The 57,671-nt window shown below is 32.4% G+C and carries 50 protein-coding genes and 1 tRNA gene (2 of these 51 cut by a window edge); 27 read left to right on the top strand and 24 right to left on the bottom strand.

The genetic code is table 11. The annotated features are described in order from the left end of the window. The 3 genes from IPK88_04925 to IPK88_04915 all read right to left on the bottom strand — a co-directional run. A protein-coding gene (locus IPK88_04925) for an efflux RND transporter periplasmic adaptor subunit (GenBank protein MBK8242748.1) crosses the window boundary here: on the bottom strand, nt 1–293 show its 5' portion. It extends 757 nt beyond the left edge of the window; 293 of the gene's 1,050 nt are visible here — the first part of the coding sequence; it begins with the start codon at nt 291–293; the stop codon falls past the left edge of the window. Nucleotides 294–455: 162 nt separating this feature from the next. After that, nucleotides 456–647: a cold shock domain-containing protein gene (locus tag IPK88_04920; GenBank protein ID MBK8242747.1), complete on the bottom strand. Its 192-nt coding sequence runs from the start codon at nt 645–647 to the stop codon at nt 456–458. Between the two features lie 146 nt (nt 648–793). Beyond that, nucleotides 794–4,150 (bottom strand): isoleucine--tRNA ligase, encoded by a 3,357-nt coding sequence (locus tag IPK88_04915; GenBank protein MBK8242746.1) that lies wholly within the window; start codon nt 4,148–4,150, stop codon nt 794–796. Between the two features lie 182 nt (nt 4,151–4,332). On the opposite strand from IPK88_04915, the gene IPK88_04910 reads away from it, so the two are divergent. The 3 genes from IPK88_04910 (at nt 4,333) to IPK88_04900 (ending at nt 8,562) form a co-directional block, all read left to right on the top strand. After that, a complete protein-coding gene (locus IPK88_04910) occupies nt 4,333–5,214 on the top strand; it encodes a hypothetical protein (protein ID MBK8242745.1) in 882 nt (293 codons plus the stop codon). A 27-nt stretch (nt 5,215–5,241) separates the two neighbouring features. After that, nucleotides 5,242–6,144, top strand: coding sequence for an ROK family protein (locus IPK88_04905; GenBank protein MBK8242744.1), 903 nt, complete (start codon nt 5,242–5,244; stop codon nt 6,142–6,144). A gap of 153 nt (nt 6,145–6,297) precedes the next feature. Next, the gene (locus IPK88_04900) at nt 6,298–8,562 is read left to right on the top strand and encodes a helix-turn-helix domain-containing protein (protein MBK8242743.1); all 2,265 of its coding nucleotides are present in this window, start codon (nt 6,298–6,300) and stop codon (nt 8,560–8,562) included. 78 nt (nt 8,563–8,640) lie between these two features. On the opposite strand, the gene IPK88_04895 is transcribed toward IPK88_04900, so the two are convergent. The 3 genes from IPK88_04895 to IPK88_04885 all read right to left on the bottom strand — a co-directional run bounded on the left by IPK88_04895 (nt 8,641) and on the right by IPK88_04885 (nt 11,925). Beyond that, a complete protein-coding gene (locus IPK88_04895; protein MBK8242742.1) occupies nt 8,641–10,905 on the bottom strand; it encodes a sodium-translocating pyrophosphatase in 2,265 nt (754 codons plus the stop codon). Nucleotides 10,906–11,031: 126 nt separating this feature from the next. Then, nucleotides 11,032–11,262, bottom strand: coding sequence for a hypothetical protein (locus tag IPK88_04890; GenBank protein MBK8242741.1), 231 nt, complete (start codon nt 11,260–11,262; stop codon nt 11,032–11,034). Nucleotides 11,263–11,319: 57 nt separating this feature from the next. Beyond that, nucleotides 11,320–11,925, bottom strand: coding sequence for a sigma-70 family RNA polymerase sigma factor (locus IPK88_04885; protein ID MBK8242740.1), 606 nt, complete (start codon nt 11,923–11,925; stop codon nt 11,320–11,322). 98 nt (nt 11,926–12,023) lie between these two features. Between IPK88_04885 and IPK88_04880 the strand changes: the two genes are divergently transcribed. Continuing rightward, nucleotides 12,024–13,040 (top strand): hypothetical protein, encoded by a 1,017-nt coding sequence (locus IPK88_04880; protein MBK8242739.1) that lies wholly within the window; start codon nt 12,024–12,026, stop codon nt 13,038–13,040. Between the two features lie 72 nt (nt 13,041–13,112). Then, nucleotides 13,113–13,844: an FkbM family methyltransferase gene (locus IPK88_04875; GenBank protein ID MBK8242738.1), complete on the top strand. Its 732-nt coding sequence runs from the start codon at nt 13,113–13,115 to the stop codon at nt 13,842–13,844. A 2-nt stretch (nt 13,845–13,846) separates the two neighbouring features. Here the strand turns inward: IPK88_04875 and IPK88_04870 are convergent, their stop codons facing one another. Beyond that, nucleotides 13,847–15,283 (bottom strand): T9SS type A sorting domain-containing protein, encoded by a 1,437-nt coding sequence (locus tag IPK88_04870; protein MBK8242737.1) that lies wholly within the window; start codon nt 15,281–15,283, stop codon nt 13,847–13,849. A 139-nt stretch (nt 15,284–15,422) separates the two neighbouring features. Here IPK88_04870 and IPK88_04865 point away from each other — a divergent pair, with 139 nt between their 5' ends. The 7 genes from IPK88_04865 to IPK88_04835 all read left to right on the top strand — a co-directional run bounded on the left by IPK88_04865 (nt 15,423) and on the right by IPK88_04835 (nt 23,734). Further along, on the top strand, nt 15,423–16,367 hold the full coding sequence (locus IPK88_04865; GenBank protein ID MBK8242736.1) for a M48 family metalloprotease: 945 nt from the start codon (nt 15,423–15,425) through the stop codon (nt 16,365–16,367). Nucleotides 16,368–16,472: 105 nt separating this feature from the next. Further along, nucleotides 16,473–17,135, top strand: coding sequence for a hypothetical protein (locus IPK88_04860; GenBank protein ID MBK8242735.1), 663 nt, complete (start codon nt 16,473–16,475; stop codon nt 17,133–17,135). Between the two features lie 9 nt (nt 17,136–17,144). Continuing rightward, a complete protein-coding gene (locus tag IPK88_04855; protein ID MBK8242734.1) occupies nt 17,145–17,963 on the top strand; it encodes a 2,3,4,5-tetrahydropyridine-2,6-dicarboxylate N-succinyltransferase in 819 nt (272 codons plus the stop codon). Between the two features lie 52 nt (nt 17,964–18,015). Beyond that, nucleotides 18,016–18,375 carry a carboxymuconolactone decarboxylase family protein gene (locus IPK88_04850; GenBank protein ID MBK8242733.1) on the top strand — a complete coding sequence of 120 codons (360 nt, stop codon included), beginning with the start codon at nt 18,016–18,018 and terminating at the stop codon, nt 18,373–18,375. A 638-nt stretch (nt 18,376–19,013) separates the two neighbouring features. After that, nucleotides 19,014–19,095, top strand: a tRNA-Leu gene (locus IPK88_04845). A gap of 235 nt (nt 19,096–19,330) precedes the next feature. Beyond that, entirely contained in the window at nt 19,331–20,509 is a 1,179-nt protein-coding gene (locus tag IPK88_04840; GenBank protein ID MBK8242732.1) for a hypothetical protein, read from the top strand. 69 nt (nt 20,510–20,578) lie between these two features. Continuing rightward, nucleotides 20,579–23,734: an ATP-dependent helicase gene (locus IPK88_04835; protein MBK8242731.1), complete on the top strand. Its 3,156-nt coding sequence runs from the start codon at nt 20,579–20,581 to the stop codon at nt 23,732–23,734. Nucleotides 23,735–23,763: 29 nt separating this feature from the next. Here the strand turns inward: IPK88_04835 and IPK88_04830 are convergent, their stop codons facing one another. Together IPK88_04830 and IPK88_04825 are read right to left on the bottom strand one after the other, a co-directional pair. Continuing rightward, complete coding sequence (locus IPK88_04830) at nt 23,764–25,134, bottom strand: cation:dicarboxylase symporter family transporter (GenBank protein MBK8242730.1); 1,371 nt, start codon at nt 25,132–25,134, stop codon at nt 23,764–23,766. A 58-nt stretch (nt 25,135–25,192) separates the two neighbouring features. Beyond that, the gene (locus IPK88_04825; protein ID MBK8242729.1) at nt 25,193–25,843 is read right to left on the bottom strand and encodes a DedA family protein; all 651 of its coding nucleotides are present in this window, start codon (nt 25,841–25,843) and stop codon (nt 25,193–25,195) included. A gap of 238 nt (nt 25,844–26,081) precedes the next feature. On the opposite strand from IPK88_04825, the gene IPK88_04820 reads away from it, so the two are divergent. Further along, complete coding sequence (locus tag IPK88_04820) at nt 26,082–26,591, top strand: hypothetical protein (protein MBK8242728.1); 510 nt, start codon at nt 26,082–26,084, stop codon at nt 26,589–26,591. A 109-nt stretch (nt 26,592–26,700) separates the two neighbouring features. Here the strand turns inward: IPK88_04820 and IPK88_04815 are convergent, their stop codons facing one another. Further along, complete coding sequence (locus tag IPK88_04815) at nt 26,701–27,363, bottom strand: DUF4159 domain-containing protein (protein MBK8242727.1); 663 nt, start codon at nt 27,361–27,363, stop codon at nt 26,701–26,703. Next, on the bottom strand, nt 27,360–28,067 hold the full coding sequence (locus IPK88_04810; protein MBK8242726.1) for a 16S rRNA (uracil(1498)-N(3))-methyltransferase: 708 nt from the start codon (nt 28,065–28,067) through the stop codon (nt 27,360–27,362). Before IPK88_04810 ends, IPK88_04815 begins: the two co-directional genes overlap by 4 nt. Before the next feature lie 160 nt (nt 28,068–28,227). On the opposite strand from IPK88_04810, the gene rseP reads away from it, so the two are divergent. Both rseP and IPK88_04800 read left to right on the top strand, forming a co-directional pair. Continuing rightward, entirely contained in the window at nt 28,228–29,562 is a 1,335-nt protein-coding gene (rseP, locus tag IPK88_04805; GenBank protein ID MBK8242725.1) for an RIP metalloprotease RseP, read from the top strand. After that, nucleotides 29,562–30,089 carry a hypothetical protein gene (locus tag IPK88_04800; protein ID MBK8242724.1) on the top strand — a complete coding sequence of 176 codons (528 nt, stop codon included), beginning with the start codon at nt 29,562–29,564 and terminating at the stop codon, nt 30,087–30,089. Before rseP ends, IPK88_04800 begins: the two co-directional genes overlap by 1 nt. Nucleotides 30,090–30,096: 7 nt before the next feature. On the opposite strand, the gene IPK88_04795 is transcribed toward IPK88_04800, so the two are convergent. The 3 genes from IPK88_04795 to IPK88_04785 all read right to left on the bottom strand — a co-directional run bounded on the left by IPK88_04795 (nt 30,097) and on the right by IPK88_04785 (nt 31,348). Further along, entirely contained in the window at nt 30,097–30,504 is a 408-nt protein-coding gene (locus tag IPK88_04795) for a 6-carboxytetrahydropterin synthase (protein MBK8242723.1), read from the bottom strand. 85 nt (nt 30,505–30,589) lie between these two features. Next, nucleotides 30,590–30,844, bottom strand: a complete 255-nt coding sequence (locus IPK88_04790; protein ID MBK8242722.1) for a 30S ribosomal protein S20 — start codon at nt 30,842–30,844, stop codon at nt 30,590–30,592. Between the two features lie 69 nt (nt 30,845–30,913). Then, nucleotides 30,914–31,348, bottom strand: a complete 435-nt coding sequence (locus IPK88_04785) for a DUF4293 family protein (GenBank protein ID MBK8242721.1) — start codon at nt 31,346–31,348, stop codon at nt 30,914–30,916. A 152-nt stretch (nt 31,349–31,500) separates the two neighbouring features. Between IPK88_04785 and IPK88_04780 the strand changes: the two genes are divergently transcribed. Next, complete coding sequence (locus IPK88_04780) at nt 31,501–31,809, top strand: heavy-metal-associated domain-containing protein (protein MBK8242720.1); 309 nt, start codon at nt 31,501–31,503, stop codon at nt 31,807–31,809. Between the two features lie 109 nt (nt 31,810–31,918). Here IPK88_04780 and IPK88_04775 read toward each other — a convergent pair whose 3' ends face one another. The 3 genes from IPK88_04775 to IPK88_04765 all read right to left on the bottom strand — a co-directional run bounded on the left by IPK88_04775 (nt 31,919) and on the right by IPK88_04765 (nt 34,037). Next, nucleotides 31,919–32,653, bottom strand: coding sequence for a PorT family protein (locus IPK88_04775; GenBank protein ID MBK8242719.1), 735 nt, complete (start codon nt 32,651–32,653; stop codon nt 31,919–31,921). Nucleotides 32,654–32,691: 38 nt separating this feature from the next. Continuing rightward, nucleotides 32,692–33,477, bottom strand: coding sequence for a TIGR00266 family protein (locus tag IPK88_04770; GenBank protein MBK8242718.1), 786 nt, complete (start codon nt 33,475–33,477; stop codon nt 32,692–32,694). A gap of 287 nt (nt 33,478–33,764) precedes the next feature. Continuing rightward, complete coding sequence (locus IPK88_04765) at nt 33,765–34,037, bottom strand: heavy-metal-associated domain-containing protein (protein MBK8242717.1); 273 nt, start codon at nt 34,035–34,037, stop codon at nt 33,765–33,767. Nucleotides 34,038–34,276: 239 nt separating this feature from the next. Between IPK88_04765 and IPK88_04760 the strand changes: the two genes are divergently transcribed. Further along, complete coding sequence (locus IPK88_04760) at nt 34,277–34,924, top strand: hypothetical protein (protein ID MBK8242716.1); 648 nt, start codon at nt 34,277–34,279, stop codon at nt 34,922–34,924. Between the two features lie 6 nt (nt 34,925–34,930). On the opposite strand, the gene IPK88_04755 is transcribed toward IPK88_04760, so the two are convergent. Then, on the bottom strand, nt 34,931–36,532 hold the full coding sequence (locus tag IPK88_04755; GenBank protein MBK8242715.1) for a hypothetical protein: 1,602 nt from the start codon (nt 36,530–36,532) through the stop codon (nt 34,931–34,933). 223 nt (nt 36,533–36,755) lie between these two features. Here IPK88_04755 and IPK88_04750 point away from each other — a divergent pair, with 223 nt between their 5' ends. Further along, on the top strand, nt 36,756–37,220 hold the full coding sequence (locus IPK88_04750) for a hypothetical protein (protein ID MBK8242714.1): 465 nt from the start codon (nt 36,756–36,758) through the stop codon (nt 37,218–37,220). Between the two features lie 34 nt (nt 37,221–37,254). Here IPK88_04750 and IPK88_04745 read toward each other — a convergent pair whose 3' ends face one another. The 6 genes from IPK88_04745 to IPK88_04720 form a co-directional block, all read right to left on the bottom strand. Next, the gene (locus IPK88_04745; GenBank protein ID MBK8242713.1) at nt 37,255–38,088 is read right to left on the bottom strand and encodes a universal stress protein; all 834 of its coding nucleotides are present in this window, start codon (nt 38,086–38,088) and stop codon (nt 37,255–37,257) included. Between the two features lie 333 nt (nt 38,089–38,421). Then, on the bottom strand, nt 38,422–40,920 hold the full coding sequence (locus tag IPK88_04740) for a cation-translocating P-type ATPase (GenBank protein MBK8242712.1): 2,499 nt from the start codon (nt 40,918–40,920) through the stop codon (nt 38,422–38,424). A gap of 105 nt (nt 40,921–41,025) precedes the next feature. Further along, a complete protein-coding gene (locus tag IPK88_04735) occupies nt 41,026–41,556 on the bottom strand; it encodes a DinB family protein (protein ID MBK8242711.1) in 531 nt (176 codons plus the stop codon). 160 nt (nt 41,557–41,716) lie between these two features. Next, nucleotides 41,717–42,682 carry an MBL fold metallo-hydrolase gene (locus IPK88_04730; GenBank protein ID MBK8242710.1) on the bottom strand — a complete coding sequence of 322 codons (966 nt, stop codon included), beginning with the start codon at nt 42,680–42,682 and terminating at the stop codon, nt 41,717–41,719. 120 nt (nt 42,683–42,802) lie between these two features. Beyond that, nucleotides 42,803–43,870, bottom strand: coding sequence for an alkane 1-monooxygenase (locus tag IPK88_04725; protein MBK8242709.1), 1,068 nt, complete (start codon nt 43,868–43,870; stop codon nt 42,803–42,805). Nucleotides 43,871–43,964: 94 nt separating this feature from the next. After that, nucleotides 43,965–44,798: a formate/nitrite transporter family protein gene (locus IPK88_04720; protein ID MBK8242708.1), complete on the bottom strand. Its 834-nt coding sequence runs from the start codon at nt 44,796–44,798 to the stop codon at nt 43,965–43,967. 150 nt (nt 44,799–44,948) lie between these two features. On the opposite strand from IPK88_04720, the gene IPK88_04715 reads away from it, so the two are divergent. From IPK88_04715 to IPK88_04675, 9 genes are all read left to right on the top strand, one after another. Then, the gene (locus IPK88_04715; protein MBK8242707.1) at nt 44,949–46,088 is read left to right on the top strand and encodes a glycosyltransferase family 4 protein; all 1,140 of its coding nucleotides are present in this window, start codon (nt 44,949–44,951) and stop codon (nt 46,086–46,088) included. A gap of 131 nt (nt 46,089–46,219) precedes the next feature. Then, the gene (locus IPK88_04710; protein MBK8242706.1) at nt 46,220–46,564 is read left to right on the top strand and encodes a hypothetical protein; all 345 of its coding nucleotides are present in this window, start codon (nt 46,220–46,222) and stop codon (nt 46,562–46,564) included. Between the two features lie 117 nt (nt 46,565–46,681). Next, nucleotides 46,682–47,704, top strand: coding sequence for a PorP/SprF family type IX secretion system membrane protein (locus tag IPK88_04705; GenBank protein MBK8242705.1), 1,023 nt, complete (start codon nt 46,682–46,684; stop codon nt 47,702–47,704). A 28-nt stretch (nt 47,705–47,732) separates the two neighbouring features. Further along, nucleotides 47,733–49,757 (top strand): OmpA family protein, encoded by a 2,025-nt coding sequence (locus IPK88_04700; GenBank protein MBK8242704.1) that lies wholly within the window; start codon nt 47,733–47,735, stop codon nt 49,755–49,757. A gap of 71 nt (nt 49,758–49,828) precedes the next feature. Next, a complete protein-coding gene (locus IPK88_04695; GenBank protein MBK8242703.1) occupies nt 49,829–50,293 on the top strand; it encodes a DUF1573 domain-containing protein in 465 nt (154 codons plus the stop codon). Nucleotides 50,294–50,679: 386 nt separating this feature from the next. Then, on the top strand, nt 50,680–52,035 hold the full coding sequence (locus IPK88_04690) for a hypothetical protein (protein ID MBK8242702.1): 1,356 nt from the start codon (nt 50,680–50,682) through the stop codon (nt 52,033–52,035). Nucleotides 52,036–52,195: 160 nt separating this feature from the next. Continuing rightward, nucleotides 52,196–54,433 carry a T9SS type A sorting domain-containing protein gene (locus IPK88_04685; GenBank protein MBK8242701.1) on the top strand — a complete coding sequence of 746 codons (2,238 nt, stop codon included), beginning with the start codon at nt 52,196–52,198 and terminating at the stop codon, nt 54,431–54,433. Between the two features lie 95 nt (nt 54,434–54,528). Next, entirely contained in the window at nt 54,529–56,769 is a 2,241-nt protein-coding gene (locus IPK88_04680) for a T9SS type A sorting domain-containing protein (protein MBK8242700.1), read from the top strand. A gap of 95 nt (nt 56,770–56,864) precedes the next feature. Then, nucleotides 56,865–57,671: the 5' portion of a hypothetical protein gene (locus tag IPK88_04675; protein ID MBK8242699.1), read on the top strand. 492 nt of this gene lie beyond the right edge of the window; only the first 807 of its 1,299 coding nucleotides appear in the window; its start codon is at nt 56,865–56,867; its stop codon lies off the right edge, out of view.

Raw genomic sequence — 57,671 nt, 5'->3', positions numbered from 1 at the left:
TCATTTACACTTGCTAATAAAAATCCAGAAGGTACCGTGGCTCCTTCTTTAATATTAAGAAAGGTAATCCGACCGGATACTTCAGATTGGATATCTGTTGATTCAAATGGAATTATGTTTCCAGGTGTAGAAACAGATTCGGACAATGTACTTTCTTTAACAATATATCCATCTGCTGTCATTGCCCGTACAGCTGTTGTCGAACTATTTGGACCTTCTGCAGTTTTTGATTCTTTACAGGACACCCAACACAATAGGTTCAAGAATAATATATATGATAAATAACGATTCATATGTTTTTCCTCTTTAAAGACACTTAGTCCCAGATTTTATTTTGTTTCTTAATCTAACAAGAATAAACTGGTTTAGTTTTTCAATATAAGTTGAGAGTAATACAAAAAAAATAGCCCCACAATTTTGTAGGGCTATAAATTTTAAATAGGCAAATAATTAAACTATGCTTGTCTAACGTTTACTGCATTTAATCCTTTTCTTCCTTCCTCAAGGTCAAAAGTTACTTCGTCGTTTTCTCTAATCTTATCGACTATTCCATTAACGTGTACAAAATACTCTTTACTTGATTCTGAATCCTTAATGAAACCAAAACCTTTGGCATCATTGAAAAACTTAACAATTCCTTTACTCATTATATAAAAATTTAAATTTAATAATCAAAGGTAACATATAATTCATGGGAAAAGTCCAATATGCCCTAAAATTAACAGCAAATTATCAAAATAACTGGCAATTTGCCTATTTTTAAATACTTATATCAAATTATTATAATATCTTTTTATGCTAAATCGATACTATATCCAAGTACACAATCTTCAAATAAATCCATTTTTTCTTCAAATGTTGAATTGACCAATTCAATTGATTTTGACAAAGTCTCTGTACAAATTAATTGTTTATGAGCCTCTAATGCAGAAAGTATTGATGCATGAGATTCCAATTGTACCTTAATGCGATCTGTAATTTGATAATCTTTCAGTTTTCGAATATTTTGAATTCTATTGATCAATTCGCGAGCCGTTCCTTCAGCTAACAACGCATCCGTTATACTGATATCTAATGCTACAGTAATATGATCACTCGTACCAACTAACCAACCTGGGATATCTTCTGAAATAATTTCCACATCATCTTTCCCAATTTCGTAAGAAAGTCCATCAACAACAATTTGAATGGAATGGCCCGTCTGCAAAACGTCCAATTGACTTGCTTCAAGATCTTGAATGATAGTTATAGCGGCTTGCATATTCTTACCCAATTTTTTCCCAAGATTTCTAAAATTAGGTTTGGCTTTACGAACAATAATATTATCTTGATTGGTGATAAAATTAATCTCCTTAATGTTAACTTCTGCTTTAATTAATTCTTCAATTTTAATAATATCCAATTTCATCTGATCAGCAATGATTGGAATTAATATTTGTTTTAAAGGTTGTCTTACACGGATTTTTTGACCTTTTCGCAATGAAAGTACTAATGAAGAGATGTTCTGAGCAAGCTCCATTCTTCGCTCCATGGCTAAATCTATCCATCCTTCATTACAAACTGGTAAGTCTGTTAGATGAACTGAAATTGCATTCGAATTCGATTGACCAGATGGTTCATGTTGAAGGGTAAGTCCTCTGTAAAGCCATTCTCCAAAAAATGGTGCAAAGGGTGCTATCAATTGACTCACTGTATATAAACATTCATATAAAGTTTCAAATGCAGCCTTCTTTTCTATAGTCGAATCGGTTCTCCAAAAACGTTTTCGCGACAATCTAACATGCCAATTTGATAAATCATTTCCAACAAAAATTTCTACAAGCCGAGTAGCCTGTGTTGGTTCGTAATCATCCATAAACTTACGATACCCTTTGATCAAAGATTGTAATTTAGAAATGATCCATTGATCCAATTCTGGCCTTTCCTGTATTGGAACTTTGCTTTGGTGGTCCATTTTGAATTGGTCTACATTAGCATATATTGCAAAGAAATTATAAGTATTGAATAATGTTCCAAAAAACTTATTGCGAACCTCCATAATTCCATCGAGATCAAATTTTAAATTCTCCCACGGATCAGCATTACTCACCATATACCATCTTGGAGCATCTGCACCGAAGGTGTTTATAGTTTCAAAAGGATCGACAACATTTCCTTTGCGTTTTGACATTTTTTCACCATTCTTGTCAAGAACTAGGCCATTTGAAACCACGGTTTTATAAGCTACACTATCAAATACCAACCCAGCTATAGCATGCAAAGTATAAAACCATCCACGAGTTTGGTCAACCCCCTCTGCAATAAAATCAGCTGGAAATAATTTACCCTCGAGTTTTTCTCCCGAGAATGGATAATGTATCTGTGCATAAGGCATAGCTCCACTATCAAACCAAACATCAATGAGATCAGTTTCGCGTACCAATTTTTCATTTCCGTCATCACTCACTAAAACGATTTCATCAATAAAAGGACGATGTAAATCTTTTGGCAATGTTTGTTTTAAATTGAATTTGACATTTGCTTTATTAATTTCTTCCGCTAACATGGCCATTGAACCAATGCATTTAGTAACGGTACCACTTTCATTTCTCCATATAGGTAATGGAATTCCCCAAAATCGGGATCTAGACAAATTCCAATCTTGAAGATTCTCTAACCAATTTCCAAAACGACCAGTACCGGTAGATTCTGGTTTCCAATTAATGGTTTTGTTGAGTTCTACCAAACGATCCTTTTTGGAAGTCACATTGATAAACCAACTGTCTAATGGATAATACAAAATAGGTTTATCTGTCCGCCAGCAATGCGGATAATTGTGGGAATATTTCTGAGCATTAAGTAATTTACCTTCTTTCTTTAATTTAATAATCAATCTTTCGTCAACCGATAAGTATCGGTCTAATCCAAGTCGAATTTTTTCACTTTCTTTTTCTTCAATAGACAAATAATCTTCCTTTACATATTCATGCGCAAAATCATATACTTCATCTGTGAATCGACCTTGTTTATCCACTAAAGTTAGCGCTCCAATGCCATTCTTTTTAGCCACTCTCATATCATCTGCTCCAAAGGATGGGGCAATATGTACAATACCGGTACCATCTTCGGTAGAAACAAAATCTCCACTTATTACTTCATAAGATTTACCCTCTGAAGGTCTAGCATAATTAAATAACGGTTCATATTTTAAGCCTACCAAATCAATCCCAGTAATCTCATCTAGAAGTATTTTATAATGAATTAATTTATCAATAGGTTCGGGAAGTTCTTCATTAGAAGCATATTCATGTTCTGGCTTAAACCATTTTGAAACTAAAGCCTGTGCCATGACAATATAATTTTTATCCTTAGTGTATGGATTCCAGGTTTCAACCAAACAATATTTAATTTTTTCTCCAACAGCCAAGGCAGTATTACTTGGCAAGGTCCAAGGTGTAGTAGTCCAGGCAGCAATGGATATAGGGAAATGTTTAAAGATTAATTGTTGTTTTTCATTATATGATGATACATCAACTTGAAATAATGCCACTGCTGATAAATCTTTAACTTCGCGATAACATCCTGGTTGATTTACTTCATGGGAACTTAATCCAGTTCCGGCAGCCGGTGAGTAAGGTTGAATGGTATAACCTTTATACAATAAATTTTTATCGAATATTTCTTTCAATAAATACCAAACAGATTCAATATACTCATTTTCAAAAGTCATATAAGGATGATCTAAATCAACCCAATAACCCATTTTTCTGGTCAGATCATCCCATTCATTTTTATAACGCATGACCGTTGCTTTGCATTTAGCATTATAATCTTCAATAGAAATAGTTATTCCTATGTCTTCTTTGGTTATTCCCAATTCTTTTTCGACACTTAATTCAATGGGTAATCCATGGGTGTCCCATCCACCTTTTCGATGTACTTGTTTGCCAATCAATGTTTGATATCTACAAAAAATATCTTTCACTGCCCGACCCATAACATGATGGATGCCTGGTTTTCCATTAGCTGATGGAGGTCCCTCATAAAATACAAATGTTGGAGCGCCTTGACGATTTGATACACTCTTATCAAAGATTTTATGATCTTCCCAAAAGCTTAATATTTCTTTGTCAATATCTGGTAAACTTAAACTTTTAATGACTTGATACATACCCAATAAAATTAAAATAAGTCGCAAAGATAATTGAAACAGACCAAAAGACTAATATTTTATAGATCTATCATTATACGAAAGACTAAATGAATAAGCTTTTACTTATCTTTGTTCAAACATTGAAATGGAGCCAGTAATCACTATCAGAAATAAATAATTTCATTCCTTATATAAAATATATGGCACCAACTTTTGTTTTTATTATTAATCCAAAATCTGGATCCGCAAAAAATAAAATTTTACCTGCCAAAATTAAATCATTTTTTAAGTCGGATCAATTCATTATTGAGTTTACAGAATTTCCAAAGCATGCCACAGTAATAGCTTCTAAATATGCAGAAATTCCAAATTACATTATCATAGCCATTGGAGGTGACGGAACAATCAATGAAATTGCACAGGCCTTAGTGAACACTTCAACAAAAATGGGAATCATTCCAACCGGTTCTGGAAATGGTTTTGCTAGTCATTTAAAAATACCAAAAAATATTGATCATTGTTTTAAATTAATAAAAAATCAGCACAGCATTTTGTCTGATGTTATTCAAGTTAATGATTCTATATCTTGTAATACTGCAGGGCTTGGGTTTGACGCATATGTCGCAAAGCTTTTTGGTAATGACGGTCATCGTGGGTTTTTGTCATATATGCGTCTAGGATTGGGCAAATTTAAGAAAAGCACGGCGATGAATGTAACCATAGGAGATGCCACTTTTAAAAATATTTTGAGTCTGGAAATTGCCAATTCGAATCAATTGGGCAACAATGCAAGAATATCACCACATTCAAATGTAATCGATGGTATAGCCGAGGTGGTTTTATTGACTAAGCCCAAATGGTTCCAAATACCATCCATATTATGGGCAGTATTTTCTGGAACTTTTGACCATCACAGATTAGGAAAAATAATTTCTTATCAGAATGAAGTAATTCGGGTAGATAAGCCAACAGATTTTCATATTGATGGTGAGTATAAAGGCGAAGTTTCACAAGTTAAATTTGAAGTTCTCACAAAAAAATTACACGTTATTTGTCCTGAATATAATATCCATAAAATTTAATTTTTTATAATTTAAAAATGTGTTTTTATGTCTGAATTGTTTTGGGGAATTGATATGGGAGGGACAAAAATTGAAGGTGTTGTTATAGAGACATCACCTCAGCTTAATATCCTGAGTCGATTGAGAATTCCAACTGAACAGGAATTTGGATATGAACATGTATTAAATCAATTTAAAAAATTAGTAGGATTATTAATTGAAGAAACTGGACAAAAGCCACATCGTATCGGCATTGGAACACCTGGAATCATTGATTTTACAACTCATCTCATTAAGAATAGTAATACTAAATGTATTATTGGAAAACCGATGAAAGAAGATCTTCAACAGCTACTTAGTATTGAAGTTAGAATGGCCAATGATGCTAATTGTTTTGCTATGGCAGAATCACATCTTGGTGTGGTGCCTGACTTTGTTAAAAATCCAGAAGTCGTTTTTGGTGTAATAATGGGTACTGGTGTCGGAAGTGGTATAGTAGTTAATGGAAAAGTAATTAATGGAAAACATGGTATCGGTGGAGAATGGGGACATAATAGTCTTGATGAGCATGGAGAACTATGTTATTGTGGTCAAAGAGGTTGCGTTGAAACTTTTATTTCAGGACCGGCTACCGAAAATCATTATTACAATTTGAGTGGTAATAAATTGAAATTAAAAGAAATTTATAAATTGTATCAAGGTCATGATCCTAATGCCGTGGCAACGATTGATCGAATGATGCATTATTTTGGAAGAGCAATAGCATGTGTAATAAATATTGTAGATCCTGAAGTAATAGTTTTTGGAGGGGGAGTTGGTAATTTAGATGTTATCTACGAACGTGGTAAAGAAGAAGTTCTAAAACATCTTTTCAATGGTGAATTGAATACCTTGTTCTTGCGACCTAAGTTGGGAGATAGTGCGGGCGTTATTGGTGCAGCACTATTATAAATAATGAGGCATAAATTATTCTTCATGTTTAGAATATGTTTATTTTTACTGTATAATTGGGAATACACTAATTTCTAATTGAACACCTAATTCATTAATTAACACTTGGTTAGTCATTTACAATTGACTATCAAAACCTAAAATTTTTACTTTATGGAAGTTAAATCCACTGAAGCTCAATTTGTATTGAAATTTATCAATCAAACCAATCGATCCGTATTTTTAACTGGAAAAGCAGGAACCGGTAAAACCACCTTATTAAAGGAAATTATCCAATCCATGCATAAAAATACTATAGTTGTTGCACCTACGGGAATTGCCGCTTTGAATGCAGGAGGTGTGACGATCCATTCCATGTTTCAACTGCCTTTTGGCGGATTTATACCTGAAAGGAACGTTACAGACATCTTTCCAGAACATTTAAGATTTGAAAATAAAGATACCATTTTAAGACATTTTAAAATGAGTGGTATTAAAAAATCGGTTATTCAAAATATTGACTTGTTGATTATCGATGAAGTAAGCATGTTGCGTTCAGATCTATTGGAAGCCATGAATTTTGTTATGCAAAAAATTAGAAAAAATAATTCAGTCTTTGGTGGTGTGCAAATACTGTTTATTGGAGATCTATTGCAATTGCCGCCTGTAATTCGTCAAGATGAATGGCAAGTTTTAAAAAAATATTATACTGGAAAATTTTTCTTTCACGCTCCTATTATTCAACAAAATCCACCACTTTATATAGAACTTTCGAAGGTTTTTAGACAATCTGATGACACGTTTATTAGAATATTAAATAACTTAAGAAATAATCATATTTCTCAATTGGATGTGGACGTATTAAATCAATATGTTCAAACAAATTTTGATTTAAAAAAGAGCACAGGATATATCATTCTAACTACACACAATGTTAAGGCGGATGCTATTAATAGTCAAGCCCTACTAAATTTGAATGGAGAAGCTAAAACCTATAAAGCTCAAATAATCGATGATTTTCCTGAAAAAATGTTTCCAATGGATTCTAATCTTGAACTAAAAGTTGGGGCACAAATCATGTTTCTTAAAAATGATTCATCTATTGAAAAGAATTACTTCAATGGAAAAATGGGTGTCATTAAATCATTATCTGATCAAGAAATTTTAGTTCATTTTCCAGAAGAAAAGAAAACCATCGAAGTTGAACCCTATATCTGGGAAAATATACGATATCGTGTTGATGATATGACAAAAGAGATTACAGAGGAAGTAATCGGTACATTTACACAATATCCTTTAAAATTAGCCTGGGCTATTACAGTTCATAAAAGTCAAGGATTAACTTTTGACAAAGCAGCGCTTGATGTTTCTGAGGTATTTGCACCGGGACAGGCTTATGTTGCTTTATCCCGGCTTCGATCGTTGGGAGGTTTAATTTTATTGTCTAAAATGCATATGAATGGCATAACAAACGACCATGATGTGATGGATTATGCTTCTAACAAAACGCCGACAGAAATACTTCAAAATACGCTTCAAGTGGAAACTAAAATATTTATCCATCAATATTTAAATAATAGTTTTCAATGGAAACCAATAGTTCAAGAATGGAAGAATCATATTAATAATTATGTTGAAGAAACGATAAAATCGGAAAAATCTAAACACAAAAAATGGGCAGTACAAATGCTTAATCAATGGAGTGAATTATTAGAACCAGCTTCCAAATTTATATTTCAACTAGATCATATATTTCAATCGGAACCAATAGACCTTAATTTTTTGAATACAAGATTAAATGCAGCCTATACCTATTTTTTTAATAAATTGGATCCCATTTTAGATGAAATATTAAGCAAACTTGAATATTTAAAAGGGGTAAAAAAAGTTAAAGAATATTATGCTGAATTACAAATTTTAGAAGAATTACAAATGAATGCAGTATTGAGATTGATGAAGGCAAAACTGCTTATCGAATCAATGGTGGATGGAAAAACTATTTGTAAGGAAAATTTAAATTCTGATGAAATAAAAAATTATAAATTCAACAAATTAGTACAAATCAAAGAGAGAAAAAAGCAAGACAACCCAGATTATTTTGAAGATACAAACTATTATGAAAAGAATAAAAAATCAAAAGAACTTAAGAAACCAAGTCATATTGTAACCTATGAATTATGGCAACAAAAAATATCTTTTGATGACATTGCATTAATCAGAAAACTAACTCCACAAACCATATCCAACCATCTAGCTAAACTAATAGAATCAGATATTATGCTTCTTTCAGATGTTTTGCCATCAGATAAAATTAGGGATTTATCCATGTCTTTTAAGGACTTCAACGGTATTACCTTATCCGAAATTAAAGAAAAATATGACGATCAATTTACTTGGGATGAATTGAGATTGTATAAAGCAAGCTTAAAGAAGGACTGAGTTTAAGTTGTCTTTAGTTTCAAAAAAAAACCGCAACATGGTGACATATTGCGGTTCTATTACTTATTTTATTTATTTTTATTGGATTAATCGCTTTCCTTCTTTTAATCCTTGTTCCATTTGCTGTTGCATATTTTGAATGGGAGTTTCATGTTTCACGGATCCATATAATTCACCAAGAATAGGTGCTATAGTAAGTCCAACCAAACAAGTTAACTTGATTAATATATTCATAGAAGGACCTGAAGTATCTTTGAATGGATCACCAACAGTATCTCCAATCACTGCTGCTTTGTGCGGCTCAGAACCTTTAAAAAATTTCTCACCATTAATTTCTACACCAGCTTCAAAAGATTTTTTAGCATTATCCCATGCGCCACCTGCATTATTTTGAAAAATGGCCCAAACTACACCACTAACACAAACTCCAGCCATATAAGCACCTAAAGCTTCCGGACCCATTACAAACCCAATAATAATAGGAACTGATATGGTAATTAATCCCGGTAACATCATTTCTTTAAGTGCGGCTTTAGTTGATATAGCCACACATTTAGCGTATTCTGGTTTTCCAGTGCCTTCCATAATTCCAGGAATCTCTCTGAATTGTCGGCGTACTTCATTTACCATTTCCATAGCAGCTTTTCCAACAGATCGCATGGCTAATGCCGAAAAAACTACAGGGATCATACCTCCAATGAAAAGGGCGGATAATACATCAGCTTTAAAAATATTAATTCCATCAATTCCTGTAAAAGTTACATATGCAGCAAATAGACCAAGTGCAGTTAAAGCTGCAGAGGCAATCGCAAATCCTTTACCAATAGCTGCAGTAGTATTACCAACAGAGTCCAATATGTCTGTCTTTGTTCTTACTTCTTTGGGTAATTCACTCATCTCAGCTATACCTCCTGCATTATCCGCAATTGGACCGAACGCGTCTATCGCCAATTGCATAGCGGTAGTTGCCATCATCGCTGAAGCTGCTATTGCCACACCATAAAAACCGGCTAAGCTGTAGGTAGCCCATATAGCTCCTGCAAACAATAAAACAGGTCCTGCAGTACTCAACATACCAGAACTTAAGCCTCCAATAATGTTTGTAGCCGCTCCAGTTCCTGATTTTTGTACGATATCGTTTACTGCAAATTTTCCTAAGCCTGTAAAGACTTCTGTCATCCAAGAAATAGCTCCTCCTACGAATAGACCTATTAAGACCGCATAAAAAACATCATTGGGAGTTACAGTAACCAATCCTCTACCAAAAAAATTCATTTGCATAACTTCTGGTAACAACCAATGTATCATAAAAAATGAAGCTACAGCAGTCATAATTATAGAGCTCCAATTACCCATATTAAGTGCAGATTGAACTTGAGCTTCTTTGGCTAAATCATTTTTTACGCTAACAAAAAAAGTACCCAATATCGAAAAAACGATACCTACTCCAGCCATTAACATAGGCAAGATAATGGGTCCTAAACCTCCAAAATGGTCTGTACTTGTTATATTTCCACCCATGTCACGAATGACATAATTTCCAAGAACCATTGCAGCCAATACGGTAGCTACATAAGATCCAAATAAATCAGCACCCATACCTGCAACATCCCCAACATTATCTCCAACATTATCTGCAATGGTTGCTGGATTTCTTGGATCATCTTCGGGAATTCCAGCCTCGATTTTACCCACTAAATCAGCACCTACATCCGCAGCTTTGGTATAAATACCACCACCCACGCGTGCAAATAATGCAATAGATTCAGCACCTAATGAGAATCCTGCAAGGACCTCTAGAATGGTACCCATAGCTTGCACAGGAGGTCTTGAAATTCCTTTAATAGCTGAATCTGCCCAGACACCACCCATATAATATTGAAAGAAAATGGCAAATAGCGAACACAAACCGATAACTGCAAGTCCAGCTACCCCAAGACCCATAACTGTTCCGCCCCTAAAAGACACTTGCAAGGCTTTACTTAGGCTGGTTCGGGCTGCTTGAGTGGTTCTGACATTAGCTTTTGTGGCGATTTTCATTCCTATAAAACCAGCTAATACAGAAAATACAGCTCCTATTACAAAAGCAATAACAATGAACCAATGTGTAGTTTCTACTTGAGTACTTAATAATCCGAGTAAAATACCAGCAATAATCACGAAAATGGATAACACGCGGTATTCGGCTTTAAGAAAGGACATAGCTCCTTCTGCAATAGCATCAGAGATAGATTTCATTTTGGCGTCTCCGGCATCTTGTTTTGATACCCAATTATACAAATAGGCCATATAAAGAAGACCAAGAACCCCAAATAAGGGTATTAGATTGACTAAATTTTCCATGGATTTATCGTTTTAAGTGCGCAAAGATAAAGGATTCTTATATCTATCCTAATTTTTAGATGCCACTACATCTGAGAAAATGCGATAAATCAGACGAATAGTTTGATGAAAAAAGGCAAAAGTAAATTACCTTTTAATTCCATTTTTTATACGATCTACCAAACCTGGTGATACTATAGGACGATGTAAGCTTGATTTTAATTTTTCCCTGATGATTCGTTCTCTCATAAAGGCATTTTGACTACTGGGGTCATTACTTATTTGTTTTAGAAACTCATTCTGGTCATCCTGACTCATGTCTTTGTCAAAAAATGAACCGATTTTTTTCCCCAATTCTGAAAAGTCAAAATTTGTCATACTAAAGTATTTAGTTTTTTATAACTCTTAAATTTTAAACAAATAAAACCACGATCCCTATTCTGAATCTATGGTTAAGTCATCTTTGTCACCCCTTAAGTCTTTATAACCAAGGTTTTTGGCGTAATTTTTTAATTTTTCTTTAAGCAAATTTCTAGCTCTAAATAACCTACTCCTTACTGTACCAATAGGAACATCAAGAATTTTGGCTATTTCTTCATAAGTGAATTCTTCGATATCACACAATAAGAGCACCGTTTTAAAATCTTCCGGCAAAGCGTTCATAGCTTGAGTAACTTCGTCCCCCATCATATTATCGAACATCTCCTCCCTCAAATCGTGATAGCTGCTTAAATGACTATCCTCACCATCGTGAAAACTTACAATATCCTCATAATCAACCTGTGTAGGACGCTTGTTTTTCTTCCTATAGTCGTTGATATAAGCATTTTTCAGTATTTTAAACAACCAAGCCTTTGCATTAGTTCCATCTTCGTACTTATCTATGAATCTAAATGCTTTTAAATAAGTCTCTTGAACAAGATCTGCAGCATCTTCTTCGTTGTAAGTTAAATGAAAAGCAAACGTATTTAATGCTTCCAGATGAGGCAAAAACTCTTGTTCGAAGCGATCCTGGGCATTTGAGGGTACTGGTTTCAACAATCTTTAATTTAAACACAAAGAACGTAAAATTATACATATTCATATCTTTAGCACTCATTGTTTAATTAATAGATCTCAATTATCATAAATTAATGCTCATGAGAATAGGTCTTTTTCTGATTGGAATCATTGTGGTCTCGCTGTTTGATCCTGTGTTGGGACAAAGTCAGCCTGAAGAATTGGGACTCATAAAATGGAATAGGGACCTTGACCTGGCCCAATCCTTGTCCCTTAAAACTAAAAAACCCATCTTAATCCTATTTCAAGAAATTCCAGGATGTGGAACCTGCAAATCCTATGGAAATAAAGTACTTAGTCATCCATTTATATTGGAATCAATAGAAACCTATTTTGTCCCATTAGCTATTTATAATAACAAACAAGGTAAAGATAAAAACGTATTGGATTTATTTGGAGAGCCCGCCTGGAATAACCCTGTGGTCCGAATTGTTGATGCGAAACTAAATCCTATTGTTGACAGGTTGAATGGGAATTATACTACTTATGGACTTTTATCTAAAATTACTACAACACTACTTAAAACGAATCAAAAAATACCCAAATATTTAGAACTTTTTGAAGAAGAGTTACAAGCTAAAAGCACTGGAACGGAAAAAATGACTTTAGGAATGTATTGTTTTTGGAGTGGGGAAAAAAATTATGGCAAAATAAATGGTGTCGTTTCAACTACAGCCGGTTTTATGAGTGGTCGGGAAGTTGTAGAAGTAGAATATAATCCTAAATTAATATCGGGTGCAGATTTGATTAAACAGGGTCAAAAAGTAAACTGTGCTGATGAAGTTTATATGGATAAAAAAAATAAATCATTACAAGAACATATTACAATTAAAGAGTATAGTACATTTAAAGCGGACAAAGAACTTAAATACTATTTATTTAATACGAAATATAAACATATACCAATGAGCGCTCTTCAAGCTGCCAAAATAAATAGCCTGTTAGCCGAAGGAAAATCCATTGAATTTCTATTGTCGCCTTATCAATTGATTTGGCTGGAAAAAATTAAAGATGTTCCTAAAAATAAATTATCAAATTATATCGGTCAGGATTTTGAGTTAGCATTTCAAGATTTCAACAAACAATTATCCAAATAACCATTTCCTTTGGGAATTTTTGAAAAATATAGACTCTTTAGGAAATATGCAGATCCTAATAGGTACTTTATTATGTTGTTATTCAAATCGTTTTGGATTAATCTAATTGTAAAAACCAAAATAATACTTTGGCATGATCAAATTAAGTGGATCGTATCTCGTGATTTTCAATCCACAAAAAATCCCTACTATTATGGTATTTCGGATAAAGAAGAATTTCAATTGATAGATTTAGTTTGTAAACCAGGGGATGTTTTTTTTGATATTGGAGCCAATATTGGTTTGTATAGTATTTATTTTTCCAAAATAAAAAAATTGCAATGTTATCAGTTTGAACCAAACGAAAGTGCAAGAGCCATTAATTTAAAAATTCAAGTACTTAATGCTATCACTCATCTGAACACATTATTACCTTATGCACTAAGTAATAAAAATGGTCAAAGTTATTTTACAAATAATCAAGATATCAACAATCATTTAAGCGATCAAGTCACAGGATTAAAAGTAGATGTAAAAAGACTGGATGACCTTAATGATTTACCACAAGCTCACATCATAAAAATAGATACAGAATTAGAGGATTATAAAGTGTTACTTGGTGCGCATCGATTTTTACAATCACAGTGTCTAAAAGCAATTATTTTAGAATATAATAAATCAGAATTACAGAAAGTAATTAATTTATTATCTAATTATTCATTTGAATGTATCAGGATGAATAAATATAAAATAATTCCTAATGAAGACTTTCAGCCAAGTATAGCAGGAAATTTACTTTTTATAAAAAGAAACCTGAAATTATAATTTTAATCAATAACTATTTTAAAGTTCCATCTGTTTTTTAATGTAACTACAGTTAATATATAGACACCAGAGGTTATTGAACTAACGTTGATTTCTTTTGGTAAGTGCCGAAAATTTTCAGAACTTATTAATGTAACTCCAGATAGATTGTTGATACTAAATTGAAAACCTTCCTCATCATATTTCTGAAAATCTATATACAATTTGGTTTTTGCAGGATTAGGAAATATTTTAATTGATGGTAATGTTGCATTAGATGTTGTCGTGTAACATGCAGCACTCTCTTCAATTTTCTGAGCAAATAATTTAGCAAAAACGAGGGTTCTGGTCCAATAATTATCTATGGAATGTCCCGCTGCAGAAGGATTTAATAACTGTCCCAAGCAATCAACTTGATTATTTGTTTTTTCAAATGTGACCTCAGGAACTTCAAAAGGAATATTTTTTAATCGTAGAATTTCCTGATTTATGGCTTGTGAACCATTTGCCATAGGCCTGTTAATTAAAGTTCCGCAAGAACCAAGACTAGCTGCGCATGATTCAATTCCTTGCAGCAACTTATTTCTATTCATATCCACCACAATATCATTGGGTTGATGATACATATACAAAAGAGGAATTTTAGAATACGTGTTACTGGTAAATAAATCTTGAAGCGTAGCGCCATAAATGGAAGCGATCCCCTTAATGGTAAAGTTTCTATTTTGAGTTGGATCCAGATCTCCTATTAAATCCGGACGATCTAATGTCAATGATGCAATACTTGTGTCAAAGCCCAAAGTTTGGATACATGGAAAATCATATATTTTATTTGGTGATTTTACTGTGTTTTGCGAACCAAAAAAACTTAGGAGTTCATTTTTGTGATCTAAATAAACAAAACCCAGACTGGTAATGGCTCCAGCACTTTCCCCAATAACAAAAACATTCCTTTGATCAATCTGATAAGAAGGCTCGTTTATTAAAAAATGAATGGCTCTGTGAGCATCTTGAATAGCTCGAAAATAGGCTCTATACCATTCAATACTATCTGTTTCATTCATACAATCCCAAGGAAAATTGAATAAATTGGTAATGTTGCAATGGATTTCTTTTTCTGTAGTAAACATACCTAATCGATAATCAATACTCGCTGTAGTGTAACCTCTTTTTGCAAAATCAAGGAGCCAATTTCTAACATATCCATCTTGTTTGGAACCACCTAGAAATCCCCCACCATGAATAATGAGTATCAATGGTCGTCCACAAGGTGAATGATGATCTCCAATCGGAGTAGCAATATCTAGTTTTAAAGATTTTAGGTTTCCACCGAAATCAATGGCTGAACCGTAAGTAATATTATTTTGAACAGCAATATTATAAACAGTATCTACCCATTTTTGGCCAATTGATTCCCTGACTGAAATTAAAAATAATATAAGGACAACATTCTTAAACATAGGCAGAAACTAAAATTAAAGACTAAAGGTAATTAAAATTTCGTTTTAAGACAGCCATTGGATAATTCATTGGGCTCACAGAAAGAAATATTTAACTAACATTATGAACTAAATTTACATTATGTTTATTTATAAACTTATGAAAAAGAAATTATCGATTTTTACCGTTTTTGTAATTTTTCTGGGTACTTCATGTTCCGTTCTTAAGAAAACATGGGACGAAGCCAACTTATTTTCTGTAAGTCAAGATGTGGAGTTAGGGAAAAAGGTATCTGAAGAAATTAGTCTAAATACTAAAGAATATCCCATAGTGCCAGAAGCTGGAAATGAGGTTTTATATAATTATGTCAGGGATATCGTCAAAAAATTGTTGAATTCTGGTAAAGTAGCTTATTCCAAAGATTTTGCTTGGAAGGTCAGTATCATCAATAATGATAAAGTTCAAAATGCATTTGCTACTCCTGGTGGATACATTTTCTTATATACTGGGCTTATGAAATACCTTGACTCTGAAGATCAATTAGCTGGTGTTTTAGGACATGAAATGGCACATGCAGCAAACCGGCATTCTACCAGACAACTCACCAAAGTCTACGGTGTACAAGCACTTGCTGATGCCGCTTTGGGCAATAAAGAAACACTTAAACAAATAACTACCGCTTTAATTGGTCTAAGTTTTAGTCGTGCTCATGAAACAGAAGCTGATTCTTTTTCTGTTATTTACTTGTGTCCCACGGATTATGTATCTAGCGGGGCAGCTGGTTTTTTTAAAAAAATTCAAGGCCAGGCCACACCACCTAAATGGTTAAGTACGCACCCTAATCCATCGAATCGGATAGCTTCCATAGAGGGAAAAGCGAAATCACTTAATTGTTTAGGTAGAGAAACTTATGTGACAAGATATGCGCAAATGAAATTATTAATTAATAATATCGCACCACCACCAGCCGTAAAGACTCAAGGAATCCCAACAAATACTAATACAAGCAAACCTGCTGATGGCGGATTAGATTCTAAGGGTAAACCTACTGGGGATCAAAATGTGCCAGCACCAAGTAAAAAATTGAAAAAAGGCGGTATTTAAGTTTTATTGTTGATAGCCTTTTTAGAAAAAAGTTTATTAAAGTAAACCTTTGTAGAATAAGACATCACTATAAGCTAATTAGGTTTTACTTTTGCAAAAAAAAGTGTGATTAGACTAGCTCACATCACTTCATATCTGCTTCATCCTTTATTTATACTCTTGTATAATTCTTTGTTATTAATGTGTTTAAAACCACATTGGTTTGGTATTCATCATGTCAAAGAAGCGGGTTTATTGATTCTATTAATCCTAATATATACGATAATCATTCCAATCATTGGCATTTTACTTTTACGATTTATTGGATTGATTAAAACTATACAATTGGAAGATAAGATGGATAGAATTGCTCCATTAATCATTTGTATTGTATTTTATCTTTGGTTATATATAAATCTCAAACAAAATCCTGATATGCCAAAAGCGTTTTTGTCTTTGATATTAGGGAGTATCATTTCTTTGTGTTTAGCATTTGTCATTAATAATTGGGTGAAGGTTAGTTTACATACGATCGCAATGGGTGGATTGATATGTTTTTGGTTAATAATAAGATATTATTTTTGTACAGATGATATCATGTATTTCCGTTTTAAGGAGACAGAAGTATCTCGATTCCATATCCACCAATTATTGGGCATTTCATTAATTTTAGGTGGTTGGATAGGAACTTCAAGATTATTTTTGAAGGCCCATACATCAGAAGAAATTTATTTAGGATATGTCATTGGTATAATTTCTATTATCATTGCATTCAAATATATGTACTAAACAATTAATATGGAAGCATTACAAAAAATTATTGAATCAGTATGGAATGATCGTGAATTATCGAAATCTATTGAGGTTCAACAAGCAATTCGACAAGTCATTGAATATTTAGATAAAGGAAAAATTAGAGTCTCAGAACCCTTAAATATTGGTCATTGGAAAGTTAATGATTGGATTAAAAAAGCAATATTACTTTATTTCCCAATTTCTGAAAACAAACGAATCAATGCAGGGGATTTAGCATTTTTTGATAAAATCCCAACCAAAACAGAGTTTGAACAATTAGGTGTTCGCGCAGTTCCAACAGCTATAGCAAGATATGGATCCTATATTGAATCTGGTGCCATACTAATGCCTTCTTATGTTAATATTGGTGCATACGTTGGATCTGGTTCAATGATTGATACTTGGGCAACAGTTGGTTCTTGTGCACAAATAGGTAGAAACGTCCATATTGCAGGGGGTGTAGGTGTTGGGGGCGTTTTGGAACCTCCCCAAGCTCAACCCAATATTATTGAAGATAATTGTTTTATTGGATCACGTTGTATCATTGTAGAGGGCACAATTATAGAACAAGAAGCCGTTTTGGGAGCCAATGTAGTTATCACGGCATCAACTCATATCATTGATGTAACCCAGTCTGAACCTATTTATTATAAAGGCAGAGTTCCGGCAAGATCCGTCGTTATTCCAGGTTCTTATACTAAAAAATATCCCGCTGGTGAATATCAAGTTCCTTGCGCACTAATTATTGGTCAAAGAAAAGAATCAACAGATAAAAAAGTTTCATTGAACAATGCACTTCGTGATTTTAATATTGGTCAATAAAGGACAGATCTAAGATTATAAAAATAAATTATCATTAAAAATACTTGATTTTATGTCTATTGTTAAAGAATTCAACGATTACCGTACCCGAATGAATGAAGTCATCCTTGCACAAGATAATTTGCCTTTAAAGCGATTTTTTTCTTTGGATCATCAAATGTATCAGGAAGGAGCTTTGCCAGTCAAAACTAAAGAACTGCTTGGTCTTGTTGCTTCTATGGTCTTGCGGTGCGATGATTGTATTAAATACCATCTAGAAAAATCCTATGAAAATAAAATTACCACCGAAGAAATTTATGAAGTTTTTGCTATTGCAAATATGGTGGGTGGATCCATTTGTATTCCCCATACAAGGAGAGGTGCTGAATATTGGGAAGCATTGAAAGAGCAAAATGATGAAAAGTCTGAATAATTAGACAAATATTTCAATTTATTGCTTAAGGTCAAACTAGATAATAATACCTAAAGCTCATTCAATAATGATTTCACAACCAATTAAATTTGAGGCTTTTTAACTTTGGCGTATTTGACGTAAAATTAAAAAGCCCAAATTTGCAAGGCGCAAATTCAGGCTCTTTCGACTAAGGTCTCAAAATAAGAAAACTACGATCTTTATCAAGTGGCAAATACTTACTTTAAGTAAATGCAACTGACTCTATTTTTGAATTCAGTTCAATATCCAATCCAAGTCAATGAACTGAATATGAAAGAATTAGAATGATAACAAATGGTTTAGTAGGAGGTGTCTGATACGTTTTAGAGACACTGCTTACTGGGATTTGGTGTAAAGATAAAATACATATATGATAAATTCAAATATTATAGTAAAAATATTATAAAAATTTTTATATATAATACAACGACTCATAGGCATTTCCACAATATTTATAATTAATTCCAAAATATATTATTATATATCAAAATATTATATATAAATAAATATTATAATATAAAAATTGCATGTTATTGCTATCAAAGAATAATATCCTCAGATAAATTGTCGGGTAAATTATATTGAGATTTATATCTTTGATCCTTCTATTGAAAAATACCCGGGTGGTGAAATTGGTAGACACGTACGCTTGAGGGGCGTATGCCGCAAGGTGTGCAGGTTCAAATCCTGTTCCGGGTACCTAAAGAGTCTAAGTATTTTTGGTTGAGTTTTATTTTAATTTATCAAAATACCAAAAAAAGTCCTACCAGTATTATTAATATTATTTAACAGATTATATTCCACAATTTTCTATAGTTCGTTTTTATTAAGATTGCATCTTAATGTGTACTTAACAGTTGAGGTTAATAAATACTTAATTCCATATGTTCATGTTAAACTAAATTGTACTTTTATATCTAAGTTAAAAAGCCATATGAAACGAGTCCAACTTATATTAGGTATGATATTAATTTCATTAATATCGTGTGTATCTACTACCAAAATGATTGAAAAAGGTAATTACGATCAGGCCATTGAAAAATTGGTCAATAAATTAGCGGGTAATAAGAATAAAAAAAGAGATGATGTCATTAATTTAGAATATGCTTTTAAGAAAGCACAATCTGCTGATCTTGCTTTAGAATCTGCATATTTGGAAGATAAAGAAGAATCCAAATGGCTCAATATATACAATATTCATACTCGAATAGAAAATCGTCAAGCCAAAATTGAACCACTATTACCAATCATTTCTAAAGATGGATATCGAGCAGCTTTCAATTTTATCAATACTAAGGAACGAAAGCGGGAATCAAAAAACAACTCCATTGAATTTTTATATATGTCTGCCAAAGAACTTATTGAAAATTCAAAAAGAACAAAAAATAAAGAAAGTGCCCGAGAAGCATACCATAAATTATTGCAAATTGATGGTTTTACAAAAAACTATAAGGATATAGAACAGTTGAAAAAGGAAACTAAATATTATGGAACGAGTCACTATTTAGTCAAAATAGTCAACAATACACAAACCATCATCCCTGTCCAACTTGAGAGCGATCTTCTAAGTATTAGTGTCAAAGAATTGGATAAAAACTGGAAAGCATTTGATATGCGATTAGATCCATCCGTAACTTATGATTATAATATCATAATGAATCTTACATCTATTGAATTTAGCCCTGAGCGTGAAAAAACCAGAATTATTGACGATGTTATGGAAGAAGAAACGGAAGAAATTCTTAAAGACAGATTCGGAAAACCTATCCTGGATTCACTAGGTAAAGAGCAGAAAAGGAAGTATACAGAAACCCATACCTCTACTTTAGAAGAAGTAACTCAAGTGAAATCAGCAATCATTGGCGGTAGATTAGATTGGATTAATTTAATCAATAAAAATATAGAATATACCAAGCCTATACAAGTTGAAAATCTTTTTGAAAATAAATTTGCGAGATTAATAAGAGGTGATGCCAGTAAAGTTTCAAAAGTGAATCAAAAATTATTAAAAAACAGAGCAGTAGGATTTCCATCCAATCAAAATATGTTACTAGATACAGGCGAGAAATTAAAAAATATTATTAAGGATATGATTTTTGAGCATGAACGATAATATCATTATTAATAATCATAATACTTCAAGCTTATCAATCTACAACCAATTGTAGGAAACACCAGTCTCATGAAAGAACATACTAATGATTATACTCAAGTATTTGAATCAGAATTAGGTAAACTAAATCAAAATCAAAAACTTGCTGTTGATTCTATAGAAGGGCCAGTTATGGTTATTGCTGGCCCGGGCACAGGAAAAACTCAAATATTAGCCTTAAGAATTGGTAATATCATCATCAATTCAGGTATTGAAGCCAAGAATATTTTGTGCCTGACTTATACTGAAGCAGGTGCCACTGCCATGCGAAAAAGGTTGGCTGAATTTTTTGGCGGGATAGCTTATGATGTTTCGATTTATACTTTTCATGGATTTTGTAATAAAATTATTAAGGATAATCCCAAATCATTTGAATTGTATGGTGAACACGATTTAGTATCAAGTTTAGAATTAAATCAAATCATACATGAAATACTTCAAGGATTATCTCCTTCCGATGCTTTGTATAATTATCATGGCAATTACACCGAACTGAATAAAAATTTAATTACTTTTTTTCATGATATTAAATCTGAATCCTGGCATCCTAAAGATATCATTGAAGCTATAGAATTTGATATTAATAATCTCAGGTTGGACCCTAACTATTATTATAAACGCAAATCCGGAATCTATAATAAAGGCGATTTTAAAGAATCAGCATTCAAGGAACAAGTAGAAAAGTTCGAGCGAACAAAATCTGCACTAAAACTTTACGAATTATTTCAAAATGCAATGATTAAAAATAATCGTTATGATTATGATGATTTAATACAATGGGTAATAAAAAAATTTATTAATGATGATTCATTTTTAGGAAAATATCAAGAACTTTATCAATACATATTAATAGATGAATATCAGGATACCAATGGATCTCAAAATGAACTTGTTAGTTTGTTAGTTTCTTATTGGGACCAACCCAATATTTTTGTAGTTGGTGATGATGATCAAGCCATTTACAGATTTCAAGGTGCAAATGTGCGAAATATGATTGATTTTAAAAACAAATACAATCCAGAAATCATACTGTTAAAAGAAAATTATCGATCTTCTCAATCGATATTAGATTTATCCGGTTGCAGTATTCGAAATAACAAGGAGCGCTTAATTAATGAATTAGAAGGACTGGATAAGGATCTAATAGCAGCAGGAACTTATTCAAAATTAGTTTCAAAACCAGAATACATAACTTATTCAGATGTTAAAACTGAAATTTATGAGACCGTAAACTATATTGAACAATTAATTAAAAATCACAAAGTACCCGCCAAAGAAATAGCAATACTTTTTAGGAAAAACGTCGACGCTATACCATACGCTAAGTTATTGCAAGCAAAGCAGATACCAATATTTGCAAGTAAAGAGATCAATGTTCTAGACGATCCACTTTTACTGCAAATTTTAAATATTTTAAAATACTTTGAACAAGATATTAACGATCCTCTAGGTTCAGATTTATTACTATATCAAATATTACACTCTATTTTTATTCCTATATCAACGATTGATATTGGTATAATGGCTTTACATCTTAGAAATAAAAAAAACAATGTTACATTATCTAGTGATAAAGTCATATTAAATGATTCATTAATTATGCTCATGAACAATAGTGAAGCGCTAACGAATGCTGGTGTTTTACACGTATCAGAAATTTATGGAATAGCCCAAAAAATAATGGCTCTTGGTAAAGAAAGATCATTGTTGACGACACAAATGTTTCTTGAAAAAATATTGTACGAATTTAATATTTTGCAATTTATTCTAAATCATAACAATCGAGATCAATATTTACAAATTCTTAATACTTTTTTCGAATTTATAAAGAATGAATCTGTTAAAAATCCAAAAATATCTTTAGAGCAGTTGCTTACTATGATAAGACAAATGCAGGACAATAATATTGGATTGCCTTTAATGTTATTTTCAGGAGGCCGACACGGTGTTCACTTGGGAACATTGCACAGCGCTAAGGGACTTGAGTTTGATCATGTGTTTATGGTGAGCAATACTGAAAGAAATTGGAATACTTCGAGTCGTCAAAATTTTAAATTGCCATCAAAATATGTTAAATCAGATTCAGGTTCAGATGAAGATGCACGAAGACTATTTTATGTTGGAACAACTCGTGCGCGGAAAGTGCTCAAATTATCTTATAGTTTACAAGATGGAAACAAGAATGAAAATATCCCTTCAAGATATATGGGTGAAATTCAACATATACCAGAAATTGAGAGATTAAAAATAAATGGGACAAATGATACTATTTCTTATACGCTTTTTGAAGAAATGAATTATGTTAAAAAGGAATTTGTAAAAATTGATCAATTAAGATTTGATACATTTTTTGAAAATTTCCAATTGACAACGACTTCAATGGATAAATATTTGAAGTGCCCTTTAGCTTTTTATTATGAAAAAGTGCTTCGGGTTCCAAGTGGTAGAAGTCCACATATGGGTTTTGGAAATGCAATACATCATACACTCCAATTTTATTTAGATGATCAATTTTATAAGCAAGAATTTCAGGAAGAAAAATTGATTTCTATTTTTAATTCTAAAATGGCCATTTATAAATCTCACTTTACTGAGAAACAATTTGAAACGTATACGTATGAAGGAATTAGAAGTCTATCGGGCTTTCTAAAAAAGTATTTACCTGAATGGAAGGGCGTTCTTAAAATGGATATGGAGCATAAAATAAAAAATCTATATCGAGGTGTTCCTATCGCAGGACAGATTGATCGTATTGACGAAATTTCTAATGGTTATCGTGTTATTGATTATAAAACAGGAAAGGCAGATAATATAAGTGAAAAAACAAGAGGAAGATCTGAAAAATTGCCTCTGGGAAGTGATTATTTTAGACAAATGATATTTTATCGACTTTTATTGGACGCTCAAATTCAATATAGTGGGAAAGTAGTATCTGGATTATTTCATTTTGTGAATCAGGATAAAAAGGGTGAATATCAAACTAGAGAAATTCAAGTAACTCAAGAAGATAAATTGTGGTTGGGAGATATGATAGTCGATGTATACAATAAAATTAAAAATCAAGTTTTCGAGCCAGGTTGTGGATCTTCTGAATGTATCTGGTGTACTTATGTAAATTCAGGGTCATTGCCCATCGACCAATCAAATGCTGAAGAAGATACAATAAATGATGAATTGGTGAATTAATGCTAAATGATTGACGTCAATTAAAAATATTAGTCATCATGATTGGGAATGTTAAGTTCGTTTTCCCATTTACCGATGACAACAGTAGCCAAACAATTTCCAAAAGTATTAACTGCTGTTCTTGCCATATCCATTAAGGCATCTATTCCTAAAATAGCTGCAATTGGCCATTCTGGTAGGCCAAATGAACTTGCAGTTGCAGCTAATATAACTAATGAAGCCCGTGCAACTCCAGCAACTCCTTTGCTCGTTAACATCAGGGTTAATAACATAATAATTTGCTGACTTATAGTTAATTCAATTCCACCTGCCTGTGCTACAAATATGGCAGCTAAAGCTAAATATAAAGTCGTTCCATCTAAATTAAAACTCAAACCGGTAGGTAATACAAAAGCAACTACTTCTCTAGTCACTCCGAATTGTTCCATATTCTCCATTGCTGATGGTAATGCTGCTTCTGAACTTGCTGTTCCAAAAGCTATACTTACTGGTTGTGTTACATATTTTATAAATCGTTTTAAGGGAATTTTTGCAATCCAAATGATGGGTAAAAATACAAACAGCACAAGCACAATTAATGCGATATATAGAGTAACTAAAAGTAGTAAAAGATTGTGAAGTACTTCAATTCCAAGATTTGCAATAGTGTAGGCTATTGCTCCTCCCACAGCAAATGGAGCAAAGTACATAATGATATCTGTAAACTTGAACATTATTGCGGATAGAGATTCTGCAAATTCTAGTATTGGGCGTTTAACTTTTTTATCAACAAACATCATTGATATCGCAAAAATTAAACAAAAAACAACTATTTGCAATACTTGACCATCAGCAATAGACTTAATAAAATTTTCAGGAAAAATGTGAAGTACCAGGTCTTTCCAGCCTTGCGCTTGAATATTGGGAGGCAATTCTTCTTTAATTCCAGTATGATTAATACCAATTCCAGCCTTGCTAATATTTATGGCAATTAATCCTATGGCTAATGCTATTGTAGTAACTACTTCGAAATATAATAATGATTTCCATCCTAATCTACCTACTTGTTTAATATTTGAATGACCTGCTATACCAACAATCAGTGTCCCAAATAGGAGTGGTGCGATGATGGTTTTGATCATTTTAATAAAAATCTTACTAAGGATATTCAATTCAATTCCAAGAGCAGGAAAATCATACCCAATTTCTGCTCCGACTATCATTCCAATAAAAATCCATGTTGTTAATTTACTATAGTGATAACCTAATAATAGAAGCATAAAGATTCCAATCCAGCGAATTATACCATTTATCTGGTCCGATAAATTAAAATTTATAAAAAATTGAAGCCCTGAATAAAGACCTATAATCAAAATAATTAAAAAAATGATCTTTAAATTATTTTTAATAAATGTTTTCATATTAAATTTTCATTATTTAATAGGTCAAATTAAGTCAAATCATTTAGTTAAGTTATATTTAAAAATTACTTTTTTTAATGAGTCTTTTTCTATTGAGTATTCCAATAAATAAAGGCATGGCACTAATAACTATAATGCACAAGATCACAATAGTAAAATTGTTTTTGACAAAAGGTAAGTTTCCAAATAGATAACCGATTAAAGTCAAGGGTATAATCCATAAGATAGCACCAATAATATTATATAAGGTAAATTTGAAAAAATTCATATTTCCAATTCCGGCCACCAAAGGAACGAAAGTTCGAATTAGTGGTAAAAATCTACCAATGATAAGTGCTTTTCCTCCATGTTTTTCATAAAAATTTTGAGTCCTTATTAAATATTCTTTTTTAAGATATGGATTGTTTCTTTCAAAAACTTTTGGTCCTAACCATTTTCCTATATAAAAATTCAGAGTATTTCCTAAGAATGCACCGATAATACAAACGAACATAATAGTAAAGACATTCAAATTACCACTTGAAGCTAATGCTCCGGCAGCAAACAGTAAACTATCACCAGGAAGGACTGCCATTACTACCAGTCCTGTTTCAGAAAAAAGGATCAAAAAAAGAATAATATATATATAGGTTCCATACTGACTGGTTAATTCCACTAAATGTTTATCCACATGTAATACAAAATCAATAATTTGATTGATCCAATTCATAATTTAAATGATTAAGCATAAAGGTAATAAGTATTTTATACTCTAACCAATATAATAAATCATTGATTGTTAGTATTCAATATAGTAAACAAGGTTATATAAATGTGAATCAAATATTTAAATAGATATGTATTATATAATAATAAAATATAATATATATAATATTTAAATATAACTATATATGTTTTATATTACAAAAATATTTAATATATTTGCAGTTCCCAAATAATCTCAAAAAATGGAACGAAATATCAGCGTATTACCTTCTCTATCTCTAAAGGGATTAACTGAGAGAACCAAAGATTTATTATTAGCTTTAGCCATAGCATTATTTGGTATTATAGGGAGTTATTTAATTTTGGGTCGATCCATTCAAGCCGATACACAATCCCAAAATAATACAACAATGGTCAAGAAGGATCAAACATTTCATGTGCTTGAAAATAAACAATTATCAAATATCAATGAAAGGGAAATAAATACAAGACTTTTGATCAAAGGAGATTTAATACCTGGTAATGATATTACTTTTAATTACATAGCATTTGATGAATCAAAAAAGTATTTAATTGATTATGGTAATGGAATGCGCAGACGTTTTTCGAATAATTTGGTACAACAAAAGTTTAGTGAACCAGGAATTTATATTGTAAATCTTTATGAATTCAATGAGAATAGATGGAAATTGGTTTCTTCCCAAACTGTTACTATAAAATCAAGTATTGATCGATCAGTTTCATTTCTATAGATTATTTCTTTTTAGAATGCATCTAAAGCTTATTGATAATACTCGTAAACTATAATCTATTGATATATGCAATGATATGAAAAGTAGAGAATATTTTTAGGATTATTACTTATTGTATAAACGCATATTGAACCAGGTTCGCACCCATACGCAAAGCCTGAATTCTGACTTCTTCCGGATCCTTATGAACTTCACGATCTTCCCAGCCATCACCAAGATCGCATTCAAATGAATAATAACAAACTAATCTGCCTTGCCAAATCAGACCAAAACCCTGAGGTGCTTTTCGATCGTGTTCATGAATTTTAGGTAGGCCCTTTGGAAATTCAAATTTCTGTTTATATATGGGATGTGAAAATGGAAGTTCAATAAAGTCCAGCTCTGGAAAAACTTTTTTCATAGAAGGCCTGACGAAAGGATCCATTCCATAATTATCGTCAATATGTAAGAAACCTCCTCCAAGTAAATACTGTCTTAAATTCTGTGCTTCAAGATCACTAAAAACTACATTTCCATGTCCAGTCATGTGTAAAAAGGGATAATTAAATAGATCAGCACTTCCAACCTCAACGGTTGCATAATTTTCATCTAAAGCCATCTTAAGTTCCTTATTACAAAACCTGCTTAAATTTTTTAATGAAGTGGGATTAGCATACCAATCACCACCACCATTATATTTTAGTAATGCTAATTTTAGGGGTATACTATTTTTGTTTGAAAAAGACAAAAACACACAACTAAAAAAGAATAATAAAATAATATTTTTATTCATTTTAAATTTTTAAGAGTTTGTAAAATGATACATGTAGCTATTCCTGCTGTTTCAGTTCTCAATCTAAACGAACCAAGATGCACCGGTATATAATCAAATGACATGGCTAATTTGATTTCGTTAGTTGTAAAGTCTCCGGCAGGGCCTATTAATACTGTAGCATTTTCATTAGACTTATATTTTTCTCCAATAAATCCTTCATTTCCAGATTCGCAATGACAAATAAAACGTTGATCGGGTACATTTGTTGCAATAAATTCTTTATATGAAATTAATGAATTTAAAACTGGTAAAGTAGGTCTTAATGTTTGCTTAGCGGATTCCAATATTATTTTTTGAATCCGATCTATTTTTATTCGTGAATGTTCAGTTCTTTCACAGAGGATAGGTGTTATTTGATCTACACCGCTTTCCACTACTTTTTCAACAAACCACTCAAAGCGATCCATATGTTGAGTGAGGCTAATAGCTATATGGATTTCTCCAATTGATTTTTGGTGTTGCTTATAGATATCCTTACAATGAATAATAAGTTCATCTTTTAAAATCCTGACGATTTCTCCGTACCAAATAATACCTTTAAACTCAGTTATTAAGACCTGATCTCCTATCTTATTTCGGGTAACTTTTGAACAATGATGGGCCTCTGGACCAGACAAAGTCAATTCAAAATCATTTACTCTATGGCCAAAAAATAAATTCACCTTCTTAATTTGGATCAAAGATAATAGATGCAAATCGCTTTTGTTAAAGGCAAATCGATTTCAGAGGGAGGTAAAGTCAATATTTAAAAATTAAGCAACATTAAGTATATCTTTGTGTTTTATTTTCGTTTTATTGATTCAAATCAGTTAAATTTTGCAAATGGGTAATGTTATAATGATACTCCAGTTTATTTTGAGCTTATCAATACTGGTCATTTTACACGAATGCGGTCATTTTTTTCCAGCTCGGTGGTTCAAAACCAGAGTAGAAAAATTTTACTTGTTCATGGATCCCTATTTTTCCTTATTCAAGAAAAAAATTGGTGATACGGAGTATGGTATAGGCTGGTTACCCTTAGGTGGATACGTCAAAATTTCCGGGATGGTTGATGAAAGTTTTGATACAGAACAGCTCAAAAAGGAGCCTCAACCATGGGAATTCAGATCAAAGCCAGCCTGGCAGCGATTAATTATTATGTTGGGAGGTGTAACTGTAAATTTTGTATTAGGGTTTTTCATTTTTGCAATGCTTTTATGGATAAATGGGATTGAATATTTACCTAACACCGCAATGAAACATGGTATTTATACAGACAGTTTAAGCTATGAAATGGGATTTAGAGATGGAGACCAAATTGTAGCAATCAATGGAAAAACCTTTGATAGATTCGATAAAGGACTATTTTTAAAATCAATTATTTTTGATAACAATACCAAAGTCGATATCCTTAGATCTGGTCAGTCCATGAGTTTGAATATTGATCCCAAGTATATCGGAATACTCACGAAGCCGGAATCCAAATCTTATGAACTTTGGGGTATTCCTTTTCCGTCTAAAGTCGGCAGAATTCTTGAAAATTCCGGAGCTGCTAAAGCAGGAATACTTAAGGGAGATCTCGTTATTGGGATCAATGAACAACCTGTTCAGTTCATTCATGAGGTATTTAAATTAACAAAAAATAAACCATCAACAACCTTCCAATTTCAAGTGGTACGAAATCTTGATACCTTGATCATTCCTGCTAGCTCAGATGATAAAGGTGTTGTCGGACTCGGCTGGGAAACGGCAGGGTATTATGAAACAAAAACTGAGCATTTTACTTTATTGGCATCCATTCCGAAAGGTATCGATACAGGAATAGATCTTTTAGGTAAACAGTTAAAAGGATTTAGCATGATGTTTTCAGGAAAAATAAATGCAAAGGATAGTCTAGGTGGATTTGCTGCAATCGCTAATATGTTTGATAAAACCTGGAATTGGACCTCTTTTTGGAGAATGACAGCCATTCTATCCATTATACTTGGATTCATGAATCTATTACCTATTCCGGCATTAGATGGTGGATATGTAGTTTTTCTATTAATTGAAGTTTTTACTGGAAGAAAGGTTCCAGACAGAATCATTGAAAAAGCTACAATGGTAGGATTTATACTTCTTATTGGATTGTTGTTGTTTGCTAATGGTCTTGATGTTATGCGATATTTTAATAAGTAATGAATTATTTTGAATTTTATCAACTGGAACCAAAGGTTTTATTAGATTTGAACGCTTTGAGGCAAAAATTCTATGCTAAAAGTCGCGAGCTACATCCAGATCAGAATAATAAATTAGATCTTTCTGAAAATGAAATTCAATACGATTCAGCATTTAATAATATAGCTTATAAGACATTAGGTTCTTTTGAAATGCGCTTAAAATATATTCTCGAACTTGAATCGATTAATATTGAAAGTCAACAGAATAATCCACTTCCAGAAGATTTTCTTATGGAAATGTTAGAGCTTCATGAAGAGATTATAGAAGCAAAACATCTAAATAAAATAGAAGAATTATCTAAATTAGAAGATTCCATACGCTTAGTTGAAGAAAAAAACCTTCAAGAAATACTACCATCTATAACTGATTATGATAGTGGTAAGAAAGTAGACAATACACTAATAAAGCTGCAGCAATATTATTACAAATTAAAATACTTTAACAGATTAAAATCAGCAATTAAAGGCGATTCAGTAGAGTTATAAATGTTTCCTAAACAGGATATTCAACATAATTACGTGGTGTTTCATACAATCTGACAACAAGATCTAAATCCTCTGAAATTTGTAATCTTAATATATTATAAATCTCAATACAAATATTTTCAGCAGTGGGAATTTTATCCTGGAATTCAATAAGATCTAAATTAAGATTGGTGTGATCATAGCGGTTTTCTACATGAATTTGGATAATTTCTTTCAGTTTTTTTAAATCCATTACTATCCCAGTCTCAGGATTCATCTCCCCGGTAACTTTAATTTCCAGTTCGTAATTATGGCCATGAAAATTTGGCTTACTGCAAATTCCAAAAACTTCTTGGTTTTTTTCATCAGACCATTTAGGATTATACAGTCGATGTGCTGCGTTAAAGTGTCCTTTGCGAAATATCGCTACACGCATTATTCTATATTTACTGACTTAAACTGATTTTTGAGACCTTGAACTCAAAAGTATTCTATATATAAGATCTTTAAAAAAGATCCAATTAGGCCATTTTTGCTACCTTTATCATGAGGCTGCTTTTTAAATTACCAGCCTTGTTTTTATGCCATGTGTTTTTCTTAGCTAAGCGATCAATCATGGAAATTACTTTTGGTAAAAACTTGTTTGCCTCAGCTTTATCTTCTAATAATCTCAACTTTGCAATTGCAGTTCTTGTAGACTTTTTATAATACCTATTTGCTAAGCGTATTACAACACCCTGACGGATTCTTTTTAATGAGGATTTATGGTTTGCCATATCTCTTTTTATTTTAAGGAGTGCAAAGATATAGTAATAATGGCAATTAAACTAAAATAAATGAAAATTTTATCTTAACCTATCTTGTGATTGTACAATTTCTTCATCCCGTCTTATCCCTCTGGTGGCCAGCCAAACTGAAATAACCCCGAAAATGCCCAAATAAAGCCCGATTTCGGCTCTCATTTCGGGAAATTTGCCGTTAGAATACAAAGTATAAAAAACAAAGCCAATACAAGCAAACAGTTGAATCATTGCTGCTAAACTGGCAATTAGTATTTGTAAACCTCGATTTTTAAACAGGAATATAGCGCTAAAAGCTAAACCAGCAGAAAGAATACTACCATACATAATTATTGGATTTTCAGTAGCTTGTATAATATTGTCTTCTAGCATACCTATACCAGGTGTTATGGTTTTTACCATTATGAATGATGGGTATAGCTCAAATCCGCAGCATAAGCTGCTCAATAATAACCACAGTGATTGTTTTCGTTGGATCATATCCTCAATTTGATCGCAAAAATAGATGATTAATGCTAAAAGTAATCAAAATCAGCTGTGATTAGAACAAATGAACCAAATTTTTCAAAAAGATGTTCCTTATGAAAAGCACAATTTTGAAAGATCTATTAACCCTTTTAATCATATTCCTTATTCAAAACTTTACTAACCCTGTTTTTGGTCAAATAAGCAAAATTAGTAAAACAATTGAAGTTTCAGGAAATTGTAAAATGTGTAAAAAACAAATTGAACGAGCGGGTAAGATCAAGGGTGTAAGTGATATCAATTGGGATATTCAATCACATCTATTGACAATAAGCTACGACAGCCTAAAAACTTCAATGGATAAAATTCAGCTTAGAATTGCTGCTGCGGGGTATGATACTCCCTTATTTAATGCAAATGATGAAACATATAGCAAGCTTCATGCGTGTTGTCAATATCCTAGAAAAAAGGAGTAATTAAAAATGTGAATTCGATCAATCCAAAATATATTTATAAAAGACACTTAATAAAAAAAGCCTTTTCACAATAATGAAAAGGCTTTTTTATATTAAACTTTATAAGCTTTTAGAAATTAAAAAGGGTAGCGCGTTTGCTACATGAAGACTTGCCATAATATCCTAAAGCAAAATTGGCTTCAATAACCAGCTGAACAAAAGCTGCATTGGTTGATTTTTCAGAAGCTTTCTTGGTTAGATCAACCTGGCTTGGTGTAGGAAATCCTTTTGCTTTTCCTGCTTCATTGATTAAATCCGTAAGACCATATCCGAGTCTAAAACCAAGCATAGTGGTAAATGTTTCGTAATTAAAAATGTATCCACCAATACCTAAAATGCCGGAATAATATTTTTTATTATAAAATTCTTTAACATCTGTTCTGGTAGGATCATTAGGATCAGCATTGGTTACTTTTCTAAGTAAAGAAATCTGCGGTCCCAACTCAATGTATACCCCATCTTTTTGAAGCCGATAAAGGACATCTATATCGATATTTGACCAAGTAATTTTATGATCAAAGCTACGGCTGTTGATAGCATAATCAAGTTTTTGGCTACTTTTCGACAATAAAACATCACAAGTAATACCATTGAAAAGACCGAAGAACAATCCAACTTTTCCACCGAAGGTATTTCCTGTAGCAAGTTGATAATCGTAATCACTTGCATCTAAAAGATTTGTATTTAAAAATCCAGTTAGCCCATATCCTGCTTTAAGTCCAACATCAGCCCAAGCATATATTTTTTGAGCCATGGATAATTGAGTCAAGCACAGAAAAGCCAAACTAAGTAATACGTTTTTCATGTTTAATTTTTTAAGTTTATAATTTGAAATTTAATTATTTAATTGCCATCTAAAATATTCCCTAACCCCCCAAGGATGCTACCCTCTTCACGTCTATTGCTACCACCATATTGCAAAACTTTTGCAGCAAGCCGGCTTATAGGTAGTGACTGAATCCATACTGTGCCCGGGCCTCGAAGTACAGCAAAAAAGAGACCTTCGCCACCAAATACCATGTTTTTTATCCCTTTGACAAATTCAATATCAAAATCAATTTGCTGGGTATAGGCAACCACACAGCCAGTATCAATCCGTAATATTTCACCTATCCCTAATTCTTTTTTGTTTACATATCCACCAGCATGCATAAATGCCATACCATCACCTTCTAATTTTTGCATGATAAAGCCTTCACCACCGAATATACCTGTTCCTAACTTTCGCTGTAATTCAATACCTATGCTTACACCCATTGCTGCGCATAAAAAGGCATCTTTTTGAGCTATTATTTTTCCCTGATATGAGGAAAGATCAAGTGGTATGATTTTTCCACTATAAGGTGCAGCAAAGCTCACTTTTGCTTTTGTTGGACCATCATTCGTGTAGGTTGTCATAAATAGACTCTCTCCGGTCAACAAACGCTTCCCGGCACTTAAAACTTTTCCAAAAAAGCCTGTATTTTGTTGACTACTTCCATCTCCAAAAATGGTGGCCATCCTAATGCCATCTTCCATCATCATAAAAGCGCCGCTCTCTGCTACTGCAGTTTCTCCCGGATCTAGTTCAATTTCTACGTATTGGAGTTCTTCCCCATATACTTTGTAATCTATTTCATGGTTCTTCATCAGATATAATCTTTTATTGGACAAATGTAATGAGCTTCGGTGAAGTTCCCAAAAGAATTTGTGACATGAAGTTCAAAAATTAATTGAAGCGTATATTAAGAATACTAAAATAATAAAGCCCTTAGTCTTTGATGATTCATTTCTATAGAAAAGAACTGGTTTAAAATACCATTAAGTAGACCTAAGAGTTACCAAAATTTAGAGTAGAAATAAGTTTTCAGAATTAGAACTCAGTTTGGGGAAGTAGGAATCAATATACGCTTATAAAATTTAATCTAAATTGATAACTATTTGGACATTCTACCAATGGCACAGCTTACATAGCTTTTTAATTGCAGAAGTAAACCATTTTCCTCGGTAGCTTCTGGATAACCCAATGAATAAAGTTTTTTAGTGAAATCTGACCTAGTCAAAATGTCATTATGACTAATCGTAACAGAGTCCTCTTCCTGATTCACAACAACACTTTCTACCCCTTCCAAGTCCATGATGTTAGAAATGATTGTTTTTTCACAGCCACCACACTTTAAATTTGCAATTAATATTTTCTCATTTTTCATATTGTCAATTTTAGAATTCTCAAAATTAGATAATATTTATTAATATATCATGATCCTTGTCATGTATAAATAAGATCTTTATTAATTATTTTGTAATAGCTTTGTTTTTAAAAAAATTGAACAAAATTATTTATGCTTAATAGCATGTTTTCTTTAATTATTGTAACTTAACATTTGACTTAATTGTTTAACTATATATGGGTTGTTTGTATTATTATTTGCGAATCAATTATTGAATTATGGAAGAGTTGTTATATAAACGCTTTGTTATCGTAAAAGACCATTTTTATGAAGATCCTCAGAAGGTTTTAATAGCTGCAAACCAAGCCGTTTATCACGAACCGGAACATGTAACAGGTTATAGAAGTTTGTCGGTGTATCACGAAAAAGGTGTCAAGCAAAGGTTAGAAAAAATTCTAGGAATAAAAATTACAAGATGGGATGTGGATCCTATTGAAGAGAATGGTGTCTTTTATCAAGGATTTTCAAAAGGGAAGAGAAAGGAAATACCAGGAGTTCACTCTGATGAACCCTATAATGACATTACTATTGTGGTTTATTTAACACCTGGATTGCCTTTTGAATATGGCACATCATTATGGATGCATAAAAAAACGGGATTAATTGATCCAGCTACACCTAAAGATGCCCGAAGGTTAAAAATGAAATTCAGTCAATTGAGAGATTTATTAGAAAAGGAAAGTAAAATGCGAGAGAAATGGATTGAAATAGATCGAATTGGAAATCGTTTCAATCGTATGGTTGCTTATCCGTCTGGAATTTTTCATTCAGCGACCAAGCATTTTGGGAGTAACATGCATAATGGAAGAATCTATCAAACCTTCCGAATTGGAGTAGATTGGAATTCATTTAAAATGAGTCCTTAGTTAATATTAAATGAGTTTACTAAGTATCGTATTGTATAGATAGGGGTCAATTGGTTTTGAATGTATCATTTGGATTATTAGATTCAATTGTTCCTGATTATAGAATTTAAAAGCGTGACACAACAACCCCACTTCTTCAAGAACATTTTTTTGTTCTTCGTTAAATGAAGGTTTATTCAGGTGCTTTAATATCAACTGATTGCAATATTCAATGGCCTTACTTCTATTTCCATAGAATTCGCTGGCAATCATTTCTGTAATTTTTTTGATTACTACAAGATATTTTAATGGTATTGGTCCATCTAAATGCAGAGCAATATTACTTTCAGTGAATCGCAATAATGTTATTGAACTACTGCGATATAGAGGATTGGCTTTAATTTTAGCCATTTCTCGATTTGCTAATAAATTCAACTTTAGATTTACAGGTCTGAACCCATATCGATGATAAAACCAAAAAGCGCCAGATTTAATTCCATCCGGATTGTCCAAACCATATTGATAAGGTTCAACTTCAAAATATTCAATTTTAAAGACTTGCTTGTAAACCCGTAACAATTGACACATTATATATCCTGACTCACCTCCTCGAAAACACTCAAAAATATTTAAACCAAACATAGCAGCTCTTCCAAATATCCAAGAACCGCCATAAGCTGCGGGAAAACCATTTTTAAATAAAGTATAACCTATATAGGATTGAAGCGGTAATTGACGATTTGCTTGCATACCATAAATTGCGATTGAAATCCCTCTTTCCAATTCAAAAAACCTCAAACTAGTTTCATCCATATAAGTTGATGGATCGGTTTCCCTAAGCGTTAATAATAGCGATTTTTTAATAGTAGAAATCAAATCTATCTTTTGTGTTTCATCCAAAAATTTTGCAGAAGGAAGTTGTAGATGAATGATTTCAAGATGATCGATTTTTTTTACTATTTGATTTTGGAAAAACAATTCACTGATATAAGCTTTATTAAATGATTTGGAGAATGTTTTATTCTTTCCCTGGATTTCAATAAATAATTTAAGAGCCTCCCAGAAATAATCTTTGATTAATGGTTTTGAATTTAAGGTACTCAATTCGTTCAACAGAAATTGGAGTTGATCTTTTTTAGGTACTTTTAATGCATCCAATAAATCATCGTTGGATAAACTAGCTGTAGTTTCATCCCGTTCCACTGAAGGCAATGTCATTTTGAGAATTGTGTTCAGATCTATGCCCAAATCATCATAAGAATCAATAAAAATTCTACAATCTGGATATTGATACATCCATTGGGTCAGGTCGTGAGAAAATCTTGTAATCATGGATGAATATGGCAATCCAGTATCTAAAAAAAGATTTTTAGTGTGAGTTTTTGTAGATTTTACTAGGTGTCCAATTCTATGAAATTCAAGATCAACTAATTTATTAATTTTGATATTCTCGGGGTGAGCTGCTAAGAATAAAAGGAGGTCATGGTATTCAATTAATTTTTTATCTTTCGGAAGGCTTATTTTGTTGATAGATTGAAGTAAAAATAATTTTAAATCCATGTGATGTCCATCATAGATATAAATGATTTTTTTAAGTTTCTTAAGTAATACAAAAAAAGTAAGTTTCATGATTACAAAAGTAAACTAAATTAATATAAACGAAGCATATTTTTATATGTTTAAAAGTGTTATAAAATTGGGTCAAAAAGATTAAATGATAATACCATAATATCTTTTACATTTTTTTTTCCTAAAAGCTTATAATGAGTCATTATTTTAGTAATTTTGCTTTTAGATTTATTTTTAATATTAACTATCGATTATTTTATAAATGATTAAAAACAACATATTTATGAAAAAAGCATTAGGTTCAATACTTTTCATCTTATTTTTTATTACTAATATCAATGCCCAAAAGACCTATGTTTGGGATTATTATAAGGTTCAGTTAACCGTTCCAAATGATTTTAGAGTCAAGAAAAATGATGACCACAATTTTGAGATGAAAGGCGTTGGAATGGATTTGACTATGAATATATTTGAAGAAAATGTAGCAATCGATGATCTCGATGATGCGACAATTGCGGGTGCAACGGCTATTGAAATGACTGAAATTGATGAAGCTACTAAAGTTACCGTAAATGGTTTAGAAGGATATTATGTAGAGGGATTTAAAGATGGTTTTAGGATCATTTTTGCAGGTCTTGGAGATCCTAAATCACATACCAATTTTTTTCTAGCCATCACTTTTGATGATAATGATAAAGAAGCTGAAAAAGCTGCAATTGATATCATGAATTCTTTGGATAAACTCTAACAATATTTATATATTTTAGAGTAAATTGAACGATCTATGGTTTGTGAAATACAAGTAATGGGATCTTGCCATCATAGGTCAGTTGTGAAGCGTTACTTGCATTGAAGAACTTTTGGATCCAATTTTTATGCGCTTTGGTGAATAAAACCAATAAGGATGATTTAGTTTTTTTACTGAAGGATTGAAGTTGATCACTCATTGAGAAATCGAGTTCATAAATTTTAAAGTAAAAAGTAATGTTTTCCTGTTCATGTTTAGCAGCCAATTGTTCAAATTTTAATTTATTGGTTTCAAATTCAGATATATTTTGGAAATGAACGACATCCAGTGAGGTTTTTAATTGGTTGTTTAGTTTTTCAACTAACTTAAGTTCAACATTTAATTGTTCTAAGTCGGAGGCATAGGTTATTTTAGTTATAGGTTTAACACGATAATTACTCGGAATAACAAAAATTGGAATTGGAGAAATTTCAATTAGATCTGATGTATTAGACCCGAAAATTTCTTTGATTAACCCAGCACCTCTTGTGCTTAGACATATAAAATCAGCTTTAGTTTTTTTTCCTAAATTAACAACCATTTTATCAAAGAATTCTCCTGTTTCTACGATACATGTATATTTTACTGGTTTTAAGCCACTTTTAGCATATAATTCAATAATGAATTTTTCAAGTAAGGGTTTATATGACTCTTTTTCGAGATTTAAGTAGGAATCATATTTTTGAGAACTCCAGGATATTGGTTTTAGAACTTCAATGGCATAATAGAATATTAATTCGCACTTCAACTGATCAGCTAATTGCATTGCAAACCTTAAACCCGCTTTTGAGTTTGTTGAAAGATCCGTAGTTGCTAGTATCTTATTCATACTCTATAAAGTTAATTGACATAAATTTATTTCCAGGACATAAAGCTTGTCCAAAAATTAAATAAAAATAATTAATGGTGAGAAAACTTGAAATCATCCCAACAGAGCAAAGTTCTTATACTTTAATTGCAAAATAACTGATATTGATCATATAAATAGGTGTTTGATATCATTATTTAACTAGCTGGAACAACCTAGGATGTAATCAATGTCCAGGATATAAATTGAATTTTAGTTATTCAACAAAACAGTTAGAATATTAATGATAGAAGTTAATTTAATTAAACTAATTCTATTAATAATTTAACAATAGGTATGGTTTAAAAATAATCATCAATTCATTTTTCTATTTTTCCATTTAATGACTTCATACCATATAACTGATGCAAATCCAGTCCCAATGCTAAAGATTAATTGAATGAAATTCAAGGCTTCAAATTCAAACAATTGAGCTAGTGGTTTTATATAAATTAACATTCCCAAAAGGCCAACGGTTATCAAGATTATATAAAGGACCAAGTTATTTTTATATCGCAAGGTTGTTAGAATGGAATAATAAAAGGATCGATTAATTAAAGTCAGTAAAATGTTGGCCGATATAAGTGTAGTGAATACCATACTTCTGGTCATTGTTTCATTGAATCCATGATAAATGGCATATTGATAAATGAATAAAGTCCCAATGGTAATCATCAATCCTTGTAAAATACTTGTGTAAAGTTCATTCCAATTAAAAAATGTATTGGAATAAGGTCGGGGTTTTTGCAATAAGGTATTTTTTTCCATAGGTTCATTTTCGTATATTATAGAACAAGTTGGGCCCATAATTAATTCTAAAAATATGACGTGAATTGGAGAAAATATATTGGGATATACCCAGCCAAGAATAAGCGGAATAAAGACAGTTAATATAATGGGGATATGAATGGAAATTATATATTGTATAGCTTTCTTCAAATTAGAATAAATTTTACGACCCATACCTATAGCATCTACCATTTTTGATAAATCATCTTCTAGTAAAATTAACGAAGCAGCTTGTTTGGCAATCTCACTTCCTTTTTTTCCCATGGCAATGCCAATATGTGCAGCTTTAAGGGCCGGGCCATCATTTACCCCATCGCCTGTCATGGCGACTATTTCATTATTAGATTTGAGTGCATTGATGATTCTTAATTTAGCTTCCGGAAACATCCTTGTAAACAAATTTGTATCTGTAACTCTTTTTTGTAGATCGATGTCTGATAACTTCATTAATTCATCACCTGTTAAGTTTTTATCAAATCCTTTGAAACCTATTTGTTTGGCTATTGAAGTTGTTGTAATAGGATTGTCGCCAGTAACTATTTTGACAGATATTCCGGCATCATAGAATTGTTGTAATACGTAGTTAATATTTTTTTTAGGTGGATCGTAGAATGCCACAAGTCCTTTAAAAGTTACATTAAATTCTTGTTGCGTTTTCGGAAATTGGTTACCATCAAAATTACTTTCACCAATAGCTAAAATTCGATAGCCTTCTGAAGCGAAATCCAACATTATTTTTTCAATGAGTTGTATATCTTGGGCTGATAATTTGGAGATATTTATTAATGCTTCAGGTGCACCTTTAATAGCAATAATACGATGACCTGCATGATTTTCAAATAGATGAGTCATCATTGGAGGTTTACCACTCAGTGGATATTCATGTATAATTTTATAATTTTTTCTTTCATCGGGTATGATGTATTGATCGTAAGCATTATGAATCGCTACTTCCATTGGATCAAAAGGAATAGGTTCACTGGCCCACATAGCTAATTTGATCAGTGCGCTTGCTTCTTTAGACATAATGTCTTCTATATTAAAAACACCGTTTGTTTCAAAGGCAAATAACTTTACTAAACTCATTCTGTTTTCTGTAATTGTTCCGGTTTTATCCGTACAAATTACAGTTGCACTTCCAAGTGTTTCAACGGTTTTCATTTGCTTAACGATAATACCCATTTTCATTAATCGCCATGCTCCCAATGCCATAAATGTGGTAAAGGCAACAGGTATTTCTTCAGGCAAAATACTCATGGCCAGTGTTAAAGCTTTGATTAAACTGCTTAAAATTAAACGGGTATGAAAATAATTAATCCCCCAAACTAAAACAAAGACTAGTGCACCAGCATAAACCATTTTTTTAACAAACTGACTAATTTGTATTTCTAAAGGTGTCGCTTGTTCATCAATATCTTCAAGGCATTTTCCGATTTTTCCTAATTTAGTTTCATTGCCGATTGCAGTAATTGTTGCAATAGCTAAACCACTGGAAACAGTAGTTCCTAAGAAAATTTGATTATCGATTGATTTTTGATCTTTAAATACAGCGTAAGATTCACCAGTTAATATGGATTCATTAACGGAGAAGTCATTGGATTGAATGATGGTCCCGTCTGCAGAAATAGATGATCCTTCTTCAGCTATTAATACATCACCTAAAACAATATCTTCAGTATTGATATCTATTTTGTTACCGTTTCTAATAACAGTACATTTATTTTGTGTAAATTGTTTTAATTTCTCTAAAGCATTTCTACTTCTTGAATCTTGGTACAATGATATCGTGGCAACAAGGACAATGGCTGTGGCCATAAAAATTCCGTCTGATATTTTACCACTGATAAAGTATATCGAAGCTGCCACCAATAATAAAAGAATCATGGGCTCACGTATGAGATTTTTAATGGCCTCTAATACAGTATTCGTTTTTTTATAATTTAATCTATTTTGTCCAAATTTTTTTCTTGATTCAATGACTTCTAAATCTGACAATCCCTGTACATCGAAATGATTTGTAATCATTTTTTGAATGATTTTAACTTATGAGAATAAATTGGATTTGTCATATCATGTTATTTGTAGTAAAATAAAGGAAAATAAATGTGTTAATCTAAAAAATCTAAGGCATTATTTGTGAAAGCTTAAATTGTTTTTAGTTAAATGATGATGATGTTCAACATGATATATGGTGAAATACAACATTTCTCTCAGTGTAATTTTTCCAAGTAAAGGATGAGGAAGAATTGTTTGATCTAGTTCCTGTTCTGAATATTTTTGGATACTTTTAATTAATTGATCAAGCACAAATTGAATTTTATTTTGGAGTTTTAAATTTTCGTTAGTAGTTTTTGTATTGGGAACAAATGGGCCAGAAGCTCTTCCACCTTCAGCTAATTTGGAATGATATTTTTTTACTAAATCCTCATATGATTTCGATGGTCTATTTGCTACACCAAATAACCCCTTTAAGATAAATTTTGGTAATATTAATATTCGAGCTAATGGTTTGGTGCTTCTGTAAATGTGGTCCAATTGTTGTCCTCCAGTCCATTTATCCATATATGAAAACATATACTCATCTGAAGATAGGGAATGGATATAAGCACTAAAAAGTGAATAATTTTCTTTTAATTTTTCAATTATTTTTATTTTATTCATAAATTAAATAATTAATTTTACATCATTATGATAAATTGGAGATTCGCCCTTTTAAAATGTTATTCAAAATATTAGGAATATATACAAAGATAATCTTTTTCATCCAAAAGATCAATATGAATTCATAGTTTCTCTTGGTTAAACAAATTGATTAGTTAGCTTATAATTTTATAATTTGACCCATACGTGCTACATTAAATCCATTTTTAAGGATTGTGTTAGATTGTTGGCTATTCGTCATTAAGATAGGGTTGGTATGATTTAAATGTATAAAGTAGATTTTGCTTTTTTCAACAGGAGATAAATGTTTAAATAGTTCCATGCTTTCTACAATAAAAGGATGCGGAATCTCAGACATACTTCTGTTTTTTAATTCGTTGCCATCATAAAAAGTGCCATCTATGAATGCATAGTCTACCAGAGTAATCAGATGAATAATATCGAGATTCCATTTCGACCATTTATCAATATCAGGAATAAAAAGAATTTTTTTAGATGGTCCAGCAATCAAGTAGGCGACTGTCTCTGAATATTCATCCCTATGAGGAACCAAAATAGGTTTGATAGAAATATTGGGAGTTAATCGAACTTCTTCTTGATTCGTCAATGGATGAATATTTATATTTTGATAATTCACCAGTTGACTCCAAGGTCCATTTTGTTCAAGAAATGTTTTCATTCGAGGCATCGCATACACATTAAGTTTATCTGCATTCATGGCTTCTTTTCCAAAATACATCAATCCTGTATAGTGTCCAATATGTGCATGTGTTAAAAATACGCCATCTGGAATTTCTAATGAGGATGAGTTATAATGATTAGAAAGTCTTTTCATTTGAACCGCAATATCCGGTGTTGCCTCGATCAAGTATTTCTTATGATGTTCAGAATCAATAAGGCCAAGTGAAACTACTTTTCTATTTGGATCAGGATTTGAAAATAGTTTGCGACAACAATCTTTCTTACAAGCTATGTGAGGAGATCCAGCATCTTGGACGGTACCAAGAATCATTAGATACGCTTTTTCCATTTCTAAACCTTGACCCATTCTCAATTTTTTCATATTCATATTATTATGACATGATACAAATGAGAATAATAGAATTATAGAAAAATAACCTTTCATGAATTGGGCTTTAAATAATATTTTTTTTGTAAATGAATATAAATCAATATAAATCAATATAAAAAATTAGCTTTTCATTTTTTAAAAACTCATTTCTGGATTACATTTTGATTTCTTCTGTTAATCCAAAGCAGTCCCATGGACAGTAGTTTTATACATTTCTATTTGTTTATGCATTACTTTAAACCAAAGCGGTGGTAAAAAAGCCAATAACATCATACCTGGATATCCTGTTGGCAATTGTGGACTCTCATCGAAATGTCGAAGTGTTTGGTATTTCCGTTGTGTGGAATAATGATGGTCGGAATGCCTCGTCACTTCTAGAAGTAAAATTCTGCCCAAAGAATGATTCGAGTTCCATGAATGTATAGGTAGTGTTTGCTCATAATAAGTAGCATTTATTTTTTTTCTTTTCAAGCCATAGTGTTCAATATAATTGATGGATTCTAAAAGCAAGAAGCCAATAGTAGCTCCTCCAAGATAAAATAGGAGTACCTGTATTCCAAAAATAAAACCTATGCTGAAGATCATGACAAGTTGGACGATCTGAAATTGTAACATTTCATTATAATAACTTATAAATGGTTTATTTAATTTTTGGAGTCGAATGTATTCTAATTTCCAAGCAGATATCCAACTGTCTCTGATGGATCGAATGAAAAATCCATATAAGGTTTCACCGTATCGACCAGTAGCGGGATCTTCTTCAGTAGATACATATTTATGATGACCCCGATTATGCTCTATGAAAAAATGCATATATTGACTTGTAGATAATAGCATTTTACTCATGAATTGTTCGTACCATGTATTTCTGTGACCCAATTCATGAGCTGCGTTGATGCCTAATGCACCACAAGAAATACCAAATGAAATCATCATGCCTATTTTTTCATAAAATTGTGGAAACGGATCAGCAATACGAAATAAAAAATAGATGAAGATACCAAACTGAATGGGAACTAAACTGTAAAGAATATAATCATAAAATTTATCTTTAACAGCTACTTCTTCATCTAATGCATTCATGTTTTTCGAAGTACCTTTAAAAAATAATTCGATTGTTGGAATCATTATAAAAACATAAACTAAAGTTAGATATGACCACAGACCACCCAAATAGATGGAAGTGATTATTATAATTGGTGTTATATAAACTAAAAGATATTTAAAGTTTTTCTTTATCATATTAGATCGTTAAATCATTTTAAAAGTGGATTTGGAATCTAGACTATTCATAATTTAGATTACAAGTTTTGTTTTTAGTCATATTTTATTAAAATTATTTTGTATCATTTAATTTAGTTTTTTGTCTGCCATAAATGATATGATAGATGAGTGCTACAAAAAGGCTGCCGCCAATTAAATTGCCTAAAATTACCGGACATAGATTTGCAAAAAAACCTGACCACGAAATCAGTTCAGTGCCAGGAAATGATTCAAAGTATTTTAAAAATAATCCCATTGGAATGATGTACATATTGGCAATACTGTGCTCAAATCCTGCAGCAACAAAAGCACTTACGGGAAACAAAATTACAATAATCTTATCCATTACACTTCGACCGGCCTGTGCCATCCAAACAGCTAAACAAACAAGTACATTGCACATTAAGCCACTGAAAAAAGCTTGTTGAAATGAAATATTACACTTAGTAGATGCAAATTTAATATATTGCTCGGCGATGCTACCATCATTCAATTGTGGATGGCGCGATAAATAAACAATAAGTGCTAGTCCAAAAGCTCCAATAAAGTTTGAAATACATACCACCACCCAGTTTTTAAGAACTTCATTAAAGGATATTTTTCCATCAGTCCATGCCATAACCAATAGAATATTTCCAGTAAACAATTCCGCTCCAGCTACAACAACTAATACTAATCCTAAAGAAAATACAAGACCGCCAAGCAATCTGCTAATCCCAAAACTCAAGAGATGATCTGATGTAATAACTACTGAATACATTGCTCCCAAGCCGATAAAAGCACCAGCGAGTATACCAAGCATGATCATAGAAATTATGGGTAATCTAGCTTTGACCACGCCTAAGTTTTCTACTCTTTCTGCAATCTCAGCTGGAGAAAAGGCATCAAAACCAAAAATTTCCTTCATAGGCTTTAAATTAATTCAATAAGTCATCTTTCTAAGTGCAATATATGCATTTTAAAGTTTAATTATTTTTTATTGGATAAAATAACATTATTACAATTGCTCGAATAATCATGTAATTTTGAGTTTAATTATTATAAAAGAATATCCATTTTGCGAATAGCAGTCAATGCGCGGTTTTTATTATCCGGAAAACTTGAAGGAATTGGATGGTATTCCTTTGAGGTATTGCGTCGGATGACAAAAGAACATCCGGAGCATGAGTTTATTTTTATTTTTGACCGAACTTATTCAGAAGAATTTATTTTTGGAAGTAATGTTATTCCAGTTGTCCTTCAACCCCCGGCAAGACATCCAATACTTTGGTATATTTGGTTCGAATGGAGACTCCCGGCTTTATTGAAGAAGCTGGATGTTGACATGTTTTTAAGTTTAGATGGATACTGTAGTCTAAGGTCTACCACTCCACAATATCTTGTCATGCATGATTTGGCTTATCTACACTATCCTAAGCAAATTAAATTTGCCGCACGTCATTTTTATAAATATTTTGTTCCTAAATACCTGAATAAGGCCAGTCATGTTTTTGCGGTTTCCAATGCAACTAAACAAGACATTATTCGACACATCACTTTAAATAGTGCTCATGTTAGTGTGGCCTATAATGGTTGTAGAGATTCCTTTGTTCCAATTGATGAAGACCAAAAACAAAAAATAAGGGATGATTATACCGGTGGAAGAGATTATTTTTTATTTGTCGGTGCCATGCATCCTCGAAAAAATGTGGATCAACTTATTCGTGCATTTGATCATTTTAAACAAAAGGACAAAACTTCTCATAAATTAGTATTAGTAGGAAGAATGGCATGGTATTCTGAAAAGATTTCAGAAGCTTACGAAAGTTCAAGATACAAAAGTGATATTATTTTTTGTGATTATATGGCTACGGAAACGCTAGTGAAGATAACCGGAGCTGCTACAGCTGCCATTTGTCCTTCTTTCTTAGAGGGATTTGGGGTTCCAATAGCTGAAGCTTTGTTTTGTGATGTTCCGGTAATTGTTTCCGATCGATTTTCGTTACCTGAAGTAGGTGGGCCTGGTGCGTATTTGATTAATCCGGATGAGTATATTTCTATTTCAGAGGCTATGTCGCAAGTCATTCATGATCCCCTCTTGGAAAAGCGGATTGAACAGGGAAGAATTCATCGAAAGCAATTTTCATGGGATCAAACTGCGGAATTAATTTTCTACCGAATGATGCAAGATTTTAGTTGTAGTAGATCTATATTTTGATGTAAATAAAAAGTAAAACGTGACGGAACGAAATTTTTGATAGGGTTATTTTAAAATATACATATAAAAAAATTAGCTTTAAATCATATATCAATTGACAGTAATTTTGGAATTAAAAAATGGATGAATCTATGAAATTTGAAAATAAGAATGAGAAAGTGGCATCCGTTCCAAGATTTATTAAGAGGGTATTCATCTATATTTCATTAACTCTTATTTTGTTAACTTTATCCATTGCCATTGGTATTTTTGGATATCATTATTTGGCTGATATTGGTTGGTTGGATAGTTTCCATATGACGGCAATGATTTTAACAGGAATGGGACCAGTAGTAGAAATGAAATCCAATGGTGCTAAATTATTTTCTTCCTTTTATGCATTGTATAGTGGAGTTGCCTTTCTGAGTATAACAGCTATCTTTTTTGCACCATTGGTTCATCGTATCCTTCATATACTTCAAGTTGACGAGAATTGATTCATCCTATTGGTATCTTACCTTAGATCAAAAAAGTTAAAATTGTCATTTTGGTGTTAGATGTAACTAATTAATATAGAAAAACTGTATATTTCGCCTTTAATTAGACAAAGAGTTATGAAGTTACCTTTACAAACGATTATTCTTAGTTTTTTTTGTGTTTTTGGGCTCAGTGCTCAAGATATTCATTTTACACAATTTGAACTTACCCCATTACATGTAAACCCTGCTAATGTAGGTGGTTTTCCAGGATCATTTAGGGTCGGTGGTTTATATCGCGACCAGGCTTTTTCAGTAGATGGCTTTGGTTCTGATTTCAGTACCCTCAATTTTTATTTGGATGCAACCTTTAATTGGGGTCTTAGAAAAAAGGATTGGGTAGGATTTGGAATGAATTTTTTGCAAGATAGATCTGGTGTTATTGGACTTGGTTCAGGAAGTTTTATTGCCCAGGGTGCTTACCATTTAGGACTAAGAAAAGGTAGTGACCTCGCTCTTGGGGTCCAATATGGGGGTGTGGGTTATAATATCAAAAACAAAGATTTAGGGAAAAACGAGGCGGAATTAATAACTGCAGGAGGTGGTGCTGCGGATTTGGCTAAACTACAAGATAAAGCTAACTATACTGATATTTCTATAGGATTGAATTATACGGCAAGTGTAACAGCCAGAAAGCATCAGTTAAAAATAGGTGTTTCCGCTGCCCGGATAAATAATCCAAAAGTAACTTTATCTAGTGGGCAATCCATCAATAAATTAGGAAGTCTATTGACAGCTAACTTAGGTTATCAATACCATTATTCTGAAAAATTGGACCTTACACCCATGTTATGGGTGAGAAATGTTAAATCCTTCAATACGATAGTGCCTCAATGTATGGCAAGCTACTTGTTTAATGTAGAAAAGGGCATTCGCCTTAATGCAGGATTAGGTTACCGAATTGGAGACGCCTTACAAGTTATGTTTGGGGTTGATATCAAAAAGGTAAAAGTTCAAATTGGGTATGACCAAACGCTAAGTTCTCAAAAATTAGCTCAAAGTCCCAAAGGTGTAGGTGCTCTTGAATTAGGAGTATGTTACATAGGCACTGTGGTTAAAAAACCAAATCCAAAACCACGCGTATTCTGTCCAAGGTTCTAGTTTGTTAGTTATAAAAAGTATGTTTACCATGAGAAAAATAATATTACTCGGTTTCGTTTCATTTTGTTTTTTGGGTTCAATGTGGGCTCAGCCAGCAAATGGCAACACACCAGCGGCTCTCATTAAATCCGGAGATGAGCAAATTGAGAAAGGTCAATACTATAATGCCCTTGAACAATATGAGAAATCATATAAAGAGGTTAAGGATAAAGATGTTGCTGTTAAGATTGCTAGAACTCATTTTTTACTTAGAGATTATGGTAAATCGGCAACAAAATTTGCACAGGTATTAGCCAGAGATAAAGCTAATAAATATATCGAAGAGCGATTTTTATATGGCAAGGCACTCAAAATGAATGCTCAATATACTGAAGCGGCAGCAGAATTCAATAATTATATTGCCAATGGTACCAATATGGAACTTAAAGCACAAGCAGAAATCGAACTAAAGGGTATCGAACTTTTGGGGACCATGAAAGAAAATGTAGCTATTGTCGTAAAAAATGCAGGAAATCAGGTGAACAATCCAGAATCACAAAGCAGCCCGTCATTAGATTCAGAGGGCAAACTTTATTTTGGATCACTTGATGCTAAAGAGACAAAGGAGAATGGAGGGGTGCATTTTAGTAAACTGTATAGCTCGACCTATACAGAAGGAAAAGGATGGAGTAAGGCAGAAGAAATGCCAGAGCTAATTAATCGCGAGGGATATCATACGTCTAACGTAAGTTTTTCAAAAGACGGAAATATGATGTTTTTTACAAGGACCTTATCTGAAGGAGGACATATGGATGAAAGTAAAATATTCGCATCCACTAAAACCGCATCAGATTGGAGTCCGGCACTGGAAGTTACTGGAGTCAATGGTGAATTTATGGCCAGACATCCCGTAGAAGGCGATTTATTTGGAAATAGAGTACTTTTCTTTTCATCTAATATTCCCGGAGGTAAAGGTGGATTTGATATATATTATGCCAATAAAATGAGTGAGACAGAATATAGTGCACCTATTAATGCGGGCTCTATCAATACTGCCGCTGATGAATTTACACCTTATTACGTAGATGGTAAATTGTACTTCAGTAGTGAGGGTTGGCCTGGAATAGGGGGTTTGGATATATTCGTAAGCAATTGGAATGGATCTGAATGGTCGGTTCCTACTAATATGGGTCTTCCATATAATTCATGCACAGATGATATCTATTACAAGATAGCAGCAGATGGGGAGAAAGGGTTTTTGGTATCTAATCGAGCAGATCCGGAATCCAAATCTTTAAAGGGAAAAACCTGCTGTGATGATATATATAGTGTGACTAAACGTAAATTGGTCATAGAACTAAATGCCTTTGCAAAAGATGATAAAAACAAATCACTAAAGGGAATCGTTGCGCAATTAGTGGAGCTGAATGTTGGAACTGATGGAAATATTCAGACTAAATCAAATCAAGAAGGAAATCAGGTTAGTTATTCTTTGTCTAAAGATAAAGCATACAAAATTGTCGTAAGTAAGGATGGGTATTTCCCGGCTGAAATCCAATTGAATACTGTGGGTATTACCCAAGATCAGGTTCTAAATCGCGATTTTGTTTTAAAAATGATGCCACCAGAATCGGATGTAGAAATTATTACAATTAATGAACCCATTCGGCTCAGTAATATTTATTACAATTATGATGATGATAAAATCTTACCTGATGCTGAGAAAGATCTTAATGCGATCCTAGAGCTTATGGTAAAATATCCTGAAATGGTTATTGAATTAGGGTCTCATACAGATTCAAGAGGTGATGATGACTACAATCAAAAATTGTCTTTGCGTCGTGCCAATTCAGCCCGTAGATGGCTCATTAATAAGGGTATTGACAGTAAGAGAATTCAGGCTAAGGGGTATGGAGAGACTGTTATATTGAATAATTGTTCCAATGGTGAAGATTGTACAGATGATGAACATCGATTTAACAGACGTACAGAATTCAAAATACTTGAAGGACCTACATCTATAGAAGTGCGAAAAGAAGTCCTTAACAAAAAGGGAAAAGCTTCCAAAAAATAATTGGCTGAAGCCAACATTTGATAAAGCCGACTGTTCTCATGGTCGGCTTTTTTATTTTCTGAATGAAAGATATGAACATAAGGAATCTAATTTTTTTTATTGGAATCATAGTGCATGGTTTTATTTTGGAATCATGCGCTCAATATAGCAGTACGATTAAGCATCCAGAAGCTTCCAAAGATATTCAAGAGGCCCGATTGAAAGAGCCACCGGATACGATGGGGAAGTCGGCAAAAATGGTTTTTGATTCGGCAAGCTATCATTTTGGGGAGATTAAAGAAGGAGAAATCATTGAAAGGGTTATTTTTTTTACCAATGAAGGACCGGGAGATTTAATCATTGAATTAATGACAGCGTGTGAATGTACAACACTGGACTACAGTAGACTACCCATTAAGAAAGGTGCAAGATCACCGATTAACATTAAATACAATTCAAAAGGCAAAAATGGGCCTCAAATAGTGGATATAGATATCCTTGCCAACACGATACCCGTAAATAATTCAACTAAATTTCACCTCCAGGTAATCAAATAACATATTAAATATTTTTATAATACATATAATGCTAGTTTATATATTATTATAGTTAATATTTCTTCAATTGATGATCCTTTTACGGTCGTCATTGTTGTTCTAAAAAATGCCTAATTTTACTGTTAAATTGTTTAATTTCAACCTATTATATATTTAAAATTATTCAATTTAAAAAAATTAAATTTAATCAGGGATTACCCTGAATTTTATAAAAATCATGAAATAAATTAGGTCAAATTGGAATATCAAATTATCTTCGTGCTGTATTCTTCCCTTTGCTTTTAGATCTTCACGATCTAGAGTCCTCAATCATATTGCTAAAATTAGAATATTGGTTTTAGCAATTTTTTAGATAAGAATTTTTGAAAACTATAAAATCTAAAATTATGAGGTCTTTTCATTATTTAACTGTAAAAAAATCGTTCTTAGCTTTAGCAGCTAGTATCGTTTTTTTATCCTCCTGCATTAAAAATGATAATAATTCGATAACTACGACGACGGATTTGAAATCAGAAAATGGTAAACTTGCTACTGATTGGGTAGTATTGTCTTTAACATTGACTAAAGAGGCTCCAGGTTATACCTCACCTGTTGCTGCACGTACATTCGCATATTTGAGTTTAGGAATGTATGAATTATTGGTACCGGGTATGCCAGAATACAACAGTATGCAAGGTAAATTAAATGGGTTTAATCGTGGAACCATGCCTAACACCAAACAAGTAGGTGAAATTTCCTTGAATCTTTCATTGAATGAAGGGATGTATAAACTTTATAAATACTTCTACAGAAATTCTTCTCCTGCAAGTTTATCATTAATTGATAAATTACATCAAAATAATTTGGATGTTTATTCTAAGGGTTTAACTACAGATGTTATATCAAACTCTTTGACTTACGGAAAAGGTCATGCTGAAGCATTAATTAAATATGCAGAAACTGACGGACAAGCAGAAGCTTTCTTAAATAATTATCCGGATTCTTACAAAACACCAAACGGTCAAGGTTTATGGGTACCATTAAACAATCAAATTAAAAAACCACTTCAACCTTATTGGGGAAATGTAAGAACTTTTCTAAGTTATTCAATTCAGGAGACTGATATGATTGCTCCTCCGGAATACAGTAATGATAAGACTTCAGTTATGTATGCTTATGCAGTTGACGTAAGAAACAAAGTAGAAAATTTGACCAAGGAAGAAGAAGTTATGGTTCGTTTTTGGAATGACGAGCAAGAGCATAGCATAACACCAGCAGGACATATGATGTCTGTATTGGCACAAGTTCTAAAAGAAGAAGGAAAAGATTTAGGATTTTGTGCTTATGCTTTTATGAAATTAGGTATCACGTTACATGATGCAACAGTAATGGCATGGAAAACAAAATACAAATACAATACAGTACGTCCAGAATCTTATATCAAATCAAACATTGATAATGAATTTATAGCATTAGTCAATGCTACACCTACACCTGAATATTCTTCTAGTCCATCAGCCATTGCATCAGCAGCAGTTGAAGTACTTGGAAATTTATTTGGATATAGTTATGCATTTACGGATAGAACGTATGAATATAGAAAAGATATTGACGGTTCACCTCGATCTTTCAAATCATTTCAACACATGTCTAAAGAAGTTTCTGATGCTAGTTTATTTGGTGGAATTCACTATCGTTTCAGTCTTGAAGCTGGTGAAAAACAAGGTATTTCAGTTGGAAAAAATATTAATTCATTGAGATAATTAATAGGATAATAGTTATTGATCCCCTATCAAGTCATTGGTAGGGGATTTTTTTTGTATTATAATGGATATATTTGTTGTACTATACAGCGAATAGCGTTTAGTTAGTGTCTTTATAGATGCAATTCTTTTTTTTTTTAGAAAATTCAAATGCTGCTCTATGAAAATAGTCATCATTCTTTTTACATTGATTTTAACTGTAAATCACAGATTGAGTAGCCAATGTACACCACCAAGCCATACTAATTGTGAAGATGCACCAGTTTTGTGTTCACTAACAGAATTAAATGGGTTTTCCTGCACACTTAGTTCGGTATCCAATACTACTGGATGTATGCCAATATGCCCTTCAGGCGGAACACCTGAAAACATCGAATGGTGGGCATTTACTAGTGATGGTGGTAACGTAACTATAAGTTTAACGATATCTAATTGTACCAATACAACTGGTGCAACAGGAATGGAATTTGGTTTGTCTGGTAATTGTAACTGCTCTGAATCCGTGGCTTGTAATAAACTTTGTAATGGGCCAGGAACGTATTCTATTTCTGCAACTTTGATCCCCTGTAAAACCTATTATTTATTCGTTGATGGTTGTGACGGGGATGTATGTGATTATACAATTCACACTACTGGAGGGAATGCACCAAATCTTAGCCCTCTTGGAAAAATTAATGACGATACAGATCGAATCATACCAGTTTGTAGACATAGTAAATTTCAATCTTATAAAGTTAATGAACAAAGCAATGGGTGCAGACCAACTTATGAATGGACATTGGATGGTGTAACACTTGATGAGCATGAGTATTATATAGAAACAATGTTTCCAGAAGAAGGTGATTTTCAATTATGTGTTACTGCTTATGTTGGTAATCCGCAGTCTGGATCTATTTGTGATCAAGAAGGGCCTGAATGTGCAACAATTCAAATAAGACAAATTGCGGACAAAATAGGTGCCACAAGATCTTTATGTCCTAATAATATTCCATTTAAATGGCATGACCAATACATAAACAATCCAGGAATATATAAAAAGGAGTTATATGATAAACAATTTTGTTATTATGATTCTGTAGTTGAATTCAAAATACTTCCTCTCCCTATAATTCAAGATATTTATCACATAGGATGTAATCCTAATGACATTTATATAGATCAGAGTTCCCGAAAAATATTTAATACTTGCCAAATCAGAAAATCAATTTTAATTAAAAAATCGTCCTCTCCTTATAAGTGTGACAGTACCTATGAATTGACAGCCATTTTTTTAGATCATGAAGTTACGTTTAGGGAAGATTGTCAAGATGGAAAAATTATCATTCAACCGCGTATTTTAAATAAGGCCATTACTTGTGGTGGAAATGAAATTTTTGAATATAGATACAAATGGTATTTAAAGCAGGATACCAATAAAATGAGTATTGGTACAGATGAATACTATACCGCAATTCAAAAAAATGATTATTGTCTAGAGATCGAATTAATAACAACCTTGGGTCCACTAACCAAAACTTGTTTCTTTGATTATTGTGAGAATCTTGATGAAAGTATTTATATTAAACCTACAGGAAAATTTAGTGCTTACAAAACGGTGTGTTCTAATGATACAAGTTGCATTACTTTCAAACCTGCATATTCAGGTATTATTCTTGGATATGAATGGGATATTACAGGCGGAACGATCATAAATCCGAACCCTTCGCAAGATAGCTCCATTTGTGTTGTTTGGAATCTTCCACCAGGACAAAAAGGGAAGGCATGTGTTTATTATAAGACCTTGTGTGACAATAGTCAAACATCATGTATAGATGTAAATGTTGGTACATCAATTAGAGAGATAGCGGGACCTAGTAAAACGGTCAAAGGACTTACTTCAAATCTTGAAGCTCTATTACCAGGAGGTACTTGGAGAAAAGTTAATGGACCTGGATTCGTCACTTTTAGTGATCCGTTTAATCCAAATATAGATGTTAGGGTTAGTAAATATGGGATTTATACCTTGTCCTGGACAGTAAAGTCATTGGGATGCACCACAGTAGGATATATTACGATTCGTTTTATTCGTTCAGAATTCAAGGGTAGATTAAAAAATCAAAACGAATCTTTTCTAAAATATGATCCAGATGAAAAGATATTGCCACATTCCATCCAGTATCAAATTTCAAAGCAAATTAAAAACCAATCTTTAAGCTTACAATTAAGTTCTAATGTAAATCAGTCTGCTAAAGTTTCATTGATCGATCTCTCAGGAAAGATCGTTGCACAATCCAATTATAGTATAGGAACTGAAAGTCAATCTTACGAATTACTGACGAACACATCAAGTGGAATTTATTTTCTAACGATACAAACGGAACATGATGTAATCAGTGAACGGATAGTAATTACAGATTGAAATTTAACTATTGATAAATTCATTCCAGATAAGTCCAAAAATATTGAATGAAAATAATTGGATAATGGTTCAAAATAAATCAGTCATAAATTAATATGTTAAAGTCATTTTATATTTCATGTATATTCGTTTTAGGATTTCAAGTCATTTGTTGGAGTCAATGTACACCTGCAAGTGAAACGAATTGTGAGGATGCAAAAGTATTATGTTCATTGACTGAATTAAATGGGTTTACATGTAGACTTAGTTCGGCATCCAATACAGCAGGATGTATGCCAATATGCCCTTCAGGCGGAGCACCTGAAAACATCGAGTGGTGGGCATTTATTAGTGAAGGGGGTAACGTAACTATTAGTTTAACCATATCCAATTGTACCAATACAACAGGTGCTATAGGAATGGAATTTGGTTTGTCTGGTAATTGTATCTGCTCTGAATCCTTGGCTTGTAATAAATTATGTAATGGGCCAGGAACGTATTCTATTTCTGCAACATTGAACCCCTGTAAAACATATTATTTATTCGTTGATGGTTGCAATGGAGATGTCTGTGATTATACTATTCAGACTTCGGGGGGCAATACACCCAACTTATTTCCCCTTGGAAAAATAAATGACGATGCTGATCGAATCATACCTGTTTGTCGAACATGTGACTTTCATCATTTTTATGTAAAACATCAAAGCAATGGATGTACGCCAAATTATGAATGGACCATAAATGGTATACCACTTGGTGCACATGAAAATAGTATCGAAACCAGATTTCCAGAAGAAGGTGATTTTCAACTGTGTGTTACTGCTTATATTGGAAATCCTCAATCGGGAGCAATATGCGATCAGGAAGGTCCTGAATGTGCAACAATTCAAGTAAGACAAATTCCAGACAAAACAAGTGGTATAAGGTATTTATGTCCAGAAAGTATACCCTATAAATGGCATGACCAATATATTATTAATTCTGGAGTGTATAAAACAAAGTTATGTGATAAACAGACTTGTTATTTTGATTCCGTAGTTCAATTCCAAATACTTCCAGTACCAATTATTCCAAAAATATACCATATCGGATGCAATTCCGCAGATGTTTTTATTGACCCAACTTCACGTAAAGTTTTTAAAACATGTCAAATCGAAACACCAATTCTAATTAAAAAATCATCTTACCCTTACAAGTGTGACAGTACTTATGAATTGACAGCTATTTTTCTAAATCAAGAAGTTACGTTTAGAGAAGATTGTCAAGATGGAAAAATTATCATTCAACCTCGAATTTTAAATAAAGCAATAACGTGTGGTAGTAACGAAATTTTTGAATATAGATACAAATGGTATTTAAAGCAGGATACCAATAAAACGAGTATTAGTACAGATGAATACTATACCGCAATTCAAAAAAATGATTATTGTCTAGAGATCGAATTAATAACAACCTTGGGCCCACTAACCAAGACTTGTTTTTTCGACTATTGTGAGAATCTTGATGAAAGTATTTATATCAAACCTACAGGAAAATTTAGTGCTTACAAAACGGTGTGTTCTAATGATACCAGTTGCATCACATTCAGACCAGCTTATTCAGGACTAATTCAGGGTTATGAATGGGATATTACAGGAGGTACGATCATAAATCCAAACCCAACTCAAGATAGCTCGATTTGTGTTGTATGGAATTTGCCACCAGGACAAAAAGGGAAGGCATGTGTATATTATAAGACTTTGTGTGACAATAGTCAAACATCCTGTATTGATATAACGGTAGGTACTTCAATTAGAGAAATAGCTGGATCCAGTAAAACGGTCAAAGGCCTTACCTCAAATCTTGAGGCAATATTACCTGGAGGTGTTTGGAGAAAAGTTAGTGGTCCTGGATTCGTCACTTACAATGATCCCTTTAATCCAATAACAGAAGTTAAGGTAAGTAAATATGGAATATACACCTTGGCGTGGACCGTTAAGTCATTGGGATGTACGACTATAGGATATGTTACGATTCGTTTTATTCGTTCAGAATTCAAGGGTAGATTTAAAAATCAAAATGAATCCTTTCTAAAATATGATCCAGATGAAATAATTTCACCTCAATCATTTCAGTATCACATTTCAAAACAAATTAAAAACCAAACTTTAATCTTACAATTAAGTTCTACTGTAAATCAAACCGCTAAAGTTTCATTGATCGATCTCTCAGGAAAGATCGTTGCAAAATCCAATTATAGTATAGGAACTGAAAGTCTATCTTATGAATTACTTATGAATGCATCAAGTGGAATTTATTTTCTAACGATACAAACGGAACATGATGTAATCAGTGAACGGATAGTAATTACAGATTGAAATTTAACTATTGATAAATTCATTCCAGATAAGTCCAAAAATATTAAATGAATATAATTGGATAATTAATCATTATAAGTCATCCGAAAAATGATATGTTAAAGTTATTTCTTAGTTCATTAATATTTTTTTTGGGAAATTATGTTTATACATGGAGCCAATGTACACCTCCAAGTGCTGATAAAATAGAAGATGCCAATGTGCTTTGTTCTCTTGAATACCTGAATGGTTATACATGTTCTAATACGTCTTTTGTAAGTCCGTTTGGATGTAGTCCATTATGTCCTTCTGGTGGAACATCCACGAATACGCAATGGTGGGCTTTTACCTCATTTAACACACAAGCCACTTTTACCGTTACATTTAATAATTGTTCTGTTAATGGCGCTGGTATTCAGATGGGACTTTGGGGTGACAATCAATGTAATGATATTATTGCATGCAATGAGAACTGTTCTAGTCAGGGACAGGTATCAATAAGTGCCATGTTGCAAAAGTGCAAAGTTTATTATTTCTATATCAACGGGTGTAATGGTGCCATTTGTGATTATACCATTTCCATTATGACATCTCCTCGGGAATGTAATGCGAACTTTAAAAGGATAAATGATGATTTGGATCGAAACATTCCAGTTTGTGCTGGTGTAACTAATCAAGAATTTTTTATTAATTATCCTGATTGTAATTGTAAGACAGTATTTGAATGGACCCTTGATGGAAATGTTGTGGGAAATGATAGCAATGTAATTTTATTGGATTTTCCGGATGAAGGAGATTTTCAACTGTGCGTCACTGCATATATTGATAACCCATTTTCTGGTTCGACATGTGATCAATATGGCCCTGAATGTTCAACCATTCACGTAAGAAAGGAGACAAATAATCAAACTCCAAAACTTATT

This window comes from Candidatus Defluviibacterium haderslevense, from assembly GCA_016712225.1.
Taxonomy (GTDB): Bacteria; Bacteroidota; Bacteroidia; order Chitinophagales; family Saprospiraceae; genus Vicinibacter; species Vicinibacter haderslevensis.
This window is presented reverse-complemented; position numbering and strand designations above follow the sequence as displayed.

What these genes read in the sequence shown, in the direction of transcription:
- IPK88_04795 (MBK8242723.1), bottom strand. Translation starts at nt 30,504, where the DNA reads ATGCGTGTAGCGATATTTCGCAAAGGACACTTTAACGCAGCACATCGA.
- IPK88_04740 (MBK8242712.1), bottom strand. Translation starts at nt 40,920, where the DNA reads ATGATTACAAATCATTTCGATGTACAGGGATTGTCAGATTTAGAAGTC.
- IPK88_04680 (MBK8242700.1), top strand. Translation starts at nt 54,529, where the DNA reads ATGTTAAAGTCATTTTATATTTCATGTATATTCGTTTTAGGATTTCAA.
- IPK88_04730 (MBK8242710.1), bottom strand. Translation starts at nt 42,682, where the DNA reads ATGAAAGGTTATTTTTCTATAATTCTATTATTCTCATTTGTATCATGT.
- IPK88_04830 (MBK8242730.1), bottom strand. Translation starts at nt 25,134, where the DNA reads ATGAAAACATTTATTAAAAATAATTTAAAGATCATTTTTTTAATTATT.
- IPK88_04690 (MBK8242702.1), top strand. Translation starts at nt 50,680, where the DNA reads ATGAGGTCTTTTCATTATTTAACTGTAAAAAAATCGTTCTTAGCTTTA.
- IPK88_04900 (MBK8242743.1), top strand. Translation starts at nt 6,298, where the DNA reads ATGGAAGTTAAATCCACTGAAGCTCAATTTGTATTGAAATTTATCAAT.
- IPK88_04760 (MBK8242716.1), top strand. Translation starts at nt 34,277, where the DNA reads ATGGAAGAGTTGTTATATAAACGCTTTGTTATCGTAAAAGACCATTTT.
- IPK88_04700 (MBK8242704.1), top strand. Translation starts at nt 47,733, where the DNA reads ATGAGAAAAATAATATTACTCGGTTTCGTTTCATTTTGTTTTTTGGGT.
- IPK88_04745 (MBK8242713.1), bottom strand. Translation starts at nt 38,088, where the DNA reads ATGAATAAGATACTAGCAACTACGGATCTTTCAACAAACTCAAAAGCG.
- IPK88_04815 (MBK8242727.1), bottom strand. Translation starts at nt 27,363, where the DNA reads ATGAATAAAAATATTATTTTATTATTCTTTTTTAGTTGTGTGTTTTTG.
- IPK88_04820 (MBK8242728.1), top strand. Translation starts at nt 26,082, where the DNA reads ATGGAACGAAATATCAGCGTATTACCTTCTCTATCTCTAAAGGGATTA.
- IPK88_04855 (MBK8242734.1), top strand. Translation starts at nt 17,145, where the DNA reads ATGGAAGCATTACAAAAAATTATTGAATCAGTATGGAATGATCGTGAA.
- IPK88_04785 (MBK8242721.1), bottom strand. Translation starts at nt 31,348, where the DNA reads ATGATCCAACGAAAACAATCACTGTGGTTATTATTGAGCAGCTTATGC.
- IPK88_04695 (MBK8242703.1), top strand. Translation starts at nt 49,829, where the DNA reads ATGAACATAAGGAATCTAATTTTTTTTATTGGAATCATAGTGCATGGT.
- IPK88_04720 (MBK8242708.1), bottom strand. Translation starts at nt 44,798, where the DNA reads ATGAAGGAAATTTTTGGTTTTGATGCCTTTTCTCCAGCTGAGATTGCA.
- IPK88_04710 (MBK8242706.1), top strand. Translation starts at nt 46,220, where the DNA reads ATGAAATTTGAAAATAAGAATGAGAAAGTGGCATCCGTTCCAAGATTT.
- IPK88_04750 (MBK8242714.1), top strand. Translation starts at nt 36,756, where the DNA reads ATGAAAAAAGCATTAGGTTCAATACTTTTCATCTTATTTTTTATTACT.
- IPK88_04895 (MBK8242742.1), bottom strand. Translation starts at nt 10,905, where the DNA reads ATGGAAAATTTAGTCAATCTAATACCCTTATTTGGGGTTCTTGGTCTT.
- IPK88_04800 (MBK8242724.1), top strand. Translation starts at nt 29,562, where the DNA reads ATGAATTATTTTGAATTTTATCAACTGGAACCAAAGGTTTTATTAGAT.
- IPK88_04865 (MBK8242736.1), top strand. Translation starts at nt 15,423, where the DNA reads ATGAAAAAGAAATTATCGATTTTTACCGTTTTTGTAATTTTTCTGGGT.
- IPK88_04685 (MBK8242701.1), top strand. Translation starts at nt 52,196, where the DNA reads ATGAAAATAGTCATCATTCTTTTTACATTGATTTTAACTGTAAATCAC.
- IPK88_04725 (MBK8242709.1), bottom strand. Translation starts at nt 43,870, where the DNA reads ATGATAAAGAAAAACTTTAAATATCTTTTAGTTTATATAACACCAATT.
- IPK88_04825 (MBK8242729.1), bottom strand. Translation starts at nt 25,843, where the DNA reads ATGAATTGGATCAATCAAATTATTGATTTTGTATTACATGTGGATAAA.
- IPK88_04765 (MBK8242717.1), bottom strand. Translation starts at nt 34,037, where the DNA reads ATGAAAAATGAGAAAATATTAATTGCAAATTTAAAGTGTGGTGGCTGT.
- IPK88_04840 (MBK8242732.1), top strand. Translation starts at nt 19,331, where the DNA reads ATGAAACGAGTCCAACTTATATTAGGTATGATATTAATTTCATTAATA.
- IPK88_04850 (MBK8242733.1), top strand. Translation starts at nt 18,016, where the DNA reads ATGTCTATTGTTAAAGAATTCAACGATTACCGTACCCGAATGAATGAA.
- IPK88_04775 (MBK8242719.1), bottom strand. Translation starts at nt 32,653, where the DNA reads ATGAAAAACGTATTACTTAGTTTGGCTTTTCTGTGCTTGACTCAATTA.
- IPK88_04875 (MBK8242738.1), top strand. Translation starts at nt 13,113, where the DNA reads ATGTTGTTATTCAAATCGTTTTGGATTAATCTAATTGTAAAAACCAAA.
- IPK88_04910 (MBK8242745.1), top strand. Translation starts at nt 4,333, where the DNA reads ATGGCACCAACTTTTGTTTTTATTATTAATCCAAAATCTGGATCCGCA.
- IPK88_04915 (MBK8242746.1), bottom strand. Translation starts at nt 4,150, where the DNA reads ATGTATCAAGTCATTAAAAGTTTAAGTTTACCAGATATTGACAAAGAA.
- IPK88_04790 (MBK8242722.1), bottom strand. Translation starts at nt 30,844, where the DNA reads ATGGCAAACCATAAATCCTCATTAAAAAGAATCCGTCAGGGTGTTGTA.
- IPK88_04905 (MBK8242744.1), top strand. Translation starts at nt 5,242, where the DNA reads ATGTCTGAATTGTTTTGGGGAATTGATATGGGAGGGACAAAAATTGAA.
- IPK88_04870 (MBK8242737.1), bottom strand. Translation starts at nt 15,283, where the DNA reads ATGTTTAAGAATGTTGTCCTTATATTATTTTTAATTTCAGTCAGGGAA.
- IPK88_04770 (MBK8242718.1), bottom strand. Translation starts at nt 33,477, where the DNA reads ATGAAGAACCATGAAATAGATTACAAAGTATATGGGGAAGAACTCCAA.
- IPK88_04880 (MBK8242739.1), top strand. Translation starts at nt 12,024, where the DNA reads ATGAGAATAGGTCTTTTTCTGATTGGAATCATTGTGGTCTCGCTGTTT.
- IPK88_04705 (MBK8242705.1), top strand. Translation starts at nt 46,682, where the DNA reads ATGAAGTTACCTTTACAAACGATTATTCTTAGTTTTTTTTGTGTTTTT.
- IPK88_04835 (MBK8242731.1), top strand. Translation starts at nt 20,579, where the DNA reads ATGAAAGAACATACTAATGATTATACTCAAGTATTTGAATCAGAATTA.
- IPK88_04920 (MBK8242747.1), bottom strand. Translation starts at nt 647, where the DNA reads ATGAGTAAAGGAATTGTTAAGTTTTTCAATGATGCCAAAGGTTTTGGT.
- IPK88_04890 (MBK8242741.1), bottom strand. Translation starts at nt 11,262, where the DNA reads ATGACAAATTTTGACTTTTCAGAATTGGGGAAAAAAATCGGTTCATTT.
- rseP (MBK8242725.1), top strand. Translation starts at nt 28,228, where the DNA reads ATGGGTAATGTTATAATGATACTCCAGTTTATTTTGAGCTTATCAATA.
- IPK88_04735 (MBK8242711.1), bottom strand. Translation starts at nt 41,556, where the DNA reads ATGAATAAAATAAAAATAATTGAAAAATTAAAAGAAAATTATTCACTT.
- IPK88_04755 (MBK8242715.1), bottom strand. Translation starts at nt 36,532, where the DNA reads ATGAAACTTACTTTTTTTGTATTACTTAAGAAACTTAAAAAAATCATT.